This window comes from Candidimonas humi, from assembly GCF_019166065.1.
Lineage (GTDB): Bacteria > Pseudomonadota > Gammaproteobacteria > Burkholderiales > Burkholderiaceae_B > Candidimonas > Candidimonas humi.
The window spans coordinates 1-57,671 of record NZ_JAHTBN010000014.1; the positions used below are offsets into that span (position 1 = coordinate 1).

Below are 57,671 nucleotides of genomic sequence, written 5' to 3' on the forward strand. Positions count from 1 at the left end.
GAGCAGTTCCGCTTTGCCTACAGCACCCTGCGTTTTGTGCAGTGCGTTGTGTGTGAAGCAGAGAAACGAGATTATGAAGGAGTTTTTTAAGCTTGTCAAACCGGAGAAGGAAGTTTTTAACGTACCGCTGAAGCTTCTTTCTCCCGCCCGATTCGCCTGGCCTGCGCATCCGGGTTAGCACGAACTCTCGTCCCGCTTACCCGCCCGCGCGGCCCGCCTTCGGCCTCGCCTTGCCGCCAGCTCATCAGGGTTAACCCGTGATGTCCCGCAGCGAAGGAGCCGAACTATAGCACACCTTTTTAGGAGCGGGCAAATCGACCCGCAGCCAGCCAAAACCCCGCCTCAAGACGGGCCCATCCGACCCCCGATCAGGCCTCTATCCGGGACTCCGTCCGACTACAACACGAGCGGAGAGCACGGGGTGCCTCCTGGAGGTGAGTGGGTCATCGAACCGGAAGGAGGCACCCCGTGCTAGGCCGCGCCTCAAGAACCAGCCCCAGGGACGAACCCAGGCCCAACGCCAAGCGCCGAACCAAGACACAACGCCCGGCCACGAACCAAACCCCCACCAACCAGCCCCCACCCGCCTACAAAACGAGCGGAGAGCATGGGGTGCCTCCTGGAGGTGAGTGGGTCATCGAACCGCAAGGAGGTACCCCGTGCTAGGCCGCGCCTAAAGAAACAAACCCCGCGACGCATCGTAGCCCAACGCAGAGCGACGAACCAAACCCCCGCCCGGCGGGCCCCACCCGCTACGCCTTGCCCAACAAACCCGCCAACATGAGACCCCACTCACAGCCGAGGTCCAGAATAGCCCCGTTTTGCCACTTGCGCCGCCAGGCCTCAAAATAGACTTTTGCAATCGACATCCCTGCCGAGCCAGTCGGCGGGCTCGTCATGGCCTGGCAACCCGAACTCCCGCGCGCAAGCGCCTGCGACAAGGACTCCGGCCGCGACAGCCCGCGGGCGACGACGCCGGGCCCCGCCGATCCCTGGCAGACCCAATTACAAAGACACTACATGTCCCAAGACATCCTCATCAATGTCACCCCCTTCGAAACCCGCGTGGCCCTGGTCGAACAGGGCGCGGTCCAGGAACTCCACATAGAGCGCAGCATCCAGCGCGGCCACGTAGGCAACCTGTATCTGGGCAAAGTCGTACGGGTGCTGCCCGGCATGCAGAGCGCCTTCATCGACATCGGGCTGGAGCGCGCAGCCTTCATCCACGTCGCCGACCTGCGCCAGAACCGCCACGAACGCAGCAGCGGCGGCACCATGACCCCCATCGAGAAGCTGCTGTTCGAAGGCCAATCCCTGATGGTGCAAGTCATCAAAGACCCGCTGGGCAGCAAGGGCGCGCGCCTGTCCACGCAAATCAGCATCGCCGGCCGCATGCTGGTGTACCTGCCCCACGACCCGCACATCGGCATTTCCCAGAAAATCGAGTCCGAACAGGAACGGCTGGCGCTGCGCGAGCGCGTCGCCAGCCTGCTGCCCGACGGCGAGAAAGGCGGCTTCATCGTCCGCACCCAGGCGAGCGACGCCAGCGACGAAGAGCTGCGCGCCGACCAGTCCTACCTGCTCACCCTGTGGACCAGCATCCAGGCCCAGGCCAAGACCCAGCCCACGCCGTCCGTGCTGCATACCGACCTGACGCTGGCGCAGCGGGTGCTGCGCGACATGGTGGGGCCGGACACCGGCACCATCCTGGTCGACTCGCGCACCACCACCCAGCAATTGATGGATTGGGCGCGCATCTACACCCCCTCGGTGCTGGGCCGCATCAAGCACTACAGCGGCGAACGCCCCCTGTTCGATACGGCCAACGTCGACGAGGAAATCGCCCGCGCGCTGTCGCGCCGCGTCGACCTGAAGTCCGGCGGCTACCTGATCATCGACCAGACCGAGGCCCTGACCACCGTCGACGTGAACACGGGCGGCTACGTGGGCGGGCGCAACTTCGACGACACCATATTCAAGACCAACCTCGAGGCCGCGCAGGCGCTGGCGCGCCAGTTGCGGCTACGCAACCTGGGCGGCATCATCATTCTCGATTTCATCGACATGGACGATCCCGAGCACCGCAACGCGGTGCTGACGGAACTGAACAAGGCGCTGAGCAAGGACCGCACCCGCATGACGGTCAGCGGCTTCAGCCAGCTCGGCCTGGTCGAGATGACGCGCAAGCGCACGCGCGATTCCCTGGCGCACCAGTTGTGCGAGCCCTGCCCCACCTGCCAGGCGCGCGGCAGCGTCAAGACTGCACGCACCCTGTGCTATGAAATATTGCGCGAAATACTGCGCGAGTCGCGCCAGTTCAACCCGCGGGAATTCCGCATCCTCGCCTCGCAGGCGATCGTCGACCTGTTCCTCGAAGAGGAAAGCCAGCACCTGGCCATGCTCGGCGACTTCATAGGCAAGCCCATATCGCTGGAAGTCGAACGCGTGTATTCGCAAGAGCAATACGACATCGTATTAATGTGATTTTCGGGGCTTGCTGATTTTCGGCGCTTGCATAGAGGCAGGCGCGCCAATAGACATACAGGGACATGCAGGCGGCGCATAGAGCGGGCGGCTCAAGCGGATAAGCGGCAGCGAGAGTGGCAAGAACAGAGGCAGCAAGGGCCCAAGAGCTCAGAGTGAATGCTTCATTTAAAACCGGCCTCCAGTTTCCAGCGCTTGGCGGCGTCGACATAGCGAATTTCTGCCGATCTATCGGGCGGGTCGAATGGGTCGATGGAATTCATGTAGGCCTCCCATGCCTCATACATATCCTTGAGCGCCGCTTTGGCAGTCTTCCTCCCGGAGCGTCGCATCATTGTCTCGTATCGAGTCCTGCCGGCCGCTAATTCTTTGTCGATGCATTCCGTTGTCCTTTGAATCTCGCCGGAGTAGCCGCTGCGTCTGGCCAGCCCCGCTGCCTTCGAACATAAAACGGGAGCGGAATTCATTTGCATGAGAAACCGTTGTTCGGCGCCTGGCTTGTTCTCTGCCGCTGCACTGCCAAGTGCCAGCAATCCAGCCGCCGCAACGAACACTACAAATGCCTTCATGCTGCCTCCTGATTATTATTTGCGAACAGGAGTGTACCGCCGCGACCGGCGAGGCCCGGGCATCACCCTCGGGCCAGCCTTGTCTTTTCGGTTGCGGAGCCGTCCGGCAACCGTAGCGCTACGCGCCGGGCCCGCGCTTACCACTGATACTTCAGCCCCGCCAGGACTACGCGCCCCTCGCCCCAGGTGCAGAAAGTGCTGGCGATGCACGATGCGACATACTTGCGATCGGCCAGGTTGCTGACATTGAGCGTGGCGGTCCAGCCGTTCAGCTTCGAGGACACGCGCCCCAGGTCGTAGCGCAGGGCCAGGTCGACCAAGGTCGCCGACGGAGTCATGAACGTATTGGTGGCGTCTCCGTACGAACCTTGCACATAACGCACGCCGGCGCCCATCTGCAGCCCCGCCAGCGGGCCCTTGCGCAAGGTGTAGTCGGCCCACAACGAACCCGCATTGCGCGGGATGCCGGGCGGCACCTTGTCCAGATTAGTGGTATTGCTGCGGGTATTGAGCAGATGCGTGTACGTGTAGCTGGCGATCAGTTGCAGGCTGTCGGTCAGGCTCGCGCGCCCCTCGAGCTCGAGGCCTTCGGAGCGCACCTGGCCCGTTTGCACGCTGAAGCCGACGTGCGAGGGATCGGAAGTCGACACATTGTCCTGGTCAATGCGGAACACCGACGCGGTGACGAAGCTGTCGTAGCCCTTGGGCTGGAATTTCACGCCCGCCTCGTACTGCTTCCCGGTGGTCGGCTTGAAGGCATTGCCGTTGAAATCGGTGCCGGTTTGCGGCTGGAACGAAGTCGAATAGCTGATATACGGCGCAATGCCGTTGTCGAACTGGTACACGCCGCCGACACGCCACGTAAAGGCGCTGTCGGACTGATGGGTGGACGACGAGCCCGGCTTGTAGGACTGCGAATCCTGGTCCGCCCAATCCTGGCGCAGGCCCAGCAGGAAAGACCAGCGGCCGATATCGATTTGGTCCTGCGCATACAGGCCAAGCTGCTTGACGGTCACTGCGCCCGAAGTGGCAAACATGAAGTCCGGGTTCGGGATCTGCTGGCCGTATACGGGATTGGCGACGCTCAGCGGCGGCGGGCTGGCAAGGCTGCCGTAGAAATCGTGGTCGTACTGGAAGTGCTGGTAGTCGAGCCCCAGCAGCAGCTTGTGCGCGACCGCGCCGGTGGCGAATGTGGCGATCGCCTGGTTGTCGATGGTATGGGAATTGACCATGCCGTCGTACAGGTATGGCGTGCGCAGCAAAGAAGTGCCGTCGGACGCATAGCCGTTGGATCCGACATATTTCGTCGTGTCGCTGTTATGCAGGAACCGGTAGCTCTGCTTGAACGACCAGACATCGTTGAGCCGGTGGCTCAGTATGTATCCCACGGATTCCTGGGTCTTGCGGAAGCTGTCGAAGCTGGGCTCGCCCGGGTCGAAGCTGCGCGGGATCGAGACCCGTCCGCCCAGCACCGTGCCCACGGCGGGAACCGAGTTGTAGCCGCCGGACTTCGGATCGGCCTGGTAGTTGGCGTAGACCGTCAGGCTGGTGTCGGACGTCGGGCGCCAGGTAAAGCTCGGGGCGATGGCGAAGCGCTGCTGCCTGACGTGATCGGTCTGGGTGCCGGCATCGAAACCGTCGCCGGTAATGCGGTAGAGCAGCTTGCCGTCCTGGTCCACGGGCCCGCTGAAATCGAAGAAACCCTGCGCCCTGCCATAGCTGCCGGTCTGGAAACCGATCTCGTGCAGCGGCCGTTCGGTAGGCAGCTTGCTTACCAGGTTCACCGTGCCGCCCGGCGAACCCTGGCCGTACAGCACCGATGCAGGGCCGTGCAGGAATTCCACGCGCTCGAGCAAATAAGGATCGTAGCTCGTCACGTTATACCCGAAGCCGCCCGCCGGCCCCGGCGTGCGCAGGCCGTTCCAGAATTCGTCGATGAGGAATCCGCGGGCATACAGATATTCGAGAGTGCTGTTATTCGTGCCGCGCTGTTCCGGCGCGATACCCGAGGTGTACCGCAAGGCCTGTGCGACGCTCTGGACGTTCTGCAGGTCCATTTGGTCGCGGGTCACGATCGAGACCGACTGCGGCGTCCTGATCAGGGGCGTGTCGGTCTTGGTGCCGGTCGCGCCGGCATGCGCCACATAGCCCGTGTCGCCGGCTTCCCGGCCGCCGCGCACCACCACCGCCGGCAGCTCCGACACCGCAGCGGACCCGCCGGCCGCGGCGCCCTGCCCCGCATCCGAAGCCGGCGCGGCCGCTTGCGCCCAGGCGGATTCGGCGCACAGCAGTGCAAGCGCAAGCGATATGGCTCGCGCCTGCGCGACTCTGCGAGGCACATGATGCCTGTGGACCATGCTGCTGCGACGCACGCCGATTTTTCCCCGATTCATATTTTCTTTCCCACTTTCTATTGATTTGCCAAGAAACTTGCCTGCGCCGAATCAGCGGCTGGTCGAACCGCGTCGGCCGCGCCCGGACACAGGGCGCAAGGCATACAGGGGCATGGGCTTGAGGCGGCAGCATCACTGGTTTCAAAAACAGTATTGATAATCATTGCTATTTTTTTTAACAACTAAGCTGGAGGCGAGATAGAATACGCCTGATGCTTTAGCGATGTCTCGCCATCCAGCTACTCAATACCGTCAAGATATGGCGGTATTACGCTTTTATTTTCATTAATTACGCAAATGAGCCAGATCTGGCACCGCCCTCCCGGCTTCAAGTACCGGCGCCTGTCGCGCCCCGTCATCGCCAGCGCCTATACCTACCAGGACGGCGACCTGGAGAGCTGGCATTCCCATCACCAGCCGCAGTTCGTCTTCACGACGCGCGGCGTGCTGCGCATTACCACTCCGGGCGGCGCCTGGACCCTGGGGCCGCGCCGCGGCCTATGGCTGCCCTCGCGCGTGGGGCACGAATTGCAGGCCATCGGCGAGATCGACTTGTACAGCGTCTACATCGAGGCCGAGATGTCGCCGTGGGAAGGAGATGAATGCCGCGTGCTGGTGATTTCGCCGCTGCTGCGCGAACTCGTGGCGGCCATGGAGGAAGACCGGCGGCTGGCCCGCGACCACCGCGCGGAATTGATCATTCCCCTGCTGCTGCGGGAAATGTGCGATGCGCCCCAGGCGCACGAGGGCAGCCTGCCCTTGCCGCAGGACCGCCGCCTGCAGCAGATCTGCGAACGCCTGATCGCGGAGCCCGGCAACAACGATACGCTGGACCAATGGGGCGAGCGCGTCGGCGCGAGCGAACGCACACTCGGGCGCCTCTTCAAGACGGAGACCGGGCTGGCTTTCGGGCAATGGCGGCTGCAGCTCAGGCTGGCGGAATCGGTATCGCGGCTGGCGCGAGGCATGACAGTGGCGACGATCGCCGCGGAGTTGGGCTACCGGAATTCCAGCGCCTTCATCGCCATGTTCAGGAAGGCGACCGGGCAAACCCCGCAGCGCTATCTCAAGAGCCCGCAAGACGAGCCGGCGTAAGGCCCCGCCCCTGGGCGTGAGCCAGGAAGCCGACGCAGATCAGTGCCCGGCGGGCCTGGGCGCGGCAGCGGGCTTGTCTTCGCACACGCCGGGCTTGATGATGGCGTCGAACATGCGGTCGATCCGGTGTTCGGTGCCGGCGTAATAGCTGTAGGCCGCGGCCTTTACCGGGCGATCCTGCAACAGGACCAGGCGGATGACCAGGGTGTGGTCCCAGCCGGCGCCGGGAAAATCTTTCTCGGTGACGATGGCGTAGCTGGCGTGGTTCGGATCGGCGGTGAAGGTGATGTCGCCGCCGCAGGCCCTTTGATGCTTGAACAGCGCCATCTGCACCGGAGCGAAGGTGTCGTAGGGTATGTTGCGCTGCAGGCGGAAATAGTCGCTGGTGAGCAGATCGTTCAGGTGCAGGCCCTCGGGCCCGCGCGCCGCGCAGCCGGCCAGCGCCAGCGCGGCGCCCAGCAACAAGGCGGAACGCTTCCAGGGCAAGGCTCTCAAGATATCTATTTTCATGTTCGGACGCCAGACGTAGTACGCATCATCGGAAGGCCGCCATACACGGCGACATTATGCATTCTCTTTGAACTGCATGCGATACAGCCATGCATACAAGCCATTGTTGGCCAGCAGGCTCTCGTGGCGGCCTTGCTCCACGATATGCCCGCCGTCGAGCACGACGATCTTGTCGGCTCTTTGCACCGTCGACAGGCGGTGCGCCACTACCAGCGTGGTGCGGCCCACCATGAGCCGGTCGAGCGAGGCCTGCACCTGCCATTCGGACTCGTTATCCAGCGCCGAAGTAGCCTCGTCCAGGATGAGAATGGGGGCATTCTTGATGAGGGCGCGGGCGATCGCCAGGCGCTGGCGCTGGCCCCCGGACAGCTTGCTGGCATTTTCCCCCACGGGGGTATCCAGGCCGTCGGGCAGGCTGTCGACAAAGGCATGCAGATTGGCGGCCTCGAGCGCCGCGTAGATTTCTTCCCTGCTGGCGTCATGCAGGGCGCCGTAGCCCACGTTCTCGGCAATGCTGCCCTCGAACAGCACCACATCCTGGCTGACCAGCGACAATTGCTGGCGCAAGCTGCGCAAAGTCAGTTCCTGGATGGGCTGGCCGTCTATCAGGACCTGCCCCTGCGATGGAATCACGAAGCGCGGCAACATATTGACCAGGGTAGTCTTGCCGCTGCCCGAGCGCCCCACCACGGCCACCGTCTGCCCCGGCTCGATCGTGAACGACACGTCGGACACGGTGTCGCCGGCAGCGTCGGCATAGCGATGCGTGACATTGCGGAATTCGACCCTGCCCTGCACCGGCCGGTCGAAGACCTTCGTGCCCGTGTCCGCTTCGGGTTCGTGGTCGATCAAGGTGAACACGCTTTCGGCGGAAACCAGCATGCGCTGCATGCGGCCGGCGACATTGGTCAGGCGCCGCACCGGATCGAAGATCTGCCCCAGGGCGGCCATGAAAGACGCGAAGCTGCCTACCGTCAGGGCGTGCATATTCGCCTGGTACAGCGCCACCGCGATGACCGCGGCCACCGACAAGGCGATCGAGAACTGGGCCAGCGGCGACATCGCGGCTTCCGCCGTGGCGGCGCGCATGGCAAAGCGCCGCAGCCGTCCGTTCACATACTCGAAACGGCCCGATTCCCTTTCGTAGCCGTCGAACAGCTTGATCACGCGCTGCCCGTCTATGCTTTCGCCCACTACCCGCGTCAGTTCGGCATTCATATTGACGGTGTCGCGGTTGATGCGGCGCAGGCGCCGGATGAAGGCCCGTGCGATCAGCGTGGAGATCGGCAGTATCACCACCACGATCAGCGTAAGCTGCCACGACATGTACACCAGCACGCACAGCAGCGCGATTACGACGAGGGTTTCGCGCGCCAGGACGGTGATCACATCGGTGGCGTAGGCGGTGACATTGCCGGCGTCGATGGTGAAGCGGTTCAGCAGCCGGCCCGAATCGCCGCGCCGGAATTCTTCGTCGGGCAGGCCCAGCAGGCGCTGGAACATTTCCGCGCGCAGCGCCAGCAGCATCTTGTTGGCAACCCAGGCCAGCAGGTAGTCGCTGCCGAAACTGCATATCCCGCGCAGCAGCACCAGCACGATCACGGCCAGCGGGATCGCCCAGACGTAATAGGGCTTGGCGCCGGTAAAGCCCTGGTCGAGCAGGGGCTTCATGATGACCGCCAGCGTGGGCTGGGTCGCGGCGGCCAAAGCCAGCAGCACGGCCGACACCACCACCGCCTTCCAGTAAGGCCCCAGGCGGACATAGATGCGCCGCCATATGTCGAGCGCAACGGGCCTGGAGTGCGATGGCGTGGACGGCGTGACGGGATCCAAAAATACCCTCTGCAAGCGTTGGAAAACTGCCTATTTTAACGTTGCGTGAAATCCGCCGATAATAAGGGCCGATTTCACGCACGAATGTCCCGATTCCCAGTCCCGATCCATGCCCATACTGTCCGCCATTTATGTACGCCTGCCCAACTGGATCGGAGACGTCTGCATGTGCCTGCCCAGCCTGCAGGCGCTGCTGAATACCGGCATACCGGTGGTGGCCTGCGCACGGCCCTGGGCGCGCGACCTGCTCTCGGCCTACGAACTGGCCGGATTCGTCGAAATGCATGGGCGCTGGCGCGAAGACCGCGCCGCCGTCGACGCCCACCGCAAGAAATCCCGCCACGTGCATACGCGCGGCCTGCTGCTGCCGGACTCCCTGTCCAGCGCCATGGTGTTCAAATTTGCGGGCGTGCCCAGCGCCGGGTATCGCGATGACGGGCGCAGCCTGATCCTGCGCTGGCCCCTGCGCAAGCCGCCGGCAACGCTGCATGCTGTCGAATCCTGGTATTACGCCACCTCCCAGGCGCTGGCCCGCTGGGGGCTGGCCGCCGTGCCGCCGCGGCCGGGCCCGCGCCTCGGCCTGAAGCTGTCCGCGCGCCACCTGGCCCAGGGACGCCAGGCCGTGGCCGATGCCGGCCTGGAGCCGGGCAAGTTCGTGCTGATCGCCCCGACCGCTACCGGGCTGCACCGCGGGCGGGTCAAGGTCTGGCCCTATTTCGACGCCTTGACGCGCAGCCTGCAGGAACTCGGGCACGTCGTGGCCATGTGCCCGCCGCCCTCGGAACTGGCCGAGGCCCGTAGCAACGCCCCTACCGCCCTGTGCCTGCCGTCGCTGCATCTGGGAGCGTTTGCTACACTCACATCTCTGGCCGGCCTGGTCGTCTGCAATGACTCCGGCGTATCCCATATCGCCGCGGCGGCCGATGCCCGGCAATTGACCCTGTTCGGCGTCACCGAGCGCACGCGCACCGGCCCCTGGTCGCCGCGCGCCACCTGCCTCGGCTCGTCGACCCGGTGGCCGACACTGGACCAGGTGCGAGACACGGCCAGCGAGCTCTTGCGCCAAGATCCCGACCAATAGCAATGTCAATTTTTTTTACCAATCTGGTCATCCCGTTGAATCTGTGCATCACCCTGCTGGTGCTGGCACTGGTCCTGTTCATGGCCAGGCGCCGCAGGACCGCACTCCTGCTGGCTGCTTGCGGCATATGCTGGGCGGTTTTCTGGTCGCTGCCCGCCACGTCGCTGTGGGCCGGAGGCAGGCTGGAACAGATCTACCCCCAGCAGTTGCCCTCCGATCTGCCGACGGCCGGCGCCATCGTCGTGCTGGGCGGCAATACGGCCAATAACCGGACCAACTGGTTCGAACCCTACGACAAGCAGACGGCGGCGCCGCGCGTGGACACCGCCGCCGTGCTGTACAAGGCCCAGCGCGCGCCGCTCATCGTGCTGTCCGGGGCCGCGCTGGAAGGCCACACCAGCGAGGCGCAGGTCATGGCCCGCACCCTGGAAGAACAAGGCATACCCAGGAGCGCCATGATCCTGGAGACCCGCAGCCGCAATACCCACGAAAACGGGCTGTATACCGCCGCCAAGCTCAAGGCCCTGCATATCACCCGCATCCTGCTGGTGACCTCGGCCCTGCACATGCCGCGCGCCATGGCGGTGTTTCGCAAGCAGGGCATTATCGCGACTGCGGCGCCGTCCGCGCCGCAGATCTTCGTGCCTACCGAATCGGGGTTCTCGTTCTGGCTGCCCAGCATGCGGGCGCTGGACGCCAGCCGCTCCATCATCAAGGAATACGCGGGCATGCTGGCGTACTGGATACGCGGCTGGATCTGAAGCCTGCAAATCCGCGTCAGGCGCGGACGGGACTCAGGCCTTCTCGGCCAATATTTCTTCGTACAGCCCGGCGTAGCGGCGCGCCGCCTCGGCCCAGCTATGCCGCGCCACCACCCTGGCGCCGCCTTGCACCAGGCTGGCGCGCAAGGCGCCGTCCGCGCCCACCTGAGCAATCGCCTGTGCCAGTTCCTGCGCGTCTTCGGGGTGCGACAGCACCAGGGCCTCGCGGCCGGCCTCGACGTATTGCGCGAAACCGCACCAGGGGCTGGGGCTGAGTATGACCGGCAGCCCGAAAGACATGGCCTCGAGCGGCGCCATGCCGAAGCTGTCGTTGAGGGTCGGATGCACATAGAGATCGGCCGCCCGGTAATAGGCGGCGACATCGGATGTCGTGTCCACCAGGCCGATGCGCGCCCGCAGCGCGTCGTCGGCATGTCCATCGAGAAATTCGCGCGCTACCGCCCTGCCGCCCACCACCAGCAGCTTGTAGTGCGGCGGCAGGCTCGCCAGCGCCTCGACCACGGTGGGCAAGCCCTTGCGCATGGGGTTGCGGGCCACCAGCAGGCAGACGCGATCGGTCTCGGACCAGCCCATTTCGCTGCGGGTACGCAAGCGTTGCGCCGGATCCGCCTCGGGGGGCAGGCTCACGCCGGGCGGGATCACCGGCGGCTGCAGCGCCTCGCCATAAGCCTGGCACAACTGTTGCGCGATCAGCCCCGATACAGCCACGGTGCGATGTCCCGGCCGCGGCGCGACGCGGCCGCGCTCCAGGGCCAGGTAGGTAAGCACCCGTGGGCTGACGGCGGCCAGCAGGCGCTTGTGCCACGGCAGGCGGCGCAGCTTCCAGTTGTAGCGCACCGGCGTGACGTGCACGACCTCGACGTCGCCGCAACTGCCGTTCACGTGCGAATGGACGATATCGTAGCGGCCGCGGGTCAGGCGCGCGGCGCGTCGCGCAAACCACAGCACGCGCAGCCAGCTCGGCCAGCCCGACCAGAACGCCAGCCGCACGAAAGGCAGGTCCAGTCCGCAGGCGCGATCGTAGCTGCGCGCATACACCGTGACATCGTGGTCGCGGGCAAGCTCTCGCATGAGCGCCACGCCATAGGCCTCGGCCCCGCCGTAGCGGTTGCCGAAGCGATCGACGACAAAGGCGATTTTCAGTCTGGGCATCGAGGTCAGGAGACGGAGCCGGCCGGGCGCGCGGGGTCTTGGGCCCGATCTTCTTCATGGCGCATGCTGCCCCAGAAAATGGCCAGGCTCACAAGAAAGAACAACACCCCATTGTTGCGCCCCAGAATTACCTGGGTCAAGCCGAAAATAAAGAACGAGACTACCACCGACGCGCCGCATACGGCCGGTATGCGCACGTTTCGGCCGGGATGCCGCAAGCGCCTGCAGAACCCCCCGAATGTATATGCATACAAGGCGAGCAGCACCAGCAGGCCGAACACGCCCTGGTGCAGACAGGCCTCTAGATAATTGTTGTGGGTATTGGCCAGCGTAGCCACGAACGGATCGACCTTGTTCTTGACGGTCTCGCGATGGACCTCGGCCTCATATTCGGCATAGTTCCAGCCCAGCACAGGTTTCTTCGGTATGTTTTCAATAGCCATGCGCCACATTTCGAGCCGTGCGCCGACAGAAGTGCCGGAATTACGGTCGCGCAGGTACATCTGGACCTCGTGCACCGCCTCGAAGCTGCGCTCTTTCAGGCCCTTGTCGGGCATCATGACGAATACCGCCGCAAGCAGGGCCACTACGGCAAGCCCGGCGCCCAGCAGCCGCCAAAGGTCGCGCCGCCGCCCGAATGCCACGCAGAATATCACCGCGACCGGCGGCACCGCGATCCAGGCGCCGCGCGTTTCCGAGGCCACGCAACTGTACAGGCCCGCGGCGACGCCCAGGCCCAGCATACAGGACCATGGCCACGTCCGGCCCGTGCCCGTAGCGGGGCGCGAGAACAAGGCCGCAACGCACAACATCGCCATCACCAGCCCGATATCGCCATACGGAATCGCGCTGGTGACGAACCCCGTGGCACGGTCCACGCCTTCCCAGTGGCGCTGCCACAAGGTGATGCCCACCGAGGCGATCGCACCCAGCGCCACCCCGGCCCATATCCAGGAACGGCGCGGCGGATGCTTCATGCACAGCCACATGATAGGGATCGCCATGACGTAGCGGCTGGACTGGTCTATGGTCTTGAGTTCGTCGCCATGCACCAGGAATATGGCTAGCGGGAGCAGCGTGTTGACCAACAATAGCCATGCCAGGACCCGGTCTTCGCGGCTCAGCCCCAAGGCCGGGCGCTGCGCACAGTACGCCAGCCCCGCCAGCAACAGCAAGGCCGCGCCATAGGAATAGCCCGAAGGCACGGCAAGCATCAGGCAGAAGAACAGGAACGCTCCCAACGAAGCCATCAATTCCAAGGGGCCGCCCACTGTATCCATTTTTTTCACCACTTCGCCGTATGCCTTGCAAACTGTCGTTCAATCCTGCCGCCGACGGTCTTCAAGGCGCGTCAGGCATTTCTGCAGGAAACGCAGTATATGCGTGGAACGCGCCACGGTGACGCGCGGGATGCCGTAGCGGTCGTCCGAGCGTCGCGCCAGCCCGCGCTGCGTGGTGGTGGCATTCAGGTAGCCCGCATTGCGCACCATGTCCCGCAGAGCCGGGGTTTCGTGGCCGTAAGGATAGCAAAACGCGCTCACCTCGACACCCGCCAGGTCTTCGAGCTGCGTCTTGGACTGGCGGATCTGCAGTTCGGCCAGCTCGGTGGAAATCCGCGGCAGATGGACGTGGTCCAGCGTGTGGGACCCTACTTCCTGCCCCGCCGCCGCCCAGCCGCGCATTTCCTCGAGCGACATGAGGGGTGACGGCGGCACGCCTTTTTCGGCGTCCCAGGCATTGCTGCCGCCAAGCTGGCGGACGACGAAATAATTGGTCGAGGTAAACCCCAGTTCGCCCAGCACCGGCAGCGCATTTTCGTAGACGTTGCGGTAGCCGTCGTCGAAGGTGATGCCAAACACCTTGCCCTGCCGCTCGCCGTCCAGATAAGGCTGCAGGTCGCGCATGGCCAGGCCGCGGTAGCCCAGGCGCCGCATCCACGACATCTGGCGGCGGAAATCGGCCGGATGCACGGTCAGGCCGCGATACGGCGTTCCCTTGGCCGCCGGCAGGCCGATCTGGTGATACATGAGTACAGGAATCATCGGCACATTATTCCATTTCTGCCTCTCCAGCGCTCGTCCGGGAGGGGGTGTGCGCCGCCTTGAGGAGGTTCTGGCATCCGGCGCAGCGATGCATGCGGAGCATGCCCGCGGCATGCCGCGGCCGGCCAGGCATCAGGGATGCTCTTTGTTCCCCGTCGCACCCTGCGACAGCAGCATCAGCTTGGCATAGCGGAAAAAACTGCCCGCCGCCGCCGCGCCGGCCAGGACCAACCCGCGGCGCCCGTCCAGGAAGCCGCGACGGATCAGGTAGATGCGCACGAAGGTCCAGAAGCCGTGCCCCACTGCGGCAAGCGCCCCGGCCCGCTTGCCGCGGCGATACATCATGGCCGCGGCATCGGTGGAATAGCGGTTGATCTTGGCGACCAGCGTCTCGAGGTCGGCATAGGGATAGTGGCGCAAGTGCCCGCGCAAGCGCCCGGCCTCGCCGTTCAACACCACGCGCTCGTGCACCGCGTCGTCGCTGAAACGCGCAGCGCCGCGCCGGAACAGGCGCAGCACGTAGTCCGGCCACCAGCCGCTATGGCGGATGGGGCTGCCGCAAAAGTCGGACAGTCGCGCGATTTCGTAGCCGTCCCTGGCGGGCGCGGCGACGACCCGGCGTATCTCGTCGGCCAGTTCCGGCGGGACGCGCTCGTCGGCATCCAGCGACAACACCCAGTCGCCGTCGGCAAGGTCCAGCGCACGGTTCTTCTGCGGACCGAAGCCCGGCCAGTCGGCCGTGTGGTGCACTTGCGCCCCGGCCTGGCGGGCCAGTTCCGGCGTGTCGTCGGTACTGCCCGAATCCAGCACCACGATCTGGTCGGCGAATGCGACCGACTCGAGGCAGGCAGCGATATGCGCCGCCTCGTTCTTGGTAATGACGATGACGGACAATCTGACGGCAGGCTCCTGGGCGGTCCGGCTCACTGATATACCCTCCTGTCGCTGCGCGACATCTTGTCCGTGGGACGGAACGCTCATGCGCGGTTGCGCCGGCGCTTTTTCCATGCCTTCCAGGCGTGGTAGCGCGGACCGAAAAAGGGGTGGCCGACCAGCGCCAGGCGGCGCAGCAGCCATGAGCCGCCGCGGTTGCTGACCGCGAAGCGATGTATGTGCAGCGGGTCGGTACCGGCGACGTTCTGGCCCAGGGCGTCCGTGGTGTACAGGTGGCGAAAGCCCGCGGCCTGCGCGATGCGCAGGTAGTCGGCGTCGAAGTAGCCCTGCGGCCAGCAGAGCTGGTCGCCGGCTGCGCCCATGTGCAGGTCGAGCGCCTGGCGCGACAGCGCCAGGTCGCGCTCGAGCATCTCGCACTTGCGCGCGGCATCGCCGGCATACAGCTTGTCCCAGCGGGTGTGCGTATGCGTGTGGCTGTAGATCTCGAAAGTGCCCGACGCGCGCATGGCCTGCAGCTCGCTCCAGCGCGCCATGACCTCGTCGTGGCGGCCCTCTTCGACCAGCCGCATGCAGGCGTGGTGATCCGGGCAATCGGGCACGCTGCCCTGCCCGGCGTGCGGCCGCGCCGCGCCCTCGCCTATCCAGCCCGTCACCACGAACAGCACCGCCTTCATGCCATGGCGCTGCAGCACCGGATAGGCGTGCACCCAGTTATCCAGGTAGCCGTCGTCGAAAGTGATCAGCACCGACTTGGTCGGCACCGGCTCGCCCCGCAGGTGGCCCAGGAACTCGCGCGTATCCAGCGAACGGTAGCCGGCGCGCGCCAGGCCGGCGATCTGCTGCTCGAAGACCTGCGGCGAGGCGGTGATCATGCCGGCCCGGGGCGTGACATGGTGGTACATCAGTACCGGGACGTTGTGCGCCTGTTTCATTTGCCTCGCTCCTGCAGCCAGCGCAGATAGACTTCCTCGGTGCGCTCGGCCAGGCGCTCCGGAGAGAACATGCCTTCGCCGCGCACCATGTCGCGCCCGGCCCTGCCCATGCTGCGCCGCAGCTCGGGATCGTCGATGAGGCGCTCCAGCGCTGCAGAGAGCGCCTCGCGGTCGTCCAGGGGCACCAGGAAGCCGGTCTGCCCGGCACGCATCATCTCGGATACACCGCCCACGTCGGTGCCGACGACCGGCAGTCCGCTGGCTTGCGCCTCGACGTAGACGGTGCCCGAAGCCTCCTGGCGCGTGGCCAGCGCAAAGATGTCGAAGCCCGCCAGCAGATTGGGCACATCGCGGCGCATGCCCATGAGATGGATGCGGCCCTGCATGCCGAGCTCGGCGATATAGGCCTGGGTCTGCTCGAACACGGGCGAGCCGCCGCCCACGAATACCAGATGCAGATGGGGCCGGGTGCGCATCAAGGGCAGCATCGCATCGATCAGTTCGCGATGCCCCTTGGTGGCGCGCATCACCGCCACGCAACCTACCACCACATCGCTATCGGCCAGCCCCAGTTCGTCGCGCAAGGTGGAATGCTCGACGGGAGGCGGCAAGGCGATGGGCGAATACACCGTGGCGATCCGCGCGGCGGGCACACCGCGTTCCATCAAGTGGCGGCGTACGTGATCGCTGACGGTAATGACGCAATGCGGCAGGCCGGTGTATGACCAGAGCGAGCCGACCCTGCTGGCCAGATGGCGCGTGCGCACAATGAGAGGGGTGCCGGCGAGCCTGCCCGCGGCCGCAGCGATGACCGTGTCGCGGCGGCTATGGGTGTTGAGCACGTCGTAGCGGCCGCGCCGCAACAGGGAACGGATGCTCAGCACGCCCTTGATGTAGTTGGGCACGCCGTCCATGGGCAGCGTATGCACCGCAAAGCCCGCGGCCGCAAGACGCGTCGCGAGCTGGGCGTCGGGCTGGCAGATCGCTTCGACCTCGTGGCCGCGCTCGCGCATGGCGTGCATTTCCTTGAAGATGCGCCCTTCCTGGCCGCCGAAACTGGTGGCCGCCTCGGAATGCACGATGCGCAAGGAGCGCATCAGTAGGCCACCTCGACGCTATCGCTCTGGACCCAGCCGCCGAGTTGTTCGAACAGGCCGTCGGCCATGCGCACCCGCCACTGGTCGCCCAGCCGCACGGTGCAGGCGTAGCCTTCGCGATGCAAGGCGATCTCGACAGGCACGCCCGTCGCGGGCGCAGCGGCGGCCGGGGCCGGGATGCCTCCGGGCCTGGCGGGCGCGCCATCGGCGCAGGCCGCGCGAAACGGATCCAGCACCTGGCGCAGGCGCGCCGCATCGGCGTTGCCGTTGAGCGTGATGCGCAGCGCCCGCGCGCGCGCCTCGCGCGCAAGCTGCAGGTCGTACAGGGATTCCGCCGAGACCCGCAGGCCGCCGGAATAATCGTCGTGGCTGACCTTGCCCTGGATGATGACCAGGCGGTCTTCCTTGAGGCGATTGCGGTGCAGTTCGTACAGTTCGTTGAAGATCGCCACCTCGACCTGGGCCGAGCCGTCGTCCAGCAGCGCATACAACATCTTGCCCCGGCGCGTCATCTTGGGCCGCACCGACGCCAGCACGCCGGCGAACCACTGCAGGTTGCGCGATGGCTGCAAGCGGGCCAGCGGCTGGGGAGCGAAGCGGCGCACCTCGTCGCGCCAGGCGTCGAACAGGTGGCCGCTGAAGTAAAAGCCCAGCGCCGATTTTTCTTCGGTCAGCCGGGTCTGCAAGTCCCAGGGCTGTACCTTGGCCAGTTCGCCCTGGACGATGTCGTTGCTGTTGTCGGCAAACAGCGAAACCTGGTTGGCGCTGCGCTCGGCCTGCTCGGCGGCTTCGATGGCGTTGCCCACGGTAGCCAGCAGTGCCGCGCGGTTTTCCTCGATGCTGTCGAAAGCGCCGGCGCGGATCAGCGCCTCGATGGTGCGGCGGTTGACGGTATGGCGATCGACCTTGCGGCAGAAATCGAACAGGCTGGTGTACGGACCCTGTTCTTCGCGGGCGCGGATGATTTCCTCGACCGCGGCCTGCCCGGTGCCCTTGACCGCACCCAGGCCATAGCGCATGGTGCGCGGCGGCCTGCCCTCTTTCGTATGGCTGTCGGCGACCGGCTCGAAACGGTAGGGCGAAGCGTTGACGTCCGGCGGCAGGACCTCGACCCCATTGGCCAGGGCGTCCTTCCAGAACACCTGCACCTTGTCGGTGTCGTCCATGTCCGAGGACAGGGTAGCGGCCAGGAATTCGGCAGGATGGTAGACCTTGAGCCAGGCCGTCTGGTAGGCGATCAGGGCATATGCTGCCGAATGGCTCTTGTTGAAGCCATAGCCCGCAAATTTTTCCATCAGGTCGAACAGCTTGACCGCCAACGCCGCGTCGTATCCTTTCTGCACCGCGCCCTTTTCGAAGATCTCGCGGTGCTTGGCCATTTCCTCGGCCTTCTTCTTGCCCATGGCGCGCCGCAGCAGGTCGGCGCCGCCCAGGGTATAGCCGCCGATGATCTGCGAGATCAGCATGACCTGTTCCTGGTACACGATCACGCCGTAGGTACTCTTGAGCACGGATTCGAGATCGGGGTGGAAGTAATCCACCTCGGCCCGGCCGTGCTTGCGATTGACGAAGTCGACCACCATGCCGGATTCCAGCGGCCCCGGCCGGTACAGCGCCAGCATGGCGATGATGTCTTCGAAAGTGTTGGGCCGCAGGTTCTTGAGCAGCTCTTTCATGCCGCGCGATTCCAGCTGGAACACGGCGGTGGTATTGGCTTCGCTGAGCAGCTTGTAGGCCTGCGGGTCGTCCAGCGGCAGCGCCATCACGTCGAAGTCGCGCAGGCTGGGATTGAAGCGGCGCACGAAGCGCACCGCCCAGTCGAGAATCGTCAGGTTGCGCAAGCCCAGGAAGTCGAACTTGACGAGGCCCGCAGCCTCGACATCGTCCTTGTCGAATTGCGACACGGCGTTGCTGTCGGAGCCGGGCTGGCAGTACAAGGGGCAGAAATCGGTCAGCTTGCCCGGCGCGATCAGCACGCCGCCGGCGTGCATGCCGATATTGCGGGTCAGGCCTTCCAGGGGCCGGGCCAGGTCGATCAGGGCCCGCACTTCTTCGTCCTGTTCGTAGCGTTCCTTGAAGGCGGGTTCGTTCTCCAGCGTGCGTTCCAGCGACCAGGGATCGGCGGGATTGAAGGGGATCAGCTTGGACAGGCCGTCGCACAGGCTGTAGGGCATCTCGAGCACCCGGCCGACGTCGCGCACCACGGCCTTGGCGCCGAGCGTGCCGAAGGTGGCGATCTGGCTGACCGCATCCTTGCCGTACTTCTGCTTGACGTAATCGATGACGCGTTCGCGGTTGTCCTGGCAGAAATCGATGTCGAAGTCGGGCATGGACACCCGCTCCGGATTCAGGAAACGTTCGAACAGCAGGTCATAGCGGATAGGGTCCAGGTCGGTGATGCCCAGCGAGAACGCCACCAGCGAGCCTGCGCCCGAGCCGCGCCCCGGCCCTACCGGCACGCCGTTGTGCTTGCCCCAGTTGATGAAATCGGCCACGATCAGGAAGTAGCCCGGAAAGCCCATGCTGACGATGGTCTTGCATTCCCATTCGAGGCGCTCCTGGTACTGGGCAAGCTTGGCCTGGCGTTCCGCTTCGTCGGGGAACAACTGCAGCATGCGCCGTTCCAGGCCTTCGCGCGCCAGCCGCACCATGTAGTCGTCGAGCGTCACCCCGTCGGGCGTGGGGAAATCGGGCAGGCGCGGCTTGCCGAGGTCCAGCGTCAGGTTGCAGCGCCGCGCGATTTCGACCGAATTGGCCAGGGCCGAAGGCACATCGGCAAAGCGCCGCGCCATTTCCTCGGAACTGAGCAGGTATTGTTCTTCGGTGAAGCGCCGCACGCGCTTGGCGTTGGCCAGTTGCTCGCCTTCGGCGATGCAGACGCGCGCTTCGTGGGCGCGGAAATCCTGTGCCTCGACGAACTGCACGGGATGGGTCGCCACGACCGGCAGCCGCAGCTCGGCGGCCAGGCGCAGCGCCGCCTGCACGTAGGCTTCATCGCCGTCGGCCCCCGCGCGCTGCAGTTCTATATAGTAGCGGCCGGGAAACTGTTCGGCCCAGCGGCGCGCCAGCGCCCTCGCCTCTTGTTCGCGGCCGGCCTCCAGCGCATGCCCGACGTCGCCCCCCCGGGCGCCCGACAGCACGATGAGTCCTTCCTTGCCTTCCAGCCATTCGCGGCGCACTTCCGCCCTGCCGCGATACTGATTGTCGAGCCAGGCCCGGGTCAGCAGGTCGCACAAATTCAGGTAGCCCCGGTGGTTGGTGACAAGCAGCAACAAGCGCGACGGTTTCTCGCGATCTTCGTCGTTCTGCAGCCAGATATCGCAGCCGGCAATGGGCTTGACGCCCTTGGAACGCGCGGCCTTGTAGATCTTGATGAGGCCGAAGATATTGGCAAGGTCGGTCAGGGCCACCGCCGGCTGGCCGAAGCCGGCCACGGCCTTGACCAGTTGCGGAATCTGCACGATGCCGTCGACCACCGAGAATTCGGAGTGGACACGCAGGTGAACAAAAGAATCGGGGAGAGTGGCTGTCGTCATGCGGGGATTGTACTAAGAGAAACCCCGCCACAACCATGATCGCGGAGTGTCGATGGCCGCGCCCGGAATGCCGGCGGCGAGGGTCCGACCCTCGCGGGTTTCGCCGCTTCCCGAAGCATGAGGGCAGCCTTGCTGCGCCTGAAACAAATTGAAATCACGGCAAGGAGACAAACCCCGCGCGTTCGGCCAAAATATTGCCAGGTTTATTATGAAACGGGTAATCGACCTGCCATGAAATGGCTGCTTCCGGCGATCTGGATACTCGCCATCCTGTTCATTCATTTCCGCGGCAAAGTGCGTTTACCGCTAGGCCGCCAATTCCTGGACCATTCCATATTATTGGCGCCGCTGAACGCCTTGATGGTGCTGGCCTCGCGCGTTCCCACCACGCCCTATATCGCCTCCCGCAGCCTGCCCGGCCTGGACACCCTGGACGCCAACTGGGAAAGCATCCGCGACGAGGCCCTGAACCTGTCGCGCCTGCAACGCATCAAGGCTGCCGACAAACACGACGACATCGGCTTCAATTCTTTCTTCAAGTATGGCTGGAAGCGCTTCTACCTGAAATGGTATGACGTGCACCACCCGTCCGCGCAGGCGCTATGTCCGCGCACCGTGGCGCTGCTGGAAAGCATACCGGCGATCAAGGCCGCGATGTTCGCCGAGCTGCCGCCCGGCAGCCAGCTCAATCCGCACCGCGACCCTTATGCCGGTTCGCTGCGCTACCATCTCGGCCTGGCCACCCCCAACGACGACGGCTGCCATATCGACGTCGACGGCAAGCGCTACAGCTGGCGCGACGGGCGCAGCATCGTGTTCGACGAAACCTATGTGCACAGCGCGGCCAACGAAACCGGGGCCAACCGCATCATTCTGTTCTGCGACATCGAGCGGCCCCTACGCTGGCGCTGGGCCGAGCGCCTGAACCACTGGTTCGGCCGGGTGGCCATGTCGGCGGCCAGCTCTCCCAACGACGGCGGCGACCAGACCGGCGCGATCAACCGCCTGACCCACTGGCACTGGCAACTCGAGCAGAAGCGCCGCGCCTTCAAGCACTGGAACCGCCGGGCCTACAAGACCACCAAGTACGGCCTGATCCTGGCCGTGATCGCGGGCTTCGTGCTGCTCTGATCCCGCGCCGCACGCGGCCGGGCCGGCCCGCGGCAATGCCGCGACGGGCGTACACTTCCCGTCTGCGCCGCAGTCGGGCGCATTCAGGCTTCAATCACATAACAATCGTCATTTCTTCAAGCTTACCCGCCATGCTGAAACCTTTGAGTGGAATACGCGTGCTGGAACTGGGCCAGCTCATAGCGGGCCCGTTCGCAGCCAAGATGCTGGGCGAATTCGGCGCCGAAGTCATCAAGATCGAGCCGCCGGGCACCGGCGACCCCTTGCGCAAGTGGCGCATGCTGCACGAAGGCACATCGGTATGGTGGGCGGTGCAGTCGCGCAACAAGCAGTCGCTGGCGCTGGACTTGCGCCAGCCCGAAGGCCAGGACGTAGTGCGCCGCCTGGCGGCCGAAGCCGACATCCTGATCGAGAACTTTCGCCCCGGCACGCTGGAAGCATGGGGCCTGGGCTGGGAAGCCCTGCACCAGCTCAATCCGCGCCTGATCATGCTGCGCGTCTCGGGCTATGGCCAGACCGGCCCCTACCGCGATCGCCCGGGCTTCGGCGTAGTGGGCGAGGCCATGGGGGGCTTGCGCCACCTGAGCGGCGAACCGGGCCGCCCGCCGGTGCGCGTGGGGGTGTCCATAGGCGACTCGCTGTCCGCGCTGCATGGCGTGATCGGCGTGCTGCTGGCGCTGCGCCATCGGGAACAGAACGGCGGTGAAGGCCAGTGGGTCGACGTCGCGCTGTACGAATCGGTGTTCAACATGATGGAAAGCCTGCTGCCGGAATATTCGGTGTTCAAGGCCGTGCGCCAGCCCGCCGGCAGCAGCCTGCCGGGCATCACGCCCAGCAACGCCTATATGTGCGCCGACGGCAAGTACGCGCTGGTCGCAGGCAACGGCGACAGCATCTTCAAGCGGCTGATGTCCGTCATCGGGCGCGAGGACATGGCCGCCAACCCCGAATACGCCCACAACGACGGCCGCGCCCGGCACGCCCAGACCATAGACGCCGCCATCGGCGCCTGGACCCGCGGCCTGGGCCTGGACGAGGTGCTGGAAAAACTGCACGAGGCGCGTATCCCTGCGGGGCGAGTCTACGACATCGCCGACATCTGCGCAGACCCGCACTATCGGGCGCGCGACATGATCCTGCAGAGCCGGCTCGCCGACGGCACGCCGATCGAGCTGCCCGGCATCGTGCCCAAGCTGAGCGCCACGCCCGGCGAGGTGCGCAGCCCGGCACCCGGCCTGGGACAGGACACCGAGCGCGTGCTGGAAAGCCTGGGCATAGACGCCGCGACCCGCAAGGACTGGGAACGCCGCGGCATCATCCAGAACGGCGCCGCCCAAGAGAAATAGACCCATACCCCGGAGCCTGACGGCCTGGCGCGCGCAGGGCGCACGAAGCGCGCGCCCGCGGGCTGCACAAGTAGTGCGAGTGCGGCAAGACGCAGCGAGGCCGTCATCCCTGCTCGTGCCGGGCCGTTCAGCGGCGCAGAGCCTCCCAGGCCTTGACCAGCCGCTTCACGGATACCGGCATGGGCGTGCGCAGCTCCTGGGCGAACAAGGCCACGCGCAGTTCTTCGAGCATCCAGCGGAACTCGTCCAGGCGCGCGTCGGCCGCCCCCTTGAGCGCCGAGCGCGCCCGCTGATACTGGACCAGCAGCGGCGCCATCTCCGCCATCAGGCGCGCGTCGCGCGCGGGATCGGCGCGCAGCTTGTCGACGCGCGCCTGCGCGGCCTTGAGGTAGCGCGGATAGTGCACCAACTGGCCGTAGGCGGTGTCGCGCACGAACCACTTGCCCATCAGGCCGCCGAGCTGCTGCTGCAGGTCGGCGTAGGCCTGGGCATGGGGCTTGGCCTGAGGCAGCTTCTTCTGCAGCGCCGCCCATTCATTCAATATCTGGCCGGCCAGGCGGGCGATCTCCTGGGCCACCAGGCCCAGCCTGCCCTTGCCCTCGGCGCGGCGGGCCTCGAAGCTCGCCTCGTCCACCGGCCAGGGCTCGGCCAGGCAGGCCTGTTCCAGCGCGCAATCGATGATCTGGTCTTTCAGCTCTTCCTGGGTGCCCAGGCCCATGTACAGCATGCCGGTTGGAGTGCCCCCCTGTCGCTGACGCGACATCCCCCCCGAGGGCGGGCTCGCGCGCCCTCCGGGCGCCCGCGCGGGCGCGCTCGTGCGTGCCAACTCGGGCAGGCTTTTTTCGAGGAATTTCACCTGGTCGCGCAGGCCCAGGCGGAACAGGCGCAGCAGGCCGGCACGGTGCTGCTGGCGCGCCTGGGCCGGGTCGTCGAATACGTCCAGCTCGCAATGCGTGCCGCGATCCACCAGCGCCGGGTAGCCGATGAAAGACTGGCCCTTGCGCCGGATCTCCATGATCTCGGGCAAGGCGCCGAAGCTCCAGGACGTCAGGTTCTCGTGGGCCAGGGCTTGCGCCACCTGGTCGTCGCGCGCGGCGAATTTCTGGAACGAGGCCTGGGCCTGGCGGCCGTGCTCGGCCTTGAGCTGGTCGAGGTTGCGTCCGCCCGAGAGCATGCGGCCGTGTTCGTCGACCACCTTGAAATTCATGAACAAGTGCGGCGCCAGCGTTTCCAGCTTGAAGTCGCCGCGTACCGGGCGCACTTTCACGTGTTCCCACATATCGGCCGCCAGGGCCTCGAGCAGGCCCTGCTGCGGATCGGCGGCGCGCTCGAACCAGCGCTCGTAGAAGCCCGCAGCATAATCGGGCAGCGGCACGCAGTGGCGGCGCAGCTTCTGCGGCAGGGACTTGAGCAACTGCAGCACTTTTTCCTTGAGCATGCCCGGCACCAGCCACTCGCAGCGCTGCGGGTCGATCTGGTTCAGGGCGAACAAGGGCACCGTCAGCGTCACCCCGTCGCGCACCGAGCCCGGCTCGAAGTGGTAGTCCAGCGCCATCTGCACGCCCTGCCACTCGACCTTCTTGGGAAAGACGTCGGTGGTGACGCCGGCCGCCTCGTGGCGCATCAGCGCATCGCGCGTGAGCAGCAGCGCCTGCGCAGCCTGCCGGTCCAGGCCGCGCACCCATTTCTCCAGGGTCGCGGTCTGGCAGACATCGGCCGGAATCAGGCGCTCGTAGAACGCGTAGATCAGCGCATCGTCGACCAGTATGTCGGGGCGCCGCGCCTGGTGTTCGAGCTTCTCGATCGAGGCGATCAGGCGCCGGTTCTGGACCACGAAAGGCAGTTCGCTGTCGATGTCCCCCGGCACCAGGGCCTGGCGGATGAAAAGCTCGCGCGCTGCCGCCGGATCGATCTTGCCGTAGTGGACCCGGCGGCCGCTGTATACCGGCAGTCCATATAGCGTGGCGCGCTCGTTGGCAACGACCTGGCCGGCCTTTTTTTCCCAGCGCGGGTCCGACCAGCTGCGGCGCAGCAGATGGGCCCCGGCCCGCTCCAGCCATACCGGATCGATCTTCGCCACGCAGCGCGCATACAGGCGCGTGGTCTCGACCAGCTCGGCCGCGACGATCCAGCGCCCGGCTTTTTTCACTAGGCGCGAACCCGGATGTATATGAAAGCGGATGTCGCGCGCGCCCAGGTAGCCGGCGCCCTCCTCGCTTTTCAGGCCGATATTGCCGAGCAGCCCGGCCAGCAGCGCCATGTGGACCTGCTCGTAGGTAGCCGGCAACTGGTTGCTGCGCCAGCCCTGCTCGCCGGCCAGGGCCGCGAGCTGGGTGTGCACATCGTGCCATTCGCGCAGGCGCAGCGGCGACAGGAAATTCTGGCGCAACAGCGCCACCAGCTTGCGCTGCGAGGCCTTGTGCTCGACCTGCTCTTCGTACCAGCGCCACAGCTTGAGATAGGACAGGAATTCCGATTTGTCGTCCGCGAAGCGCGCCTGCGCGGCCTCGGCGGCATCGCGCTCCGCCGCGGGCCGGTCGCGCGGATCCTGCACCGACAAAGCGGCGGCGATCACCAGGATCTCCGCCAGGCACTGCTGGTCGCGGGCCGCCAGCACCATGCGCGCCACGCGCGGATCGACCGGCAGGCGCGCCAATTCCCGGCCCACCTCGGTCAGGCGGTTGGTCTCGTCCAGCGCGCCCAGTTCCTGCAGCACCTGGTAGCCGTCGGCGATGGCGCGGCCCGTGGGCGCATCGACGAAGGGGAAGCTCTCGATGTCGTCCAGCCGCAGCGCCTTCATCCGCAGGATCACCGAGGCCAGGGAAGAACGCAGCACCTCGGGGTCGGTATAGGCCGGCCGGGCACGGAAATCGGTCTCGTCATAGAGACGCACGCAGACGCCCGGGCCAATGCGGCCGCAACGCCCGGCGCGCTGATTGGCCGAGGCCTGGCTGACCGGCTCGATGCGCAACTGCTCGACTTTGTTGCGCCAGGAATAGCGCTTGATGCGCGCCAGGCCGCTGTCGACCACATAGCGTATGCCCGGCACCGTCAGGGAAGTCTCGGCCACATTGGTGGCCAGCACGATGCGCCGGCTATTGCCCTGCGGCCGGAAGATGCGTTCCTGTTCGGCCTGCGACAGGCGCGCATAAAGCGGCAGGATCTCGGCGCCGACGGGATGATGCTTGCGCAGCGCCTCGGCCGTCTCGCGGATCTCGCGCTCGCCGGGCAGGAACACCAGCACGTCGCCCGGGCCATGGCGCGCGCACTCGGCCACGCCGTCGACCACCGCGTCGATCAGATCGCGTTCCTCGTCTGCACGCGCGCCACGCCCCGGCTCGGGGGCCTCGGGCTCGTCCCGCGCCACAGGACGGTACAGGATGTCGACCGGATACAGGCGGCCGGACACCTCGACCACGGGCGCCGGCCGGCCCTTGCGCGCGAAATGGCGCGAGAAACGCTCGGCGTCTATGGTGGCCGAGGTGATGATGAGCTTCAGGTCGGGCCGCCGCGGCAACAACTGCAGCAGGAAGCCGAGCAGGAAATCGATGTTCAGGCTGCGCTCGTGCGCCTCGTCGATGATGATGGTGCCGTATCTGCGCAGCAGCGGATCGCGCTGCGATTCCGCCAGCAGGATGCCGTCGGTCATGAGCTTGATCGCGGCGGCCGGCCCGGTGCGGTCGCTGAAACGCACCTGGTAGCCCACCCAGTCGCCCAGTTCGGTGCCGAGTTCCTGCGCGATGCGCCGCGCCACCGAGGTCGCCGCCAGGCGCCGCGGCTGGGTATGGCCGATCATGCCGAACTCGGCGCGGCCCAGCTCCAGGCAGATCTTGGGCAACTGGGTGGTCTTGCCCGAGCCGGTCTCGCCGCAGACGATGACCACCTGGTGGCCGCGGATCGCCGCCGCAATATCGTCGCGGCGCGCGCTGACCGGCAGGTCATCCGGATAGGCGATGGCCGGCAGCGGGCGCGCCGCGGCCGCAGGCCTGGGGCGGGCCTGCGCGGGGCGGCGCGGCATATTCGCAACTGTTTTGGCGGGTGTTTTAACGGACTCTTGCATAAATCTTCTGTACCTGCAGCAGCAGTTATTATAATTTTGCGTCGACGTTCCCCACGTGGGACGCCCATATTCGCCCCATACCGCCAACCGGAAGACATGGCCACCAACGACGTAGACACCTTATCCGCGCAGGATGCGCCCGAATTCGCCCCCGCCCAGTTCGTGCGCTGGTTCCGCGAGGTGGCGCCATACGTGCACGATTTCCGGGGCAAGACCTTCGTCGTGGCTTTCGGCGGCGAACTCGTGGGCGACGGCGCGCTGAACAACCTGGTGCAGGACCTGTCGCTGCTGTCGGCGCTGGGCGTGCGGCTGGTGCTGGTGCACGGCTCGCGCCCGCAGGTCAACGAACAACTGCGCCTCAAGGGTTTCCAGATGCAGTTCGGGCGCGGCACCGAGCCCACCAGCGTCGAGGCGCTGGAATGCGCCAAGGAAGCCGCAGGCGAGATCCGCCTGGACATCGAGGCCGCCTTCAGCCAGGGCCTGCCCAACACCCCCATGTCGCATGCCCATATCCGCGTCATCTCGGGCAATTTCGTGACCGCCCGTCCGGTGGGCATCATCGACGGCGTCGACTACAAGCATACCGGCACCGTGCGCAAGCTCGACATGGACGCATTGCGCAACATCGTCAGCCAGGGCGCCGTGGTGCTGCTCTCGCCGCTGGGCTTCTCGCCCACCGGCGAGGCCTTCAACCTGGCCATGGAAGACCTGGCCACCAGCGTGGCCGTATCGATGCGCGCCGAAAAGCTGATCTTCCTGACCCAGGGCCGCACCGTGCGCGACCCCAGCGGCGAAGTGGACACCGAACTCGCCCGCGAAGACGCCGATGCGCTGCTGGCCACCGGCACGCTGGACGAGGACACGGCCTCGTTCCTGGCGCATGCCTCGCGTGCGGTCAAGCGCGGCGTGGCCCGCGCCCACCTGGTGCCCTACACGCTGGACGGCAGCATACTGCTGGAAATCTTCACCCACGACGGCGTGGGCACGATGGTGGTCGAAGACACGCTGGACGACCTGCGCCCGGCGACGGTCGACGACGTCGGCGCCATCGTCCAGTTGATCGAGCCGCTGGAAACCGACGGCACGCTGGTGCCGCGCGGGCGCGCGGTGATCGAGCGCGACGTCGAGAAATTCACCGTGCTCGAGCACGACGGCGTGATATACGGCTGCGTGGCCCTGATGCCCTACCTGGACGAAGGCATGGCCGAGATGGCCTGCCTGATCGTGCACCCCGAATGGCAGGGCTCGGGAGAAGGCGAGATGCTGCTGCGCCATATCGAATCCAAGGCGCGGGCCCTGGGCGCAAAGCGGCTGTTCGTGCTGACCACGCGCACCTCGCACTGGTTCATGAAGCGCGGCTTCGTGCAGGGCGGCATCTCCGACCTGCCGCGCGAACGCCAGGCGCACTACAACCGCTCACGCAACAGCCTGATCTTCATCAAGCGGCTGTAGCCGGCGGGCCGCGGCGGCCCGCACGCGGCGGGCTCGCGTCCTGGCGCTGCCGCCCCAAGGCAGCCTGCCGGGCGTCCGGCAGCCCGGGCGCCGGCGGTACAATGGATGCCATCGATCAATCCGCATCAAGGTGTACCGCCATGGCACGTATGGTTCAATGTGTAAAGCTCAAGCGCGAGGCCGAAGGGCTGGATTTCCCGCCCTATCCCGGCCCCTTGGGCACGCGTATCTGGCAAAGCATTTCCAAGCAGGCCTGGCAGGAATGGATAGGCATCCAGACGCGCCTGGTCAATGAAAACCGCCTCAACCTGGCCGACGCCCGCGCGCGCAAGTACCTGGCGCAACAAATGGAAAGTTTCCTGTTCGAGGATTCCGCGGTCGAAGCCCAGGGCTACGTCCCGCCCTCGAACTAGGGCCGGTACGCCCCAAGGCCTGCACGCGCCAGGCCCGTGTCCGGCCGGGCGCCCTGCCCGAGCAGAGCCGGCGGCCTTATGCCCCGCGCTTATGCCCCGCGCGCCTGGCGCTCGGCGTTCTCCAGGCCGGTATGGCGCACATCGGCGCCATGCACCATGTAGATCACCTGCTCGGCCATGTTCGTCGCGTGGTCGCCGATTCTTTCGAGAGAGCGGGCGATGAACACCAGGTCGAAGATCCCCGCGATGGCAGCCGCATCCTGCGTCGTCGCCATGCGTTCCGTGGCGTTGCGGCGAAAGGCCTTCCAGTCCTGGTCGACGTCCTTGTCGGCCCGCAGCACGGTGGTGGCCTTCGGCGCGTCCTGGCGCGCGAAAGCGTCCAGGGCGTCGCGCAGCATGCCCGTGACCCGCGTGGCCATGCGGTCCAGGCCGTCCAGCGGAACCGGCGGGCTGGCCGCCTCATGCACCCTGCGCGCCGTCTTGGCGATCTTCTTGGCCTCGTCGCCGCAGCGCTCCATATCGGTCAGCATCTTCGAGACGGACAGCAGCAGGCGCAGGTCTATCGCCGCCGGCTGCTGGCGCGCGATCAGCAGGCCTATGCGCTCGTCGATCCCGACTTCCAGCTGGTTCACTTCTTTCTCGCGGGCGCGTACGCGCTCGACCTGGTCCGCGCGGCCTTCGGCCAGCACCTGCATGCTTACCCTTACCATCGCTTCGACCACGCCCCCCATGCTCAAGAACAAAGTACGGATGGCTTCGAGATCGGCGTCGAATTGCTTATTTGTATGCTCGAACATGGGCGGCCCAGTCTAGTGTCGTGTTGCGGCAAGCCGCGGGCGCCGGGCATTGGCGCCGGCGAGCAGCGCGGCGCCGCCGCGGCCCGCGACGGGATACAAGACGGCAGGCTACACGCCGATTGTTACGGCTTCATGACGGGCGGCGCAGTTCGCGCACGCTTTGCTGCGTGGCCAGCAGGGCCACGTCGGCGCCGGCCAGGGCGAACAGGCCGCAAGTGACCACGCCCGGGACGTTGTTGAGCTCGGCTTCCATGGCGGCCGGGGCGGCGATCCGCAAGCCCGAGACGTCCAGGATCTGGCAGCCGTTGTCGGTGACGAATCCGGAACGCAGTTGCGGCCGCCCGCCCATGCCTTCGAGGCGCCGCGCCACGCTGGCGCGCGCCATGGGTATCACTTCCACCGGCAGGGGAAAGGCGCCGAGCTGTTCGACGAGCTTGGACTCGTCGACGATGCACACGAAGCGCTCGGCCACCGAGGCGACGATTTTTTCGCGCGTGAGCGCGCCGCCGCCGCCTTTGATCATGTTCAGGCCTGCGTCGATTTCGTCGGCCCCGTCGACGTACACGGGCATGCCGCGCACCTCGTTCAAGTCGAAGACCTCGATGCCGTGCCCGGCCAGGCGCGCGGCGCTGCGCTCGGAGCTGGCCACCGCGCCCTTGAAGCGCCCCCGATGCGGCGCCAGGGCGTCTATGAACAAGTCGGCGGTAGAGCCGGTGCCTACGCCCAGCACCACGTCCGCCCCCAACAAAGGCAGCACATACTCGACGGCCGCCGCGGCGACGCTCTGTTTCAGTTCTTGCTGGCTCAACATAGTGCTTTCCTTATCCAAATATCCGGTCGATATACGTGCCGGCAAGCGTCGCGAAGCCGGCACGCCGCGGCCATCGCCATGCGGGCAGCCAGGCATGGCGCCGTGACTGCCCGTTCGCACGAGCGCCGGCCTGTATCAGCCGAACAAGGCCGTGTATTTCTTGTCCGTGAAGCCCACCGCGACAGTGCCGTCGGGCATCAACGTCACGGGCCGGCGCACCAGCGCCGGGTATTCGGCGATGAGGGCCAGCCACTGCGCATCGTCGGCGGGCTGCTTGCGCTCGGGCGGCAGGTTGCGCCAGGTCATCGAAGCCCGGTTGACGAGCTTTTCCCAACCGCCCAGTTGCTGCGCCCACTTCTGCAGGCGTGCGGCCGCGATCGGGTGCTCGCGATAATCCACAAAGGTATGGGCCTGGCCGTGCTCGTCCAGCCAGGCTCTGGCCTTCTGGCAAGTGCTGCATTTCTCCAGGCCGTAGAGTTCCACGGATTTCATCGTATCTCCTGTGCGCCGCGCACCGCCCGCAACGCCATATCGCACGCGGCGGCGCCGGCTCATGGCGGCGAAAAATCACCGGGCATTTCGTATGCGCGCCGGCCTCGGACGGCCTGCGGCTACCCGCCGCAAGCCCGCATTATGCCTCACCCAATCGCAAGTATGCCTGCTCCAGGCCCTGCCAATAGGCCAGGCCGCGCTCTCCGGCCACCTTCAGCAGCGAGCGCCGCAAGCGCAGCAAGTTGCCCCGCCGCTGCCGCGGCGTCAGCACGCCGCGGCGGCCGCGATCGAAATCGATCAGCCAGGCCGTGCCTTGCCGGTCGAGCAGGATGTTGTAGGCATTCAGGTCGGCGTGCCAGACCCCGGCCTGGTGCATCGCATGGATGGCCGAGGCCACCGCCGCCTGGCTGGCGGCGCAATCCTCTGCGGCTCCATCGGGGGACCGCAGCGTCGCCGCCAGCGCCGTCACGCCGGGCAGGCGCTCGACCAGTATGGCGGCGCGGTAGCTCAGGCCGCGGCGCCACCACGCCGCTGCCAGCGGCACCGGCACGGGCAGGCCGCGCGCGTGCATGTAGCGCAGCAGTTCGAATTCCGCATAAGACCGGCTGCGCCGCGCGCCGGTCCACACATAGCGGTCGCGGCTGATATGCGCAATCAGGCCGCCGCGGCGGTAATGCCGGAGCACGGCCGCGCCGTATTCCCCTTGCGTGAACCAGGCCGCCTGGCGTCCGCCCACGCCCACCGGCACGGCATCGTTGGCCGGCGCCCGCGGGTCGAACAGGAAGCTGCCCGGATGGGCCAGCCGCTGCGGATCGTAGCGCATGGCGCCGCCGGGCAGGGCCAGTTCGGCGCAGGAATCTTGGGGCATCGACGAAGCTCCGTGCAAAGGAGGATTATCCCGGGCCCCGGACCTCAGGCCTTGATCAACAGCAGAAAGATTATCACCAGCAGCATCAGCGCGAATATCATCTTCAGCCGCGGCTCGGGCATCGCATAGGCGCAGCGCACCCCGTATGGCACGCAGCAGATGCTGCCCGCGGCCAGCGGCAGGCCGACCGGCCAGTGCGCCTGGCCGTGCGCCGTATAAGTGGCCAGCGCCACGATGATGCCCGGGACGATCATGCTCAGGGCCAGGGCCTGGGCGGAGGTCTGCGACAGGCGGAAATAAGTGGTCAGGAACGGCACCGCCAGCACAGAACCGCCCACGCCGAAAATGCCGCTGGCCAGGCCGGCCATCACACCCACCGCCGCAAACCAGCCCTTGTGGATCTGCGCCGGATCACGCGCGGGCGCAGGCTTCGCCGCGTTCTTGCCGGGCTTGGCCTTGCCTTTCCGGGGCCGGCTCTGGAAAAAATAAAAAATCGCGATGCAGAGGATGAAGGCCGCGTACACCCGGCGCAGCAGTATCGGGTCTATGCCCAGCGCGATCCGCGCGCCGATCCAGGTGAACACGATGGAACCCGCCGCGCCGGCCGCCGCCGCGTGCCAGTCTATGCGCGCGCGCTGGTTGTACTTGCGCACCGTCAGCAGCACGGCCGGCAGCACCATCACCAGCGCCGTGCCCTGCGCCGCCTGCTGCGGCATGTCCAGCACCAGCCCCAGCAAGGGAATGGCCAGCAAGCCGCCGCCTATGCCCAGCACCCCGCCCGTGAAACCGATCAGGGCTCCCGCCACCAGGCAACCCAGCCCGACTACGTACCACTCCACCTGCAAACTCCTTTCCTGCCCCGAAGCGGGCATTTCCCTGATCGTGTAAGTGAACCGTCCCTATTGCAGCCGGGCGATGGCCGCGTCCACCCGGTCGACCGCCCAGATCTCCAGGCCCTCGATGGCCTGCCGCGGCGCGTTGGCCTTGGGGATGAGCGCCGTAGAGAACCCCAGCTTGGCCGCCTCGCGCAGGCGTTCCTGGCCGCGCGGCGCGGGCCGGATCTCGCCGGCCAGGCCGACCTCGCCGAACACCACCAGGCCGCGGGGCAAAGGCCGGTTGCGCAGCGACGACATGATGGCCAGCAGCACCGCCAGGTCGGCCGCCGGCTCGGTGATCTTGACCCCGCCCACGGCATTGACGAACACGTCCTGGTCGAAGGTGACGACCCCGGCATGGCGGTGCAGCACCGCCAGCAGCATGGCCAGCCGAGTGCCTTCCAGCCCCAGCGACAGGCGCCGCGGATTGGGCGCATTGGCGCCGTCGACCAGGGCCTGGATCTCGACCAGCAGCGGCCGCGTGCCCTCTTGGGTGGCCATCACGCAAGAGCCGGAAACGCCCTGCTCATGCTGTGAGAGAAACAGCGCCGAGGGGTTGTTCACGCCGCGCAGCCCCTTGTCGGTCATGGCGAACACGCCCAGCTCGTTGACCGCCCCGTAGCGGTTCTTGAAGGCGCGCACCAGGCGGAACGCCGAATGCGTGTCGCCCTCGAAATACAGCACCGTATCGACGATATGCTCGAGCACCCGGGGGCCGGCCAGCGAGCCGTCCTTGGTGACGTGGCCGATCATCACGATAGCGATGCCGGTCTGCTTGGCCAGGCGGGTGAGCTGGGCGGCGCATTCGCGCACTTGCGAAACCGAACCCGGGGCGGCGCTCAGCTCGCCCGAGTACAAGGTCTGGATGGAATCGATCACGGCCACGCCGGGCCGGTGCTCGGTCAGCGCGGCGACAATGGCCTCGAGGCGGATCTCGGCCAGCAGGCTCACGCCGCTGGTGTCCAGGTCGAGGCGGCGGGCACGCAGGGCCACCTGCTCGGCGGATTCTTCGCCCGACACATACAGCACATTGACCGCGTGCGACAGCGACACCAGCGCCTGCAGCAGCAGCGTGGACTTGCCGATGCCCGGGTCGCCGCCGATCAGCACCACGCCCCCGGCCACCAGGCCGCCGCCCAGCACGCGGTCGAATTCCGCGATGCCCGAAGGCTGGCGCGGCTGCTCGCGAGCCTCGACCTGGGCCAGGTTCAGCACCGCGCTGGTGGCGCCGGCCAGCGGCGCGTAGCGGTGCGACCCCGGCTCGGATTCGACGGATTCCTGCAGGGAATTCCAGGCGCCGCAATGCGGGCACTTGCCCGCCCATTTCAGGCTGGATCCCCCGCACTCATTGCATATGTATGTGGTCTTGGTCTTGGCCATGCGACAGTGTAACCGGACGGGAATCCGGCCCGGGCAATGCCCCACCCGCCGCCGGCCGCCAGATGCTAGCGCCCGGCCAGGCTGCCGCCGCCGTCCACGCCCAGCACCTGGCCGGTGATATAGCCCGCTTCGTCGGACAGCAGGAAGGTGACGGCCGCCGCGACCTCGGCAGGCTGGCCCAGCCTGCCCATGGGAATGGAGGCCAGCGCCTTCTTCTCGCCCTCGCTGCCGACCGGCTGGTTGGCGCGGAACAGCTCGGTCTCGATCGGCCCCGGCGACACGGCGTTGACCGTGATGCCGTATTCGGCCAGCTCCAGCGCCCAGGTGCGCGTACAGCCTATGAGCGCGCTCTTGGCGGCCGAGTAGCTGGTGCGCCGCAGCGCGCCTTGCGTGGCGCGGCTGCAGATATTGACGATGCGGCCTTCTTTGCGCGCCTTCATGGACGGGACGAAAGCCTGCACCACCTGCACCGCGACGCGCACGTTCAAGTCCAGCACCTGATAGAGCGAAGCCAGGTCCACCTCGCCCAGCGCTTCGGGGCGCACTATCCCGACATTGTTGACGATCGCGTCCACCGGATATTTCTCGCGGATGACACGCAATATGTCTTCCGTTTCGCCGGCATTCTGCAGGTCGCAGGAATACAGGTAGCCCGGAAAATCGATTTCCTGGGTATGGCGCGCCAAACCCACCACATGGCAACCCATGTCGGCCAGGCGCCGGGTGATGGCCCAGCCTATGCCTTTGGTGGCTCCGGTAACCAGTACGCATTTGTCTTTCACGATTCGATTCCTCGACAGATCTATTCCGTATGCACTTGCACGGGCACCCGGGGCGCGAGCGCGCACAGCAGTTCGTAACCCACGGTACCCGAGGCCCGCGCCACGTCGTCGACCGAGGGGCCGCCCTCGCCCCACAACACGACCTCGGAGCCCACCGCCGCCCCCGGCACCGGGTCGAGATCGACCCCCAGCATATCCATGGAGATGCGCCCGAGGGTGCGCGTCATCACCCCGTCCACGCATATCGGCGTGCCGGTGGGCGCATGGCGCGGGTAGCCGTCGGCATAGCCGCAGGCGACCACGCCCACCCGGGTGTCGCGCGGCGCCGTGTAGGTATAGCCGTAGCCGACGCTGGCGCCGGCCTTCAATACATGCGTGTTGATCAGGCGGGAACGCAGCGTCATGACGGGCCGCAGCCCCAGGCTCGCCGCCGGCCGGTCGTCGAAAGGCGAGGCGCCATACAGGCAGATGCCGGGCCGCACCCATTGTTCGCCGCCCGGTACGCAGTGTGCCCACAGGCCTTCGGTAAGCGTCGCGGCCGAATTGCACAAGCTGGCCGAGCCGGGCAGGCCTTGCGTGGCCTCGCCGAACACGGCTATCTGCTGCGCCGTGGCCTGCGCATCGTCGTCGGCGCGCGCGAAATGCGTCATGCGGCCCAGCGCGCCCAGCACGCCGCGCTGCTGCAGGGCCTGGGCGCGGGCGTATGCCTGCCGGTAGGCGCCCGGCTGGAAGCCCAGGCGGTTCATGCCGCTGTCCAGCTTCACCATGGCATCCAGCGGCCGGCCGGGCCGTGCCTTTTCCAGCATGTCGAACTGTTCGGCGCAGTGCACGGTAACAGATATACGATGTTGATCCAGCACCCGGATATCGGCCGGCTCGAAAAACCCTTCCAGCAGCAGTATCGGCCCGTTCCAGCCCGCCTCGCGGCAGCGCACCGCTTCGTTCAGGTCGAGCATCGCCAGGCCGTCGGCCGCGCCGAAGCCCTGCACGGCATTGAGTATGCCGTGGCCGTAGGCATTGGCCTTGATCACCGCCCACACATGGGGCCGAGCCCGGTCGCCGGCGACCTGGGCGCTGTCCAGGCAGCGCCGGACCGCGAGCAGGTTGTGCCGCATGGCCGACAATGAAATGTGCGCCGAAATGGGGCGTGGCATGGATGATCCCGTAGTCTGCATGTGCGCCGGCGCCGCCGCGCCGGCCTGCCCGGGCGTACCGGGCATGCCGAAGTCTAATCCAGTTCGCTCGGACAAGTTAAGAGGGAAGTAACAATAGTTGACCCTCTCGGGACACGCAAGCCCGGCCCGGATCCGGCGGGCCCTTAAAATGGAACCGCCTGCAACACCTTTTCGCGCTTTGCCCATGGCTGTCGATCATTACGAGAACTTCCCGGTCGCCTCGCTGCTGCTGCCCGCGCGCCTGCGACGGCCGGTCAGGGACATCTACCACTATGCCCGCAGCGCCGACGATATCGCCGACGAAGGCGAGGACGACGCCGCGACCCGCCTGCGCAAGCTGCAGGCCTATCGCCGTGCGCTGCAGGACATCGGCACGGGAACCCTGGCGCTGCCCGGCGACGATCCCCTGGCCACGGTATTCGTGCCCCTGGCCCGCAGCATCAAGGAATACCAATTGCCGCTGCAGTGTTTTTTCGACCTGCTCTCGGCCTTCGAGCAGGACGTGCGCGTGCATCGATACGATAGCGATACGCAGTTGCTGGACTACTGCTCGCGCTCGGCCAATCCGGTGGGCCGGCTCATGCTGCATCTGTACCGGGCCGTGTCGCCCGCCAACCTGCGCGAAGCCGACGCCCTGTGCTCCGGCCTGCAGCTCGTCAATTTCTGGCAGGACGTGGCCGTGGACTGGGCCAAGGGACGGGTCTACCTGCCGCAAGACGCGCTGCGCCGCCATGGGGTGGACGAAGGCCAGATCGCCCGCGGCGAGGCCGGCCCCGCGTGGCAAGAGCTGATGCGCGCCCAGGCCACGCAGGCGCGCGAGATGCTGCTGGCGGGCTTGCCGCTGGCCCGCCGCCTGCCGGGCCGCATCGGACTGGAATTGCGCATGGTGGCCCAGGGCGGCCTGCGCATCCTGGAACGGCTGGAACGGATACACTACGACGTATTCCGCCACCGGCCGACGCTGCGCAAAAGCGACTGGATCCTGTTGCTGTGGCGCGCCCTGCGCTGACGCGGCCGCGGGCGCGCGCAACGGTAGCCAGGCCCCACTTGCCCGGCCGCCGGGCGGCCCCACCCATGAACCCGCATTCCCTCCAAGCATGAGCCCCGACGAATACTGCCAGGACAAGGCCGCCCGCAGCGGCTCCAGCTTCTATTACGCCTTCCTGTTCCTGCCCCCCGAAAGGCGCAAGGCGATCACCGCCCTGTATGCCTTCTGCCGCGAGGTCGACGATGTGGTGGACGAATGCAGCGATCCGTCCGTGGCCCGCGTGAAACTGGCCTGGTGGCGCGCCGAGGTGGAAAAAATGTTCGCCGGCAAGGCCGAGCATCCGGTCACCCAGGCGCTGGCTCCGCATATCGCCTCTTGCGGGCTGGATGCCGCACGCCTGATCGAGATCGTCGACGGCATGGAAATGGACCTGGACCAGGCGCGCTATATGAACTGGGCGGAGCTGCGCAAATATTGCTGGCGCGTCGCGGGAGTGGTGGGCGAATTGTCGGCCGGCATCTTCGGCCATACGCAAGCCGAAACCTTGTCCTACGCGGGCACGCTAGGCCTGGCCTTCCAGCTCACCAATATCATCCGCGACGTGGGCGACGATGCGCGGCGCGGCCGCATCTACCTGCCCGTGGAAGATCTGGAAAAGCACAACGTCAAGGCCGCCGAAATTCTCAACGGCCAGTATTCCGAACGCTTCCGCGAACTGATGCGCTTCGAGACCGCGCGCGCCCGCGACTTGTACCGGCAAGCCGTGCAGGAACTGCCCGAGGCCGACCGCCGCGCGCAACGACCGGGGCTGATGATGGCCGCCATTTATCACGCGCTGCTCGGCGAAATCGAGCGCGACGGCTGGCACGTGCTGGAACAGCGCATTTCGCTCACGCCCATACGCAAGTTCTGGCTCGCCTGGAAAACCTGGGTGGGCGGCGGACGCGGAGTAATCCGGCGCCTGGCCCGATGAAAGCGGCGGTCGTGGGCGCCGGCTGGGCAGGCCTGGCGGCCGCCCTGCGGCTGCGCGACCTGGGCTGGGAAACCACGGTATTCGAGGCGGGCCGCACGCCCGGCGGCCGCGCCCGCAGCGTCGATTCGGCCGAACTGGGCATGCGCATCGACAATGGCCAGCACATCCTGTTGGGCGCCTATACAGAAACCCTGGCGCTGATGCGCGGGCTGGGCATAGATCCCGAACAACGTTTGCAGCGGCTCGGGCTGGGGCTGCGCTCGGCCGACGGCCGCTATCGCCTGCAGGCATGGCCATGGCTGCCGCGCCCCCTGCACCTGCTGGCCGGCATCGCCGCCGCCCGCGGCCTGGGCTGGCCGGACAGGCTGGCACTGGCCGGGCTGATGCGGCGCCTGCGGCGCCGGCAGTGGCGCACTCCGCCGGAAGCCACCGTCGAACAATGGCTGCAGGCCGAAGCCCAGCCCGGGCGGCTGGTGCGCCTGTTCTGGAGGCCGCTGTGCCTGGCCGCGCTGAACACCGCCCCGTCGCAGGCCTGCGCCCAGTTGCTGGCCCATGTGCTGCGCGACAGCCTGGGCGGCCCCAAGTCCGCCTCGGACCTGCTGCTGCCGCGCACCGGCCTGTCGGAGCTGTGGCCGGCGGATGCGGCCGCCCTGCTGGACATGCGCTATGGCCATGCCGTGCGCCGCCTGGCATACCTGCCCACCCATGTCGAGATCGACGGCATGGCCTTCGATGCCGCGATACTCGCGGTCAATGCCCCGGTGGCGCAGCGGCTGCTGCGGCAATGCCCGGCGGACGCCGCCGGCCCGGCATTCCTCGACAGGCTCGACGCGCTCGACTACCGCCCGATCGCCACCCTGACGCTGCGGCTGGCCAAGCCCTGGCGCCTGCCCTGGCCCATGCTGATGCTGGAGGACGACCCGGCCCGCGGCTGGCATGGCCAATGGCTGTTCGAACAACTCCCGGACCGCCCGGCGATCGCGGCTGGCCCAGGCCCGGCGGATAAGCCGGCTTGTCCGGAGGCCCCGCCCGCTGTCACCGTCGTGGTCAGCGACGCTCGCGCCGCGGCCCGGCTAAGCCGCAGCGACCTGAGCGCCGGCATCCTGGAACAGTTGCGCGCGCAGGCCGCCGCCCTGCCCCCCATGCCCGAGATCGTCGCCGGCGAATTGCTGGTGGACAAGCGCGCCACCTTCGCCGCCGTGCCGGGACTGGCACGCCCAGGCAACGCCACGCCCTGGCCGCGCGTCTGGGTGGCGGGGGACTGGACCGATACCGGCTACCCCGCGGTGCTGGAAGGTGCGGTGCGCAGCGGCCGGAGTGCCGCCACGGCAGCCGCCGCGTGGACAAGCGCGCGCGGAACGGGGTAGGATGAGCCGGGGCCACCGGAACCGCAATCACCAGGGCCAGCCACAAGTAATTCCATTTCTAAATCAATCGTGAACGCGAAAGCGAAGCGCAGACAGTACATCTAGTACGGCAAGCGAAGCTGCCAAAGTGCACGGTTGATTTAGAAATGGAATAAAACCAGGAAGAGACACCATGGGCAATATCTACGAACAAGACCTGGACAAGACGGCCGCCAACTACGCGGTGCTTACTCCCCTCACTTTCATCGAACGCGCCGCCGCCGTCTATCCCGAGCGCACCGCCGTCGTCCATGGCGCGCTGCGCCGCAACTGGAAACAGACCTACGAACGCGCGCGCCGCCTGGCCAGCGCCCTGCTTGCGCGCGGCATTGCCAAGGGCGACACGGTGGCTGCCATGCTGCCCAACATCCCCGAAATGGTCGAGGCGCATTTCGGCGTGCCCATGAGCGGCGCGGTGCTCAATACCCTGAACACCCGGCTGGACCCCGACACCATCGCCTTCATGCTCAATCACGGCCAGGCCAAGGCGCTGCTGGTGGACCGCGAATTCAGCGGGCTCGTCGCCACGGCGCTGCGCAAGGTCGACCACCCCGTGCTGGTGATCGACGTCGACGACCCCGAATACACCGGCGATGGAGGACGCATCGGCGAGCTCGACTACGAGACCCTGCTCGCCGGCGGCGACCCGCAGTACGCCTGGCAGCCGCCTGCGGACGAATGGGATGCCATCTGCCTGAACTACACCTCGGGCACCACCGGCAATCCCAAGGGGGTGGTCTACCACCACCGCGGCGCCTACACCAACGCCATCAGCAACATACTCGAATGGGACATGCCCAAGCACGCCGTCTATTTGTGGACGCTGCCCATGTTCCACTGCAACGGCTGGTGCTTTCCCTGGACGGTGGCGGCGCGCGCCGGCGTCAACGTCTGCCTGCGCAAGGTCGATCCCCAGGCCATCTTCGACCTGATCCGCAGCGCCGGGGTCACCCACTACTGCGGCGCACCCATCATACACACCCTGCTGGTCAACGCGCCCGAGGCCATGAAGCGCGGCATCACGCACAAGGTCCACGCCATGGTGGCGGGCGCCGCGCCGCCGGCAGCCATGATCGAGGGCATGGAGCAACTGGGCTTCGAACTCACGCACGTCTACGGCCTGACCGAAGTCTACGGCCCGGCCTCGGTATGCGCGCAGCATGAAGAGTGGGCGGCGCTGGACGTAGGCGAGCGCGCCCGCCTCAATGCGCGCCAGGGCGTGCGCTATCACCTGCAGGACGCCATCGCGGTGCTCGACCCTGAAACCATGCAGCCCGTGCCGGCCGACGGCGAGGCCATGGGCGAGATCATGTTCCGCGGCAACATCACCATGAAGGGCTACCTGAAGAATCCCGAGGCCACGCGCGAGGCCTTCCGCGGCGGCTGGTTCCACACCGGCGACCTAGCGGTGATGTATCCCGACGGCTACGTCAAGATCAAGGACCGCAGCAAAGACATCATCATCTCGGGGGGCGAGAACATCTCCAGCATCGAGCTCGAGGACGTCCTGTACCGCCATCCCGCGGTGCTCGCCGCGGCAGTGGTGGCCCGGCCCGATCCGAAATGGGGCGAGACGCCCTGCGCCTTCGTCGAGCTGAAGGCAGGCGCCGCGGCCACCGCGCAGGAACTCGAAGCCCATTGCCGCAAGCACTTGAGCGGCTTCAAAGTGCCGCGCCAGTTCGTCTTCGGCGAATTGCCCAAGACCTCCACCGGCAAGATCCAGAAGTTCGAGCTGCGCAAGCGCGCGGCGTCCACGGCGGCGATCGACGTTTAGGGTGGCTCCGAAAGAATGGCATGGCACCGGCCAGCCATGCCCGGCCCGGCCTCGTGCGTACGAGCCGCTGTCCGCATCCGCCGGCGGCCTGGACGCCCCGCCGCTTTTATAATGTGGGCCCCAGCAGTGCGCAAGGACGCGAGGCCCGCATGCACGAGTACACCGCCGAACTGATCTGGACGCGCGACGGCCAGGATTTCCTCGACAAGCGCTACAAGCGCCGCCACCTGCTGCGCTTCGACGGCGGCGCCGAAGTCCAGGCTTCGTCTTCGCCGCTGTCGGTGCCGCTGCCCTATTCCGACGCGGCCGCCGTCGATCCCGAAGAAATGCTGGTCGCCTCGCTTGCAAGCTGCCACATGCTGTGGTTCCTGGGCATCGCGGCGCAGCGCGGCTTCCGCGTCGACCGTTACGTCGATCATCCCGCGGCCGTCATGGAAAAGAACGAGCGCGGCAAACTGTACCTGTCGCGCGCCACTCTCCGGCCCGAGGTCATGTTCTCGGGGCCGCGCCTGCCGCGGCGCGAGGAAATCGACGCCATGCACCATCTTGCCCACGAAGAATGCTTCATCGCCAATTCCGTCAGGACGGAGGTGGCCTGCGTGCCGGTGCATGGCGACGACATCGCTGCGTAGCCGCGCGGCGGCCTATGGCTGCCTGGCGCTGAGCATGTCCCTGGTGGGCAGCTATGTGGCGCTGTCGCGCCCGCTGGCCGCCGCCATGCCCGTGTTCCTGCTGGCCTGGCTGCGCTTCGGCATAGGCGCGGTCGCCATGCTGCGCTGGCTGCGCAAGCCGGCCACCGAGGCGCCGCTGTCGACGCACACCCGCACGCTCATATTCCTCGAATCGTTCCTGGGCAACTTCCTGTTCACGCTCTGCATGGTGTACGGGGTAAGCCTGAGCTCGGCGGTGTCGGCCGGCGTCATCATGTCGGCGATCCCGGCCACGGTGGCGCTGATGAGCTGGCTGTTCCTGAAGGAACGCATAAGCCCGCGCACCCGGGCAGCCGTGGCCTGCGGCGTGCTGGGCATAGGCCTGTTGGCGCTGACCCGCGGCGGCGCCGACGGCACGGCCGCGGCGGCGGGCGCGACGACCGGCAATGTCCTGCTGGGCGATCTGCTGCTCTTCGGCGCCGTGCTGTGCGAGGCCTCTTATGCGGTGATCGGCAAGCGGCTGACGGCAGTACTCGGGCCCAAGCGCATCAGCGCGGTCATCAATCTGTGGGGCTTCACCCTGATGACGCCCTTCGGACTGTATAGTGCCAGCCGTTTCGACTTCCTGGCCGTCACCCCGGGCATCTGGCTGCTGCTCTTGTTCTATGGCCTGGCCGCCAGCGTCTGGACGGTATGGCTGTGGATGACCGGCCTGAAATCCGTGCCCGCCTCACAGGCCGGCGTATTCACCGTAATGCTGCCCATCAGCGCCGCCCTGGTCGGCATCCTGGTGCTGGGCGAGCCCCTGTCGGCCACGCAACTGCTGGCCTTCGCCATCGCGCTGGCCGGCCTGCTGCTGACCACCCTGCCGGGGCGCGGCAAGGCGGCCTGAGACGCCCGGTGTTTTGATTCACGGATTTGAGCGGCCGAGGCCGGCACGTCGCGGCCGACATGCGGCGGCGGCCGGATGCGAACACTGCGCGGACACACCGCAGCGCGGCGGCTGTGCCATATGGCACAATCGACCTCATTTCCCTTTTTCCATTTGCGGCCGGCTCACGCCCAGCCATGCGTGCTCGCCGCAAGCCGATCCTGCATCCGACGAGCACCGACATGAGCCACGACCCTATCGATCACGACCTCGAGCGCGGCCTGCGCAACCGCCGCGAAATCCTGGGCGAGGCCTGGGTCGAACGGTCGATCTCCAATGCCACCGACTTCAACGCCGAATTCCAGAATCTCATCACGCGCTTTGCCTGGCACGAGATCTGGAGCCGGCCCGGGCTGCCGGCCCAGACGCGGCGCTGCATCGTGCTGGCCATCACCGCGTCCATGGGCCGCTGGGAAGAATTCGAACTGCACGTGCGCGCCGGCCTGCAAAGCGGCGAGACCGGCCTCACGCCCGACGAGCTGAAAGAAGTGCTGATGCAGATCGGCGTCTATGCCGGCGTGCCGGCGGCCAACACGGCCTTCGCCCTGGCGCAGAAGATCCTGCGCGAACTCGGCCCGGCGCTGGGCTACGAGCTCGCGCCCGCATCCCCGCTGCAAGTCGACCACCCCGGGGTCGGCCGCATCGGCGCGACCCGTGCCCGGCCGTCATTGCACTACAGCCTGCGCGCGCCGCGCCGCGCCGACTCGCGGGGCGTGGTCGTGCTCAGCCATGCGCTGGGCTGCGACCTGGACATGTGGGATTTCCTCGCCAACCGGCTCTCGGCCGACTACACCGTGCTGAGCTACGACCACCGCGGCCACGGCGGCTCGGACGCGCCCGAAGGCCTGTACACCATGGCCGAGCTGGCCGAGGACGCCGCAGGGATGCTGCGCGAGCTGCAGACCGGGCCGGTGACCTGGATCGGGCTGTCCATGGGCGGCATGGTCGGCCAGGAACTTGCGCTGCGCCATCCCGACCTGGTGTCGGCACTGGTGATCGCTAACTCCACCTCGGGCTATCCCGAGGCGGCGCGCGCCGCCTGGCGCGAACGCATCGAAACCGTGCGCGCCCACGGCATAGAAGCCATCGCCGACGCCGTGATGGAACGCTACTTCCATGCGGGCTTCCGCCAATCGCATGCGGGCACGGTGGCGGCTTTCCGCCGCCGCCTGGTGAGCACGGACCGCACGGGCTACCTGGGCTGCTGCCATGCCGTGGGCACGGTGGACACTACCTCGCGCCTGCCGGGCATCCATGCCCCGACCCTGGTGATCGCCGGGGAACTGGACCAGGGCGCACCGGTGGCCATGTCCGAAACCATGGCGCAAGCCATACCCAATGCACGGCTGGCCGTCATAGCCGAGGCCTCGCACCTGGCCGTGGCCGAGCAGCCCGAGGCCTTCGCGGCCGAGGTCGAGGAATTCCTGGCCGGCTTGCGCCGCGAGTGACGCACGCCGCTGCCGCCTGGCCCGGGCCGGCCGGCAGCGCGGACGCGGCCCTTTCGAGGTCCAGCCGCAACATAGATCAGAGAGCCGCCCAAGCAGGCGGCGATCGGGCCTCAGCCGCGCGCGGCCTGCGGGCTGCGCGAGCGGATCACCGCCTCGGCCACCGCAGCAGGCGCCTCGGAATAATGGCGGAACTCCATGGTGTAGGTCGCGCGCCCCTGGGTCAGCGAGCGCAGCGCCGTGGAATAGCCGAACATCTCGGCCAGCGGCACCTCGGCGTGCACCGCCTTGCCGGCGCCGCCCGGGATGTCTTCCATGCCCTGGATCATGCCGCGGCGCGACGACAGGTCGCCGATGACGTCGCCCATTTTTTCCTCGGGCGTCTCGACTTCCACCGCCATCATGGGCTCGAGCAGCACCGGGCTGGCCTTGCGGCAGCCGTCGCGAAACGCCATGGCCGCGGCGATGCGGTAGGCGTTCTCGTTGGAATCGACATCGTGGTAAGAGCCGAAGATCAGCGTCGCCTTGACGTCGACTACCGGGTAACCTGCAATGATGCCGGTGTTCAGCGCCTCGACCACGCCCTTTTCCACCGCCGGAATGAATTCGCGCGGCACCACGCCGCCCTTGATGGCATCGACGAACTCGAAGCCCTTGCCCGCCGGCTGCGGCTCGATCTTCAGCACCACGTGGCCGTATTGGCCACGCCCGCCCGACTGCTTGATGAACTTGCCTTCGCTGGATTCGCAAACCTTGCGCACGGTCTCGCGGTAAGCGACCTGCGGCTTGCCCACAGTGGCCTCGACGCCGAACTCGCGCCGCATGCGCTCGACCAGCACCTCGAGGTGCAGCTCGCCCATGCCGGAAATAATGGTCTGGCCGGATTCCTCGTCGGTGTGCACGCGGAAGGACGGATCCTCCTCGGCCAGGCGCGACAGGGCGATGGACATTTTTTCCTGGTCGGCCTTGGTGCGCGGCTCTACCGCCTGCGAAATCACCGGTTCGGGGAACACCATGCGTTCCAGGGTAATGACATGCAGCGGATCGCATAGCGTCTCGCCGGTAGTGACGTCTTTCAGGCCCACCGCCGCGGCAATGTCGCCCGCGTAGACCTCGGTGATTTCGTTGCGATGGTTGGCATGCATCTGCAGCAGCCGCCCCACGCGCTCTTTCTTGTCCTCGACCGGGTTGTAGACCGAGTCGCCCGAGCGCATGACGCCCGAATACACACGGAAGAAGGTCAAGTGGCCCACGAAAGGGTCGCTCATGATCTTGAAGGCCAGCCCGGAAAAATACTCGTCGTCGCTGGCGCGGCGCTCGACCGGATTGTCGTGCGCATCATGGCCCTGCACCGGCGGGATGTCGGTGGGCGCGGGCAAGTAATCGATGACCGCATCCAGCAGCGCCTGCACGCCACGGTTCTTGAAAGCACTGCCGCACAGCATGGGCACGATCTCGCCGGCTATGGTGCGGCGGCGCAAGGCGCTGCGGATCTCGTCTTCGCTCAGCTCGATGCCGTCCAGGTATTGCTGCAAGTAGGATTCGTCGGCCTCGGCGGCCGCCTCGAGCATTGCCGCGCGGTGCTGCTGCGCCGATTCGCGCAGCGATTCCGGAATCTCGATGTAATCGAACTTGACGCCCTGCGTGGCGTCGTCCCAGACGATGGCCTTCATGCGGACCAGGTCGACCACGCCGTGGAAATTGTCCTCGGCGCCCAGCGGGATCTGCACCAGCACCGGATTGCCCTTGAGGCGCTCGCGGATCTGGCGCTGCACCCGGAAGAAATCGGCGCCGACGCGGTCCATCTTGTTGACGAAGGCCAGGCGCGGCACATTGTATTTATTGGCCTGGCGCCAGACGGTCTCGGATTGCGGCTGCACGCCGCCGACCGCGTCGTACACCATGCAGGCGCCGTCCAGCACGCGCATGGAACGTTCGACTTCTATGGTGAAGTCCACGTGCCCCGGTGTATCTATAATGTTGATACGGTGTTCGGGATAATTGCCGGCCATGCCCTTCCAGAAGCAAGTGGTGGCCGCCGAGGTGATGGTGATGCCGCGTTCCTGCTCTTGCTCCATCCAGTCCATGGTGGCCATGCCCTCGTGGACTTCTCCCATCTTGTGGCTGACCCCCGAATAAAAAAGAATGCGCTCGGTGGTCGTGGTCTTGCCCGCGTCGATATGGGCGCTGATACCGATATTGCGATAGCGTTCTATAGGGGTCTTGCGGCTCACGATATTTTCCTTGTGAGATGAGATAGGAACGGGTTCACCGTTCCGAGGACTTGCGCATCAGGGTGGTCTTGCCGAACAGGCTTTCCAGCAGGCTGACGGCCAGGCGCGCGGTTTCGTTGCGCACGTCCAGGGCCGGGTTCAGTTCCACCACGTCGAGCGAGCCGAGCCGGCCGGAATCGAACAGCATTTCCATGCACAACTGCGCCTCGCGATAGCTGGGGCCGCCACGCACCGGCGTGCCCACGCCCGGCGCGATGTCCGGGTCGAGAAAATCCACATCGAAACTGACGTGCAGATGCGTGTCCGGATTCAGGCCGCCCAGGGCCAGTTCCATGACTTGGCGCATGCCGACTTCGTCTATGGTGCGCATGTCGAAGACTTCGATGCCCACGTCGTGCACGAAGCGCTTCTCGCCTTCGTCGACGCTGCGTATGCCGATCTGTCGGACCTGCGAAGGTTCGAGCACCGGCGCCGCCGTGCCCAGCTCGGTGAGTTCGGCCGGGCCGTAGCCGCACAGGCAGGCCACCGGCATGCCGTGGATATTGCCGCTGGGCGTGAGCTGCGCGGTGTTGAAGTCGGCATGGGCATCGAGCCACAGCACCCTGAGCGGCCGGCCATTTGCGCGGCAGTGGCGCGCCACGGCGCTGATGGAGCCTATGCTCATGCTGTGGTCGCCGCCCAGCAGCAGCGGCAGCCTGCCGGCCGCCAGTTGTTCATAAGTGGCGGCGTGCACCAGCCTGGCCCACTGCGCGACCTCGGCCAAGTGGCGGAACCCGCGCACGGGCGGCAGGCACGGATTGGCCGGCCCGCCCACATTGCCGCAATCGACGACCTCCGCCCCCAGGCGTTGCAAGGCCTGCGCCAGCCCGGCCACGCGCAGCGCCTCGGGGCCCATGCTGGCTCCGCGGCAACTGGCGCCCACGTCGGTAGGCGCGCCGATCAGGCTGATCCGGGGCGGGTCGCTGCTCATTCCAACAATTCCTCCAGGGGTGCTTCGACCGGCTGCACGGACGCCGGCATGGCCAGGCAGGAGTACAGGTCCTTGGGATCGCCCATGTCCGGCACCAAGCGTACCGGGCGGCCTACGCCCAGCTCGCGCGCCAGATCGCGCATAAAGCGTAATGCGGAATAGTCTTCCAACGCAAATCCCACGGAATCGAACAGCGTGATCTGGCGCGCATCGGCGCGGCCCGGCTGCAGGCCCGCAAGTACGGTCCACAACTCGGTGACCGGAAACTCCGGCGACAGTTGCTGCAGCTCGCCCTCGGCTCGCGTCTGCGGCTCGAATTCCACGAACACCGGGCCGCGGCGCAAGGCGGCGGGCTCGAGTTCGGTCTTGCCCGGGCTGTCGCCGCCCACCGCGTTGACGTGCATGCCCGGCTCGAGCATGTCCGCCAGCAACACCTGGGCGTGGCCATTGTAGGCAGTGATGGTGGTGACGATATCCGCGCCGCTTACCGCCTCGCGCACCGAACCGCAAGCCCGCAAGCGCAGGCCGCTGCCCGCCAGATTGCGCTGCAGCTTGGCAGTGGCGGCCGGGTCGACGTCGTACAGGCGCAGCTCGCGCACGCCCAGCAAATGGCGGAAAGCCAGGGCCTGGAATTCGGACTGCGCGCCATTGCCTATCAGCGCCATGACGCGCGAATCGGGGCGCGCCAGGAAGCGCGCCGCCATGGCCGAGGTCGCGGCGGTGCGCAAGGCGGTAGTCAGCGTCAGTTCGCTCAGCAGCTCGGGCACGCCGGTACGCATCGGCGCCAGCACGCCGCAGGCGCTGACGGTGGGCAGGCCCAGGCGCGTGTTGCCGGGATGGCCGTTGACGTACTTGAAACTATAGGTCGAGGCATCGGCGATCGGCATCAGCTCGATGACGCCTTGCCGGCCGTACCTGGCGACGCGCGCCGACTTGTCGAACTCGTTCCAGCGCAGGAAATCGGCGCGCAGCGCCGCCTCCAGGCCCTTGAAGCAGAATTCCAGGCCCTTGAGGCGCACGATGGCGGCAACGTCGCCGGTGTCCAGGAACAAGGTTTGCAGGGGGGAATTCGATGGGGTCTGCTTCATGGCGGTCTCCTTGAGTAGCGAAAATTCTTGATTCCCGCTCAGTTTGGATCCGCCGCGTGGCAATGTAAATCGTCACTATTGTGCAGAATATGGCATTAAATTATCATTATCGTCATAGGATAATGACAAAATGACAATACGGAGCTCGATCTTCGTGGCCGGGCTCGCGGAATGCCCCGCTCCCGGCTTCCCATTTCGATTTTCAATCAAGCCATCGCGCTTACAGCCGAGTACCGAACATGGACGCCACAGACCAGGCATTGATATCGCTGCTGCGCAATAACGCGCGCAGCAGCGTAGCCACTCTGGCAAAGAAACTAGGGGTATCGCGCGGTACGGTCAACAACCGCATCGCCAAGCTCGAAGACGCCGGGGTGATCGCGGGCTATACGCTGCGCCTGCGCCCCGACGCCGAGCCGCAGGATATCCGCGCCTGGATGGGCATTGCGGTAGAAGGCAATGAAACCCGGATCGTCATCGCCAGCCTGCTGGGCGAGCCCGGGGTGGCGGCCCTGCACGACACCAACGGCCGCTGGGACCTGCTGGCCGAACTGCGCGCCGCGAACCTGGCGGAAATGTCCGAAGTGCTCGAACGCATCCGCCTGATACGCGGCATCAGCAGCAGCGAGACCAGCCTGCACCTGAAGACCTACCGGTTTTCCTGACAGGCCACAGCCCAGCCTGAGCCCGGCCCAAGCCCGGCAGGCGACCGCGGGCAGCGTGGCCGCCCGCGCCGCAGCGCTTATGCCGCCGCGTGGCTCTCGATGTATGCGCGCACCAGCGCCGCGTCACAGTCCATGACCTCGACGCGCTGGGGCAGATCGGCCAGGCCGCGCAGTTTTTCAGGGATGGGCGCGGGCTCGCCGATGGCCTCTTCGATGGTGGAGCCGAACTTGGCCGGCAGCGCAGTTTCCAGCACCAGCATGGGGATGCCGGGCTCGACGTGCGCGGCCGCCACCTTGACGCCATCGGCGGTGTGCGGGTCGATCAGCACGCCGCTGTCGCGATGGACATCGCGTATGGTCTGCAGGCGATCGGCGTGCGTGCTGACACCGCTGAGGAAGCCGTAGCGCTGCTCGAAGGAACCACGCAAGGCGCTCAGGTCGAACTCGCCCTTGTCGGCAAGTTGCTGCCACAGCTCGCGCACGCGCGCCGGGTCGCGCCCCACCAGGTCGTAGACGAAGCGCTCGAAGTTCGAGGCGCGCGAAATATCCATGGACGGGCTCGAGGTAGCGTGCGTCTGTTCGGCCGAACGCGGGCGGTACACGCCGGTGCGGAAGAATTCTTCGAGCACATTGTTCTCGTTGGTGGCCAGCACCAGCCGGCGGATGGGCAGGCCCATCTCGCGCGCGATGTGCCCCGACAGGATATTGCCGAAGTTGCCCGAGGGCACGGCAAACGAGACCGCCTCGCCGGCCTTGCGAGTGCTGCGCAGCCAGCCCCAGAAGTAGTACACCACTTGCGCCGCGATGCGCGCCCAGTTGATGGAATTGACTGCGCCCACGCGATGGGCCGACTTGAACTGCAGGTCGGAGGACAGCGCCTTGACGATGTCCTGGCATTCGTCGAACACGCCACGGATGGCCAGGTTGTGGATGTTGTCGTCCTGCAGGGTGTACATCTGGGCGCGCTGGAAGTCGCTCATGCGGCCATAGGGCGACAGCATGAACACCGAGACGCCGCGCTTGCCGCGCAAGGCGTATTCGGCGGCCGAGCCGGTATCGCCCGAGGTGGCCCCCAGGATGGTGATGGAAGTACGCCGCTTGCCCAGCACGTATTCGAAGATCTGGCCCAGGAACTGCATGGCCATGTCCTTGAACGCCAGCGTCGGCCCTTCGGACAGGCCGAGCAGCGTCAGGCCGCCGGAGAGCGGCTTGAGCGGCACGATGTCTTCGGCGCCGAAGACATCGCGGGAATATGCGGCGTGCGTGAGCTTGTTGAGATCGCCCTTGGAGATATCGGTAATGAAATACCCGAGCACCTCGGTGGCCAGCATGGCATAGCTCAGGCCGCGCCAGGATTCCAGCGTGTCGGCGCTGATCTTGGGCAGGAATTCGGGGACCGTCAGGCCGCCGTCGGGCGCCAGGCCTTCGAGCAGGATCTCGGAAAAAGCTTGCGACGGCATGCCGCCGCGGGTGGATACGTATTTCATGACAAGGGCTCCACGCGCAAGCGCGTAACGGGCGACTTCACGAAAGGCAGGGCCTGCACCCGCACGATCGCCTTGTCGACCGCGCCTTCGCGCGCCATATGCGACAAGAAGATGATGTCGGCGTCGTGTTCGCCGTGCGGTTCCTGGAACATGGAATCGATGGAAATGCCGCCGTCGGCCAGGATGCGCGCCAGGTCCGCCAGCACCCCCGGCTGGTCGTGCACACGCAGGCGCAAGTAGTAGGACGATTCGACCTCGGACATGGGCAGGATGGGCGTATCGGCCATGGATTCGGGCTGGAACGCCAGGTGCGGCACGCGGTGCTCGGGATCGGCCGCCTGCAGGCGCGTGACATCCACCAGGTCGGCCACCACCGCCGAGGCGGTGGGCAGCGCGCCCGCGCCCTGCCCGTAGTACAGCGTGGCGCCGACCATGTCGCCGCAGACCACCACGGCATTCATGGCGCCTTCCACATTGGCCAGCAGCCGCTCGGCCGGAATCAGCGTGGGGTGCACCCGCAGTTCTATGCCCTCGGGGCGGCGCTTGGTGATGCCCAGCAGCTTGATGCGGTAGCCCAGGCGTTCGGCATGCGCAATGTCTTCTTGCGCCAGGCCGGAAATGCCTTCCACGTGGGCCTTGTCGAACTGCACGGGGATGCCGAAGGCCAGCGAGGCCAGCAGCGTCAGCTTGTGGGCGGCGTCCACCCCTTCGATGTCGAAGGTGGGGTCGGCCTCGGCATAGCCCAGGCGCTGCGCGTCGGCCAGCGCTTCGCCGAACGACAGGCCGCGCGCGCGCATTTCGGAAAGAATGAAATTGGTGGTGCCGTTGATGATGCCGGCCAGCCACTGGATGCGGTTGGCGGTCAGGCCCTCGCGCATCGCCTTGATGATGGGAATGCCGCCGGCCACCGCGGCCTCGAAGGCGACCATCACGCCGCGGCGATGGGCCTCGGCGAAGATCTCGTTGCCGTGCTTGGCCAGCAGCGCCTTGTTGGCGGTGACCACGTGCTTGCCCTGGCGGATGGCTTCCAGCACCCATTCGCGCGCCACGGTGTCGCCGCCTATGAGCTCGGCCACGATGTCGATCTCGGGGTCGCGCACCACGTCCATGCCGTCGCGCGTCAGCCGCACTTCGTCGCCCACCAGATGGCGGGCCTTGTCCAGGTCGCGCACGGCCGCGGCCGCGACCTCGATGCGCCGCCCGGCGCGGCGCGCGATTTCCTCGGCATTGGCCGTCAGCACCTTCCAGGTGCCGCCGCCCACCACGCCCAGCCCGAGCAGGCCTACCTTGATGGGCTTCATTTGCTCAGGCCGTCCTTGCGAAACATTTCTTTGATGCCGCGGACCGCCTGGCGCGTGCGCTGCTCGTTCTCGATAAGGGCGAAGCGTACGTAGCCGTCGCCGTAGTCGCCGAAGCCTATGCCGGGCGACACCGCCACCTTGGCATCGGCCAGCACGCGCTTGGAGAATTCCAGCGAGCCCAGGCCCTGGTAGAACTCGGGGATGCGCGCCCAGATATACATGGAAGCCTTGGGAATGTCGACTTCCCAACCCGCCTCGTGCAGGCCCTTGGCCAGCACGTCGCGCCGGTTGCGATATTGCTCGACCACGTGCGCCACACAGTCCTGCGGGCCTTCCAGGGCGGCGATCGAGGCCACTTGTATAGGCGTGAAAGTGCCGTAGTCGTGATAGCTCTTGATGCGCGCCAGCGCATTGACCAGCTCGCGATTGCCCACCATGAAGCCCACGCGCCAGCCGGCCATGTTGTAGCTCTTGCTCATGGTGAAGAATTCCACCGCCACGTCGCGCGCGCCCTCGACCTGCATGATGGACGGGGCCACATAGCCATCGAAGGTGATGTCCGCGTAAGCGAGGTCGTGCACCACCAGGATGCCGTGCTCGCGCGCCAGCGCCACGATGCGCTCGAAGAAGGACAGGTCCACGCACTGCGCCGTGGGATTGCTGGGAAAGCCCAGGATCATCATCTTGGGCTTGGGTATGCTTTCCCGCACCGCGCGCTCGATTTCCTCGAAGAAATCGAGCCCCGGCGTCATGGGCACCGAGCGGATGTTGGCGCCGGCGATGACCGCGCCGTAGATGTGTATCGGATAGCTGGGATTGGGCACCAGCACCGTGTCGCCGCGATCCAGCGTCGCCAGCATCAAGTGCGCCAGCCCTTCTTTCGAGCCTATGGTGACGATGGCCTCGGAATCGGGATCGAACTGCACGCCGTAGCGGCGCTCGTACCAGCCCGAGATCGCCTTGCGCAGCCGCGGGATGCCCTTGGAAACCGAATAGCCGTGCGTGTCGGGCCGCCTGGCCGCCTCGACCAGCTTGTCGACGATGTGCTGGGGCGTGGGGCCGTCCGGATTGCCCATCGACATATCGATGATGTCCTCGCCGCGCCGCCGCGCCGCCATTTTCAGCTCGCCGGTAATATTGAAAACATAGGGCGGTAAACGCTCGATACGAGGAAAGTTCGTCATGAAGGGTCCTAGGGGTGAACGCGCGGGGCGCGGGCTCGATGTGTGCAGTGCAACAAAAACACTAATCTAGCCGAAGCGCAGGCCGGGGGCAAGCGAGCCGCGGGCAACAGGCCGGGGGGCGGGTCCCGGGCCACACGCCGCGGACAGCCCCTGGACCAGGCATCCCGGGCCATGCACACCGGGCTATGCGTCCCGACTACGCGTCTCGGAACAAATGGGCAAATAGTTTAATCCATACATAAAAACTGCAAAACCGGGAATATCGTCGACGGAACAGCCGATCAATTGCGCTATCATCGGAATGAATCTGGGAGCATTTTTGTGCAACTGCAGACCGAATCGAATCCCGCACTCAACACGGTAACCGCCTACGGGCGCGACTACATCGAAATAAACCAGGTCTCGTACGGACACGCCGTCTATTTCGGGCCGCAAGGCGACATCCACGCCTGGAACGTCGGAACCGCCGAAGACATCACCGCCGCGCAACTGCGCCTGGCGGCCGGCCTGGGCGCCGCCACCTCCGACCCACTCGATTTCCTGGACGCCGGCGCCGCGCCGGCCAAGCCTCCCGACGCCCCCGAAGTCGTGCTGGTGGGCACCGGGCTGAAACAACGGTTCCTGCCGCAACACGTCACCCGCGAACTCATCCGCCTGGGCATAGGCGTGGAAACCATGAGCACCCAGGCGGCAGCCCGCACCTATAACATCTTGATGGCCGAGGGCCGGCGCGTGGTCGCCGCCCTGCTGCCCTACGAGGAGAACGCTCCATGAGCACGACACGCCAAGCGGCCATAGGCAAGCCCCTGCCCTCTTTCAAGGCATCCAGCACCCAGGGCGAGATCAGCCCCGCGAGCCTGCACGGCAAGGCGGCAGTGCTGTATTTCTATCCCAAGGACAACACCCCGGGCTGCACCACCGAGGCCCAGGATTTCCGCGACAAGTACCGGGATTTCCTGGCCGCCAACTGCCAGGTGGTGGGCATTTCCCGCGACTCGCTCAAGTCGCACGCCAGCTTCACCGAGAAGCAGAACCTGCCCTTCCCGCTGATCTCGGACGACGACGAAGCGCTGTGCAGCACCTTCAATGTCATCAAGATGAAGAACATGTACGGCAAGCAGGTGCGCGGCATCGAGCGCAGCACGTTCCTGGTCGACGCCCACGGGGTGCTGATGCAGGAATGGCGCGGCCTGCGCGTGCCCGGCCACGTCAACGAAGTGCTGCAGGCAGTGCGCGGCATTTCCTGATCCGGCTGCCGACGCGCCCCGCCCCATATCCCGTACGCCTTATTCGACGCACATCCCGCAACACATCCCTTATCGCACCAGGAGCCGACACTCTATGCCGCTACCCAAGTTGCCCACCCGAATGGGAGTACTGCTTGCGCCCAGCAACGATGCCGAGCCGCAGGCCGACCCCATCGAGGTAGTAGCGCCGCCCATGCTGGCGGCGGTGCCCACGGCGCGCCGAACCGGCGCTGCCGAACCGTCGGCCGTCGCCACGCAACCGGCCTCGCCCGCCCCCGTCACGCAACTCAAGGTAAGCCGAAAAAAAACCCGCCTTCCGGTGGCCAAACGCAAGCTGTTCGTGCTCGACACCAACGTGCTGCTGCATGACCCCAACTCGCTGTACAAGTTCGAAGAACACGACATTTTCCTGCCCATGATCGTGCTCGAAGAGCTCGACCACCAGAAAAAAGGCATGTCCGAAGTCGCCCGCAACGCGCGCCAGGTCAGCCGCTCGCTCGACGGCCTGGCCGCCGGCGCCAAGGAACTGGACAAGGGCGTGCCGCTGGACGCGCTGGGCAACCAGGAAGCGCTGGGCACGCTGATGTTCCAGACCTCGGCCATGCAGGCGCACCTGCCCATCGAATTGCCCGCCGGCAAGGCCGACAACGTCATACTGAGCGTCGTGCACGCGCTGCAAGGCCGCTACGCCAAGCGCCAGATCATCCTGGTGTCCAAGGACATCAATATGCGCCTGAAGGCGCGCGCCCTGGGGCTGCAGGCCGAAGACTACTACAACGACCATGTGCTGGACGACTCCGACCTGCTCTACGACGGGGTCATGCCGCTGCCGGAAAACTTCTGGACCAAGCATGGCAAGGACGTGGAATCCTGGCAGCAAGGCGGCACCACCTACTACCGCATCAAGGGGCCGCTGTGCAGCGAATTCATCGTCAATGAATTCGTCTACTTCGAAGGCGAAATGCCGCTGTATGCGCAGGTCAAGGAAGTCAGCGGCAAGAGCGCGGTGCTGGCCACCCTGCGCGACTACAGCCACGGCAAGAACAATGTCTGGGGCATCACCGCGCGCAACCGCGAACAGAATTTCGCGCTGAACCTGCTGATGAACCCCGACTGCGACTTCGTCTCGCTGCTGGGCCAGGCCGGCACCGGCAAGACCCTGCTGGCGCTGGCCAGCGGCCTGACCCAGACCCTGGAAACCAAGCGCTACAACGAGATCATCATCACCCGCGCCACCGTGCCGGTGGGCGACGACATCGGCTTCCTGCCCGGCACCGAAGAAGAAAAGATGCTGCCCTGGATGGGCGCGCTCGAAGACAACCTGGAAGTGCTGCACCTGGGCGCCAACGGCAGCGATCTCACCGGCGCCGCCGCCGGCCCCGACTGGTCGAAGAACTCCACCATGGAACTGATACGTTCGCGCATCAAGGTCAAGTCCATGAACTTCATGCGCGGGCGCACCTTCCTGAACAAGTTCCTCATCATCGACGAGGCGCAGAACCTTACGCCCAAGCAGATGAAGACCCTGGTCACGCGCGCGGGCCCCGGCACCAAGATCGTCTGCCTGGGCAATATCGCCCAGATCGACACGCCCTACCTCACCGAGGGCAGCTCGGGCCTGACCTACGCGGTCGACCGCTTCAAGGGCTGGCCGCACGCCGGGCACATCACTCTGCAGCGCGGCGAACGCTCGCGCCTGGCGGATTACGCCAGCGAGGCCTTGTAGCGTGAAAACCAGGGCAAGCACGTGGTCACGGCCAACAAGGCGCTGCAGGCCAGGCACGGCAACGAGATCTTCGGCTCGAGGCGGCGCCCGCTAAAAAAGGCCCGGCACACGCGACGAGGCCCGCCATTCTTGGCGGGCCTCGTCGCAAGCGCCCGATCCGGCCGGTCCGCGTGGCGGAAAGAGATCGTCCCGAAAACCGGACGCGGCTCGATCCCCCGCCCGGCCGTCCTCAGTGCTTCGCCGGCGCCCGGCCCAGGACCTTCGCCCATTTGGCCGACTCGCCGGCCACGAAATTCCTGAACTCTTCGGCGGACATGGGCGAAGGCTCCGCCCCCAGGCTGAGCAACTCCGCACGCACCTTGGGCTCCGCGACGATGTGGTTGATGGCCGCGTTCAGCTCGCCCACGATCTGCGGCGGCGTGCCCTTGGGCGCGAACACGCCGTACCAGGCGCTGGCCGAGTAGCCGGGCACCCCGGCTTCCGCGATCGTCGGAATGTCCGGCAATGCCGCGGAACGCCGGGGATTGGCCACGGCAATCGGCCGCAGGCGGCCCTGTTTCACATAGGGCAGCACGGTAGCCATGTCGAAGGTCATGGAAACGCGGCCGCCCAGCAGATCCGCCATCGCCGGCGAAATCCCCTTGTAGGGGATGTGCTGTATTTTCAGCCCGGCCATGGACTTCAGCAGCTCCCCGGCCAGGTACTGCGAAGTGCCGACTCCGCCCGAGGCATAGGACAACGTGCCCGGGTGCGCCTTGGCATAGGCGATGAGCTCGCGCAGGTCGTGCACGGGCAGTTCGGGATTGACGACCAGCAACAGGGTGCCGGTGGCGCCCATCGCCACCGGCGCAAACGCCGTGCGGGGGTCGTAGTGCATGTCCTTGTAGAAAAATGGGTTGGTGGCATTGGTGCCTATCGACCCCATCAGCAAGGTCTGCCCGTCCGGCCGGCTGCGGGCGACATACTCGGCCCCGATATTGCCTCCGGCCCCCGGCTTGTTCTCGACGATGACGTTCCAGCCATGCTCGGCCGCCAGCCGGTTACCTATGGTGCGCGCCAGTATGTCGGTCAGGCCGCCGGCCTGGAACGGCACCACCATATGTATCGGGCCGCTCGGATAGGCTGTCTTCGCCGCGGCGGGCATGCCCGGGAGCCAGGCAAGGAGCGCCGCCAGCACCGCCGCCAGCCGCCTGGCTCCCGGGATTTGCAGATTATGGATATTCATGTTTCCTCCGTATGCGTAGGAGCCAGCCATGCGCCGGCCCATCAGTGCGTGCCGGCCAGGATCGCGCCGTCGCCGGACAGGCGGCTGCGCAACTGCGCCACATCGACGCGGCGCACGTCTCCTGCCCAATCGCCGCCGGCCAGCAGGGCCGCGGCGGTGCCCGCAGCCTGCCCCATGGCCATGCAGGGCCCCATGACGCGCACCGATCCATGCGCGGCGCGATCCGCCGAAATGCAGCGGCCCGCCAGGATCACATTGGACAGGCCGCGGGGAACCAGGCATCCCCAGGGCACGTCGTAAGATCCGCCATCGCGCACCGGAATGCGCACCTGGCCCGCGCCGGCCTGATGGATGTCGACGTGGTGGCTGCCTTTGCCTATGCCACGGTCGCTCTT

General features: G+C 66.4%; 47 protein-coding genes (1 of these 47 running past the window's edge). 19 read left to right on the plus strand and 28 right to left on the minus strand.

Annotated elements, in window-relative coordinates:
• The first annotated feature begins 1,020 nt into the window (after window positions 1–1,020).
• The gene (gene rng, locus KVP10_RS19480; protein WP_217966417.1) at window positions 1,021–2,484 is read left to right on the plus strand and encodes a ribonuclease G; all 1,464 of its coding nucleotides are present in this window, start codon (window positions 1,021–1,023) and stop codon (window positions 2,482–2,484) included.
• Between the two features lie 164 nt (window positions 2,485–2,648).
• On the opposite strand, the gene KVP10_RS19485 is transcribed toward rng, so the two are convergent.
• Together KVP10_RS19485 and KVP10_RS19490 are read right to left on the minus strand one after the other, a co-directional pair.
• On the minus strand, window positions 2,649–3,053 hold the full coding sequence (locus tag KVP10_RS19485) for a hypothetical protein (protein WP_217966418.1): 405 nt from the start codon (window positions 3,051–3,053) through the stop codon (window positions 2,649–2,651).
• A gap of 137 nt (window positions 3,054–3,190) precedes the next feature.
• Window positions 3,191–5,446, minus strand: a complete 2,256-nt coding sequence (locus KVP10_RS19490; protein WP_217966419.1) for a TonB-dependent siderophore receptor — start codon at window positions 5,444–5,446, stop codon at window positions 3,191–3,193.
• A gap of 297 nt (window positions 5,447–5,743) precedes the next feature.
• Between KVP10_RS19490 and KVP10_RS19495 the strand changes: the two genes are divergently transcribed.
• On the plus strand, window positions 5,744–6,541 hold the full coding sequence (locus KVP10_RS19495; RefSeq protein ID WP_217966420.1) for an AraC family transcriptional regulator: 798 nt from the start codon (window positions 5,744–5,746) through the stop codon (window positions 6,539–6,541).
• Window positions 6,542–6,580: 39 nt separating this feature from the next.
• Here KVP10_RS19495 and KVP10_RS19500 read toward each other — a convergent pair whose 3' ends face one another.
• Window positions 6,581–7,051 (minus strand): hypothetical protein, encoded by a 471-nt coding sequence (locus tag KVP10_RS19500; RefSeq protein ID WP_217966421.1) that lies wholly within the window; start codon window positions 7,049–7,051, stop codon window positions 6,581–6,583.
• 54 nt (window positions 7,052–7,105) lie between these two features.
• Window positions 7,106–8,884, minus strand: coding sequence for a lipid A export permease/ATP-binding protein MsbA (msbA, locus tag KVP10_RS19505; RefSeq protein ID WP_217966422.1), 1,779 nt, complete (start codon window positions 8,882–8,884; stop codon window positions 7,106–7,108).
• Window positions 8,885–8,993: 109 nt separating this feature from the next.
• Between msbA and KVP10_RS19510 the strand changes: the two genes are divergently transcribed.
• Together KVP10_RS19510 and KVP10_RS19515 are read left to right on the plus strand one after the other, a co-directional pair.
• Window positions 8,994–9,965, plus strand: coding sequence for a glycosyltransferase family 9 protein (locus KVP10_RS19510; RefSeq protein ID WP_217966423.1), 972 nt, complete (start codon window positions 8,994–8,996; stop codon window positions 9,963–9,965).
• The gene (locus KVP10_RS19515) at window positions 9,962–10,726 is read left to right on the plus strand and encodes a YdcF family protein (protein WP_217966479.1); all 765 of its coding nucleotides are present in this window, start codon (window positions 9,962–9,964) and stop codon (window positions 10,724–10,726) included. The genes KVP10_RS19510 and KVP10_RS19515 overlap by 4 nt, the downstream gene beginning before the upstream one ends.
• Window positions 10,727–10,759: 33 nt before the next feature.
• Here KVP10_RS19515 and KVP10_RS19520 read toward each other — a convergent pair whose 3' ends face one another.
• From KVP10_RS19520 to dnaE, 7 genes are all read right to left on the minus strand, one after another.
• Window positions 10,760–11,890 (minus strand): glycosyltransferase family 4 protein, encoded by a 1,131-nt coding sequence (locus tag KVP10_RS19520; RefSeq protein ID WP_217966480.1) that lies wholly within the window; start codon window positions 11,888–11,890, stop codon window positions 10,760–10,762.
• A gap of 14 nt (window positions 11,891–11,904) precedes the next feature.
• Window positions 11,905–13,179 (minus strand): O-antigen ligase family protein, encoded by a 1,275-nt coding sequence (locus tag KVP10_RS19525; protein ID WP_217966424.1) that lies wholly within the window; start codon window positions 13,177–13,179, stop codon window positions 11,905–11,907.
• A 39-nt stretch (window positions 13,180–13,218) separates the two neighbouring features.
• Window positions 13,219–13,926 carry a polysaccharide deacetylase family protein gene (locus KVP10_RS19530; protein ID WP_246600863.1) on the minus strand — a complete coding sequence of 236 codons (708 nt, stop codon included), beginning with the start codon at window positions 13,924–13,926 and terminating at the stop codon, window positions 13,219–13,221.
• Between the two features lie 147 nt (window positions 13,927–14,073).
• Window positions 14,074–14,868 carry a glycosyltransferase family 2 protein gene (locus KVP10_RS19535; RefSeq protein ID WP_343218778.1) on the minus strand — a complete coding sequence of 265 codons (795 nt, stop codon included), beginning with the start codon at window positions 14,866–14,868 and terminating at the stop codon, window positions 14,074–14,076.
• A 50-nt stretch (window positions 14,869–14,918) separates the two neighbouring features.
• Window positions 14,919–15,767 carry a polysaccharide deacetylase family protein gene (locus tag KVP10_RS19540; RefSeq protein WP_217966427.1) on the minus strand — a complete coding sequence of 283 codons (849 nt, stop codon included), beginning with the start codon at window positions 15,765–15,767 and terminating at the stop codon, window positions 14,919–14,921.
• Window positions 15,764–16,864 carry a glycosyltransferase family 4 protein gene (locus KVP10_RS19545; RefSeq protein ID WP_217966428.1) on the minus strand — a complete coding sequence of 367 codons (1,101 nt, stop codon included), beginning with the start codon at window positions 16,862–16,864 and terminating at the stop codon, window positions 15,764–15,766. Before KVP10_RS19545 ends, KVP10_RS19540 begins: the two co-directional genes overlap by 4 nt.
• Entirely contained in the window at window positions 16,864–20,400 is a 3,537-nt protein-coding gene (gene dnaE / locus KVP10_RS19550; protein WP_217966429.1) for a DNA polymerase III subunit alpha, read from the minus strand. Before dnaE ends, KVP10_RS19545 begins: the two co-directional genes overlap by 1 nt.
• 231 nt (window positions 20,401–20,631) lie before the next feature.
• On the opposite strand from dnaE, the gene KVP10_RS19555 reads away from it, so the two are divergent.
• Both KVP10_RS19555 and KVP10_RS19560 read left to right on the plus strand, forming a co-directional pair.
• Complete coding sequence (locus KVP10_RS19555; protein ID WP_217966430.1) at window positions 20,632–21,531, plus strand: aspartyl/asparaginyl beta-hydroxylase domain-containing protein; 900 nt, start codon at window positions 20,632–20,634, stop codon at window positions 21,529–21,531.
• Between the two features lie 131 nt (window positions 21,532–21,662).
• Window positions 21,663–22,877: a CaiB/BaiF CoA transferase family protein gene (locus KVP10_RS19560; RefSeq protein ID WP_217966431.1), complete on the plus strand. Its 1,215-nt coding sequence runs from the start codon at window positions 21,663–21,665 to the stop codon at window positions 22,875–22,877.
• A 127-nt stretch (window positions 22,878–23,004) separates the two neighbouring features.
• On the opposite strand, the gene hrpA is transcribed toward KVP10_RS19560, so the two are convergent.
• On the minus strand, window positions 23,005–26,895 hold the full coding sequence (gene hrpA / locus KVP10_RS19565) for an ATP-dependent RNA helicase HrpA (protein ID WP_217966432.1): 3,891 nt from the start codon (window positions 26,893–26,895) through the stop codon (window positions 23,005–23,007).
• Between the two features lie 138 nt (window positions 26,896–27,033).
• Here hrpA and argA point away from each other — a divergent pair, with 138 nt between their 5' ends.
• Entirely contained in the window at window positions 27,034–28,389 is a 1,356-nt protein-coding gene (gene argA, locus KVP10_RS19570; RefSeq protein WP_217966433.1) for an amino-acid N-acetyltransferase, read from the plus strand.
• Window positions 28,390–28,529: 140 nt separating this feature from the next.
• The gene (locus KVP10_RS19575) at window positions 28,530–28,802 is read left to right on the plus strand and encodes an oxidative damage protection protein (protein WP_217966434.1); all 273 of its coding nucleotides are present in this window, start codon (window positions 28,530–28,532) and stop codon (window positions 28,800–28,802) included.
• Window positions 28,803–28,891: 89 nt separating this feature from the next.
• On the opposite strand, the gene phoU is transcribed toward KVP10_RS19575, so the two are convergent.
• The 8 genes from phoU to alr all read right to left on the minus strand — a co-directional run bounded on the left by phoU (window position 28,892) and on the right by alr (window position 35,961).
• Window positions 28,892–29,599, minus strand: coding sequence for a phosphate signaling complex protein PhoU (gene phoU, locus KVP10_RS19580; protein WP_217966435.1), 708 nt, complete (start codon window positions 29,597–29,599; stop codon window positions 28,892–28,894).
• 130 nt (window positions 29,600–29,729) lie between these two features.
• Entirely contained in the window at window positions 29,730–30,410 is a 681-nt protein-coding gene (gene rpiA / locus KVP10_RS19585) for a ribose-5-phosphate isomerase RpiA (RefSeq protein WP_217966436.1), read from the minus strand.
• Between the two features lie 135 nt (window positions 30,411–30,545).
• On the minus strand, window positions 30,546–30,902 hold the full coding sequence (locus KVP10_RS19590; RefSeq protein WP_217966437.1) for a Spx/MgsR family RNA polymerase-binding regulatory protein: 357 nt from the start codon (window positions 30,900–30,902) through the stop codon (window positions 30,546–30,548).
• Window positions 30,903–31,041: 139 nt separating this feature from the next.
• Window positions 31,042–31,770: a 3-deoxy-D-manno-octulosonic acid kinase gene (locus KVP10_RS19595; protein ID WP_217966438.1), complete on the minus strand. Its 729-nt coding sequence runs from the start codon at window positions 31,768–31,770 to the stop codon at window positions 31,042–31,044.
• 44 nt (window positions 31,771–31,814) lie between these two features.
• Entirely contained in the window at window positions 31,815–32,609 is a 795-nt protein-coding gene (locus KVP10_RS19600) for a sulfite exporter TauE/SafE family protein (protein WP_343218779.1), read from the minus strand.
• Between the two features lie 60 nt (window positions 32,610–32,669).
• Complete coding sequence (gene radA, locus KVP10_RS19605) at window positions 32,670–34,025, minus strand: DNA repair protein RadA (RefSeq protein WP_217966440.1); 1,356 nt, start codon at window positions 34,023–34,025, stop codon at window positions 32,670–32,672.
• A gap of 65 nt (window positions 34,026–34,090) precedes the next feature.
• Entirely contained in the window at window positions 34,091–34,807 is a 717-nt protein-coding gene (locus tag KVP10_RS19610; RefSeq protein ID WP_217966441.1) for an SDR family oxidoreductase, read from the minus strand.
• Between the two features lie 20 nt (window positions 34,808–34,827).
• Window positions 34,828–35,961: an alanine racemase gene (alr, locus tag KVP10_RS19615; protein WP_217966442.1), complete on the minus strand. Its 1,134-nt coding sequence runs from the start codon at window positions 35,959–35,961 to the stop codon at window positions 34,828–34,830.
• A gap of 205 nt (window positions 35,962–36,166) precedes the next feature.
• On the opposite strand from alr, the gene hpnC reads away from it, so the two are divergent.
• From hpnC to pcaCD, 7 genes are all read left to right on the plus strand, one after another.
• Window positions 36,167–36,991 carry a squalene synthase HpnC gene (gene hpnC / locus KVP10_RS19620; protein WP_217966443.1) on the plus strand — a complete coding sequence of 275 codons (825 nt, stop codon included), beginning with the start codon at window positions 36,167–36,169 and terminating at the stop codon, window positions 36,989–36,991.
• Between the two features lie 88 nt (window positions 36,992–37,079).
• Window positions 37,080–37,943 carry a presqualene diphosphate synthase HpnD gene (gene hpnD / locus KVP10_RS19625; RefSeq protein WP_217966444.1) on the plus strand — a complete coding sequence of 288 codons (864 nt, stop codon included), beginning with the start codon at window positions 37,080–37,082 and terminating at the stop codon, window positions 37,941–37,943.
• Window positions 37,940–39,310 (plus strand): hydroxysqualene dehydroxylase HpnE, encoded by a 1,371-nt coding sequence (gene hpnE, locus KVP10_RS19630; protein ID WP_217966445.1) that lies wholly within the window; start codon window positions 37,940–37,942, stop codon window positions 39,308–39,310. The genes hpnD and hpnE overlap by 4 nt, the downstream gene beginning before the upstream one ends.
• Before the next feature lie 172 nt (window positions 39,311–39,482).
• Complete coding sequence (locus KVP10_RS19635) at window positions 39,483–41,123, plus strand: acyl-CoA synthetase (protein WP_217966446.1); 1,641 nt, start codon at window positions 39,483–39,485, stop codon at window positions 41,121–41,123.
• 149 nt (window positions 41,124–41,272) lie between these two features.
• Window positions 41,273–41,755 (plus strand): OsmC family protein, encoded by a 483-nt coding sequence (locus KVP10_RS19640; RefSeq protein WP_217966447.1) that lies wholly within the window; start codon window positions 41,273–41,275, stop codon window positions 41,753–41,755.
• A complete protein-coding gene (locus KVP10_RS19645; RefSeq protein WP_217966448.1) occupies window positions 41,733–42,665 on the plus strand; it encodes a DMT family transporter in 933 nt (310 codons plus the stop codon). The genes KVP10_RS19640 and KVP10_RS19645 overlap by 23 nt, the downstream gene beginning before the upstream one ends.
• A gap of 221 nt (window positions 42,666–42,886) precedes the next feature.
• A complete protein-coding gene (gene pcaCD, locus KVP10_RS19650) occupies window positions 42,887–44,152 on the plus strand; it encodes a bifunctional 4-carboxymuconolactone decarboxylase/3-oxoadipate enol-lactonase PcaCD (protein WP_217966449.1) in 1,266 nt (421 codons plus the stop codon).
• A 110-nt stretch (window positions 44,153–44,262) separates the two neighbouring features.
• Here pcaCD and fusA read toward each other — a convergent pair whose 3' ends face one another.
• The 3 genes from fusA to KVP10_RS19665 are packed head-to-tail and all read right to left on the minus strand — an operon-like array spanning window position 44,263 to window position 48,441.
• Window positions 44,263–46,383 carry an elongation factor G gene (gene fusA, locus KVP10_RS19655; RefSeq protein ID WP_217966450.1) on the minus strand — a complete coding sequence of 707 codons (2,121 nt, stop codon included), beginning with the start codon at window positions 46,381–46,383 and terminating at the stop codon, window positions 44,263–44,265.
• A 34-nt stretch (window positions 46,384–46,417) separates the two neighbouring features.
• The gene (rocF, locus tag KVP10_RS19660) at window positions 46,418–47,353 is read right to left on the minus strand and encodes an arginase (RefSeq protein ID WP_217966451.1); all 936 of its coding nucleotides are present in this window, start codon (window positions 47,351–47,353) and stop codon (window positions 46,418–46,420) included.
• On the minus strand, window positions 47,350–48,441 hold the full coding sequence (locus tag KVP10_RS19665; protein WP_217966452.1) for an ornithine cyclodeaminase: 1,092 nt from the start codon (window positions 48,439–48,441) through the stop codon (window positions 47,350–47,352). Before KVP10_RS19665 ends, rocF begins: the two co-directional genes overlap by 4 nt.
• A 239-nt stretch (window positions 48,442–48,680) precedes the next feature.
• Between KVP10_RS19665 and KVP10_RS19670 the strand changes: the two genes are divergently transcribed.
• A complete protein-coding gene (locus KVP10_RS19670; protein WP_217966453.1) occupies window positions 48,681–49,106 on the plus strand; it encodes an Lrp/AsnC family transcriptional regulator in 426 nt (141 codons plus the stop codon).
• A gap of 77 nt (window positions 49,107–49,183) precedes the next feature.
• Here the strand turns inward: KVP10_RS19670 and thrC are convergent, their stop codons facing one another.
• From thrC to alaC, 3 genes are read right to left on the minus strand one after another with little or no spacing between them, the layout of a single operon-like run.
• A complete protein-coding gene (thrC, locus tag KVP10_RS19675) occupies window positions 49,184–50,593 on the minus strand; it encodes a threonine synthase (RefSeq protein WP_217966454.1) in 1,410 nt (469 codons plus the stop codon).
• Window positions 50,590–51,894 (minus strand): homoserine dehydrogenase, encoded by a 1,305-nt coding sequence (locus KVP10_RS19680; RefSeq protein WP_217966455.1) that lies wholly within the window; start codon window positions 51,892–51,894, stop codon window positions 50,590–50,592. Before KVP10_RS19680 ends, thrC begins: the two co-directional genes overlap by 4 nt.
• Complete coding sequence (gene alaC, locus KVP10_RS19685) at window positions 51,891–53,078, minus strand: alanine transaminase (protein WP_217966456.1); 1,188 nt, start codon at window positions 53,076–53,078, stop codon at window positions 51,891–51,893. The genes KVP10_RS19680 and alaC overlap by 4 nt, the downstream gene beginning before the upstream one ends.
• Window positions 53,079–53,399: 321 nt before the next feature.
• On the opposite strand from alaC, the gene KVP10_RS19690 reads away from it, so the two are divergent.
• From KVP10_RS19690 to KVP10_RS19700, 3 genes are all read left to right on the plus strand, one after another.
• A complete protein-coding gene (locus KVP10_RS19690; protein WP_217966457.1) occupies window positions 53,400–53,852 on the plus strand; it encodes an Mth938-like domain-containing protein in 453 nt (150 codons plus the stop codon).
• Window positions 53,849–54,325: a peroxiredoxin gene (locus tag KVP10_RS19695; RefSeq protein ID WP_217966458.1), complete on the plus strand. Its 477-nt coding sequence runs from the start codon at window positions 53,849–53,851 to the stop codon at window positions 54,323–54,325. Before KVP10_RS19690 ends, KVP10_RS19695 begins: the two co-directional genes overlap by 4 nt.
• 94 nt (window positions 54,326–54,419) lie before the next feature.
• The gene (locus KVP10_RS19700) at window positions 54,420–56,051 is read left to right on the plus strand and encodes a PhoH family protein (protein WP_217966459.1); all 1,632 of its coding nucleotides are present in this window, start codon (window positions 54,420–54,422) and stop codon (window positions 56,049–56,051) included.
• A gap of 229 nt (window positions 56,052–56,280) precedes the next feature.
• Here the strand turns inward: KVP10_RS19700 and KVP10_RS19705 are convergent, their stop codons facing one another.
• Together KVP10_RS19705 and KVP10_RS19710 are read right to left on the minus strand one after the other, a co-directional pair.
• Window positions 56,281–57,276, minus strand: a complete 996-nt coding sequence (locus KVP10_RS19705; protein ID WP_217966460.1) for a Bug family tripartite tricarboxylate transporter substrate binding protein — start codon at window positions 57,274–57,276, stop codon at window positions 56,281–56,283.
• 41 nt (window positions 57,277–57,317) lie between these two features.
• Window positions 57,318–57,671: the 3' portion of an FAD-dependent oxidoreductase gene (locus KVP10_RS19710; RefSeq protein ID WP_217966461.1), read on the minus strand. The gene runs 1,053 nt beyond the window's last position; 354 of the gene's 1,407 nt are visible here — the last part of the coding sequence; the start codon falls outside the window, past its right edge; its stop codon occupies window positions 57,318–57,320.

Coding starts and splice junctions, on each gene's coding strand:
- rng (WP_217966417.1), top strand. CDS start 1,021: ATGTCCCAAGACATCCTCATCAATGTCACCCCCTTCGAAACCCGCGTG.
- KVP10_RS19485 (WP_217966418.1), bottom strand. CDS start 3,053: ATGAAGGCATTTGTAGTGTTCGTTGCGGCGGCTGGATTGCTGGCACTT.
- KVP10_RS19490 (WP_217966419.1), bottom strand. CDS start 5,446: ATGAATCGGGGAAAAATCGGCGTGCGTCGCAGCAGCATGGTCCACAGG.
- KVP10_RS19495 (WP_217966420.1), top strand. CDS start 5,744: ATGAGCCAGATCTGGCACCGCCCTCCCGGCTTCAAGTACCGGCGCCTG.
- KVP10_RS19500 (WP_217966421.1), bottom strand. CDS start 7,051: ATGAAAATAGATATCTTGAGAGCCTTGCCCTGGAAGCGTTCCGCCTTG.
- KVP10_RS19510 (WP_217966423.1), top strand. CDS start 8,994: ATGCCCATACTGTCCGCCATTTATGTACGCCTGCCCAACTGGATCGGA.
- KVP10_RS19525 (WP_217966424.1), bottom strand. CDS start 13,179: ATGGATACAGTGGGCGGCCCCTTGGAATTGATGGCTTCGTTGGGAGCG.
- KVP10_RS19530 (WP_246600863.1), bottom strand. CDS start 13,926: ATGTATCACCAGATCGGCCTGCCGGCGGCCAAGGGAACGCCGTATCGC.
- KVP10_RS19540 (WP_217966427.1), bottom strand. CDS start 15,767: ATGAAACAGGCGCACAACGTCCCGGTACTGATGTACCACCATGTCACG.
- KVP10_RS19545 (WP_217966428.1), bottom strand. CDS start 16,864: ATGCGCTCCTTGCGCATCGTGCATTCCGAGGCGGCCACCAGTTTCGGC.
- dnaE (WP_217966429.1), bottom strand. CDS start 20,400: ATGACGACAGCCACTCTCCCCGATTCTTTTGTTCACCTGCGTGTCCAC.
- KVP10_RS19555 (WP_217966430.1), top strand. CDS start 20,632: ATGAAATGGCTGCTTCCGGCGATCTGGATACTCGCCATCCTGTTCATT.
- KVP10_RS19560 (WP_217966431.1), top strand. CDS start 21,663: ATGCTGAAACCTTTGAGTGGAATACGCGTGCTGGAACTGGGCCAGCTC.
- hrpA (WP_217966432.1), bottom strand. CDS start 26,895: ATGCCGCGCCGCCCCGCGCAGGCCCGCCCCAGGCCTGCGGCCGCGGCG.
- argA (WP_217966433.1), top strand. CDS start 27,034: ATGGCCACCAACGACGTAGACACCTTATCCGCGCAGGATGCGCCCGAA.
- KVP10_RS19575 (WP_217966434.1), top strand. CDS start 28,530: ATGGCACGTATGGTTCAATGTGTAAAGCTCAAGCGCGAGGCCGAAGGG.
- phoU (WP_217966435.1), bottom strand. CDS start 29,599: ATGTTCGAGCATACAAATAAGCAATTCGACGCCGATCTCGAAGCCATC.
- rpiA (WP_217966436.1), bottom strand. CDS start 30,410: ATGTTGAGCCAGCAAGAACTGAAACAGAGCGTCGCCGCGGCGGCCGTC.
- KVP10_RS19590 (WP_217966437.1), bottom strand. CDS start 30,902: ATGAAATCCGTGGAACTCTACGGCCTGGAGAAATGCAGCACTTGCCAG.
- KVP10_RS19595 (WP_217966438.1), bottom strand. CDS start 31,770: ATGCCCCAAGATTCCTGCGCCGAACTGGCCCTGCCCGGCGGCGCCATG.
- radA (WP_217966440.1), bottom strand. CDS start 34,025: ATGGCCAAGACCAAGACCACATACATATGCAATGAGTGCGGGGGATCC.
- alr (WP_217966442.1), bottom strand. CDS start 35,961: ATGCCACGCCCCATTTCGGCGCACATTTCATTGTCGGCCATGCGGCAC.
- hpnC (WP_217966443.1), top strand. CDS start 36,167: ATGGCTGTCGATCATTACGAGAACTTCCCGGTCGCCTCGCTGCTGCTG.
- hpnD (WP_217966444.1), top strand. CDS start 37,080: ATGAGCCCCGACGAATACTGCCAGGACAAGGCCGCCCGCAGCGGCTCC.
- hpnE (WP_217966445.1), top strand. CDS start 37,940: ATGAAAGCGGCGGTCGTGGGCGCCGGCTGGGCAGGCCTGGCGGCCGCC.
- KVP10_RS19635 (WP_217966446.1), top strand. CDS start 39,483: ATGGGCAATATCTACGAACAAGACCTGGACAAGACGGCCGCCAACTAC.
- KVP10_RS19640 (WP_217966447.1), top strand. CDS start 41,273: ATGCACGAGTACACCGCCGAACTGATCTGGACGCGCGACGGCCAGGAT.
- KVP10_RS19645 (WP_217966448.1), top strand. CDS start 41,733: ATGGCGACGACATCGCTGCGTAGCCGCGCGGCGGCCTATGGCTGCCTG.
- pcaCD (WP_217966449.1), top strand. CDS start 42,887: ATGAGCCACGACCCTATCGATCACGACCTCGAGCGCGGCCTGCGCAAC.
- rocF (WP_217966451.1), bottom strand. CDS start 47,353: ATGAGCAGCGACCCGCCCCGGATCAGCCTGATCGGCGCGCCTACCGAC.
- KVP10_RS19665 (WP_217966452.1), bottom strand. CDS start 48,441: ATGAAGCAGACCCCATCGAATTCCCCCCTGCAAACCTTGTTCCTGGAC.
- KVP10_RS19670 (WP_217966453.1), top strand. CDS start 48,681: ATGGACGCCACAGACCAGGCATTGATATCGCTGCTGCGCAATAACGCG.
- thrC (WP_217966454.1), bottom strand. CDS start 50,593: ATGAAATACGTATCCACCCGCGGCGGCATGCCGTCGCAAGCTTTTTCC.
- KVP10_RS19680 (WP_217966455.1), bottom strand. CDS start 51,894: ATGAAGCCCATCAAGGTAGGCCTGCTCGGGCTGGGCGTGGTGGGCGGC.
- alaC (WP_217966456.1), bottom strand. CDS start 53,078: ATGACGAACTTTCCTCGTATCGAGCGTTTACCGCCCTATGTTTTCAAT.
- KVP10_RS19695 (WP_217966458.1), top strand. CDS start 53,849: ATGAGCACGACACGCCAAGCGGCCATAGGCAAGCCCCTGCCCTCTTTC.
- KVP10_RS19700 (WP_217966459.1), top strand. CDS start 54,420: ATGCCGCTACCCAAGTTGCCCACCCGAATGGGAGTACTGCTTGCGCCC.
- KVP10_RS19705 (WP_217966460.1), bottom strand. CDS start 57,276: ATGAATATCCATAATCTGCAAATCCCGGGAGCCAGGCGGCTGGCGGCG.